Origin of the sequence: Streptomyces oceani (assembly GCF_001751245.1) — a bacterium.
GTDB lineage: Bacteria > Actinomycetota > Actinomycetes > Streptomycetales > Streptomycetaceae > Streptomyces > Streptomyces oceani.
Window position 1 is genome coordinate 36,203 of sequence record NZ_LJGU01000118.1, and the last position, 41,880, is coordinate 78,082.

General features: G+C 71.2%; 32 protein-coding genes and 5 pseudogenes. 21 read left to right on the top strand and 16 right to left on the bottom strand.

The genetic code is table 11. The features are described from left to right. The 8 genes from AN216_RS10845 to AN216_RS10880 all read left to right on the top strand — a co-directional run. The coding region (locus AN216_RS10845; RefSeq protein ID WP_170843090.1) for a DUF2690 domain-containing protein at positions 1-544 on the top strand (544 nt) is incomplete at its 5' end. A 254-nt stretch (positions 545-798) separates the two neighbouring features. Beyond that, entirely contained in the window at positions 799-1,788 is a 990-nt protein-coding gene (locus tag AN216_RS10850) for a malate dehydrogenase (protein ID WP_070196448.1), read from the top strand. A gap of 396 nt (positions 1,789-2,184) precedes the next feature. Further along, positions 2,185-3,687: an aldehyde dehydrogenase family protein gene (locus AN216_RS10855; RefSeq protein ID WP_070196449.1), complete on the top strand. Its 1,503-nt coding sequence runs from the start codon at positions 2,185-2,187 to the stop codon at positions 3,685-3,687. 215 nt (positions 3,688-3,902) lie between these two features. Further along, a complete protein-coding gene (locus AN216_RS10860; RefSeq protein ID WP_070196450.1) occupies positions 3,903-5,450 on the top strand; it encodes a GMC family oxidoreductase in 1,548 nt (515 codons plus the stop codon). Continuing rightward, the gene (locus AN216_RS10865; protein WP_079166474.1) at positions 5,450-6,682 is read left to right on the top strand and encodes a quaternary amine ABC transporter ATP-binding protein; all 1,233 of its coding nucleotides are present in this window, start codon (positions 5,450-5,452) and stop codon (positions 6,680-6,682) included. The genes AN216_RS10860 and AN216_RS10865 overlap by 1 nt, the downstream gene beginning before the upstream one ends. Before the next feature lie 49 nt (positions 6,683-6,731). Then, the gene (locus AN216_RS10870) at positions 6,732-8,798 is read left to right on the top strand and encodes an ABC transporter permease (RefSeq protein WP_070196451.1); all 2,067 of its coding nucleotides are present in this window, start codon (positions 6,732-6,734) and stop codon (positions 8,796-8,798) included. A 152-nt stretch (positions 8,799-8,950) separates the two neighbouring features. Next, the gene (locus tag AN216_RS10875; RefSeq protein WP_244502416.1) at positions 8,951-9,877 is read left to right on the top strand and encodes an ABC transporter substrate-binding protein; all 927 of its coding nucleotides are present in this window, start codon (positions 8,951-8,953) and stop codon (positions 9,875-9,877) included. Positions 9,878-10,216: 339 nt separating this feature from the next. After that, a complete protein-coding gene (locus AN216_RS10880; RefSeq protein WP_244502414.1) occupies positions 10,217-11,056 on the top strand; it encodes an ABC transporter substrate-binding protein in 840 nt (279 codons plus the stop codon). Positions 11,057-11,121: 65 nt separating this feature from the next. Here the strand turns inward: AN216_RS10880 and AN216_RS10885 are convergent, their stop codons facing one another. Both AN216_RS10885 and rocD read right to left on the bottom strand, forming a co-directional pair. Next, positions 11,122-11,598 carry a carboxymuconolactone decarboxylase family protein gene (locus tag AN216_RS10885; RefSeq protein WP_070196453.1) on the bottom strand — a complete coding sequence of 159 codons (477 nt, stop codon included), beginning with the start codon at positions 11,596-11,598 and terminating at the stop codon, positions 11,122-11,124. A gap of 306 nt (positions 11,599-11,904) precedes the next feature. Further along, entirely contained in the window at positions 11,905-13,110 is a 1,206-nt protein-coding gene (gene rocD, locus AN216_RS10890) for an ornithine--oxo-acid transaminase (RefSeq protein ID WP_070196454.1), read from the bottom strand. A 220-nt stretch (positions 13,111-13,330) separates the two neighbouring features. Between rocD and trpS the strand changes: the two genes are divergently transcribed. The 4 genes from trpS (at position 13,331) to AN216_RS29170 (ending at position 18,507) form a co-directional block, all read left to right on the top strand. After that, positions 13,331-14,347 (top strand): tryptophan--tRNA ligase, encoded by a 1,017-nt coding sequence (gene trpS / locus AN216_RS10895; protein WP_070196455.1) that lies wholly within the window; start codon positions 13,331-13,333, stop codon positions 14,345-14,347. Positions 14,348-14,554: 207 nt separating this feature from the next. Continuing rightward, the gene (locus AN216_RS10900) at positions 14,555-15,148 is read left to right on the top strand and encodes a 2'-5' RNA ligase family protein (protein WP_070196456.1); all 594 of its coding nucleotides are present in this window, start codon (positions 14,555-14,557) and stop codon (positions 15,146-15,148) included. Positions 15,149-15,924: 776 nt separating this feature from the next. Beyond that, complete coding sequence (locus AN216_RS10905) at positions 15,925-17,331, top strand: outer membrane protein assembly factor BamB family protein (protein WP_107401960.1); 1,407 nt, start codon at positions 15,925-15,927, stop codon at positions 17,329-17,331. Between the two features lie 144 nt (positions 17,332-17,475). Continuing rightward, a complete protein-coding gene (locus tag AN216_RS29170) occupies positions 17,476-18,507 on the top strand; it encodes a YihY/virulence factor BrkB family protein (protein ID WP_070196457.1) in 1,032 nt (343 codons plus the stop codon). 147 nt (positions 18,508-18,654) lie between these two features. Here AN216_RS29170 and AN216_RS29680 read toward each other — a convergent pair. Beyond that, positions 18,655-19,035 (bottom strand): annotated as a pseudogene (locus AN216_RS29680) (YhjD/YihY/BrkB family envelope integrity protein); the annotation flags it as partial. Between the two features lie 91 nt (positions 19,036-19,126). Beyond that, positions 19,127-20,431, bottom strand: a pseudogene (locus AN216_RS31265) (D-alanyl-D-alanine carboxypeptidase family protein); the annotation flags it as partial. A gap of 179 nt (positions 20,432-20,610) precedes the next feature. Here AN216_RS31265 and AN216_RS10920 point away from each other — a divergent pair. Next, a pseudogene (locus AN216_RS10920) lies at positions 20,611-20,877 on the top strand (SCO4848 family membrane protein); the annotation flags it as partial. Between the two features lie 531 nt (positions 20,878-21,408). Beyond that, positions 21,409-22,731 (top strand): metallophosphoesterase, encoded by a 1,323-nt coding sequence (locus tag AN216_RS10925; protein WP_070196459.1) that lies wholly within the window; start codon positions 21,409-21,411, stop codon positions 22,729-22,731. A gap of 76 nt (positions 22,732-22,807) precedes the next feature. On the opposite strand, the gene AN216_RS10930 is transcribed toward AN216_RS10925, so the two are convergent. From AN216_RS10930 to AN216_RS28155, 5 genes and pseudogenes are all read right to left on the bottom strand, one after another. Continuing rightward, complete coding sequence (locus tag AN216_RS10930; RefSeq protein ID WP_070196460.1) at positions 22,808-24,235, bottom strand: GntP family permease; 1,428 nt, start codon at positions 24,233-24,235, stop codon at positions 22,808-22,810. A 493-nt stretch (positions 24,236-24,728) separates the two neighbouring features. Continuing rightward, positions 24,729-25,502: a PucR family transcriptional regulator gene (locus AN216_RS31030; RefSeq protein ID WP_420855713.1), complete on the bottom strand. Its 774-nt coding sequence runs from the start codon at positions 25,500-25,502 to the stop codon at positions 24,729-24,731. Continuing rightward, positions 25,476-25,819, bottom strand: a pseudogene (locus AN216_RS30675) (sugar diacid recognition domain-containing protein); the annotation flags it as partial. The gene AN216_RS31030 and the pseudogene AN216_RS30675, both read right to left, overlap by 27 nt. Positions 25,820-25,924: 105 nt before the next feature. Next, entirely contained in the window at positions 25,925-26,962 is a 1,038-nt protein-coding gene (locus tag AN216_RS10940; RefSeq protein WP_070196462.1) for an NAD(P)-dependent alcohol dehydrogenase, read from the bottom strand. Positions 26,963-26,964: 2 nt separating this feature from the next. After that, the gene (locus AN216_RS28155; protein ID WP_070196463.1) at positions 26,965-27,447 is read right to left on the bottom strand and encodes a MerR family transcriptional regulator; all 483 of its coding nucleotides are present in this window, start codon (positions 27,445-27,447) and stop codon (positions 26,965-26,967) included. A 192-nt stretch (positions 27,448-27,639) separates the two neighbouring features. Here AN216_RS28155 and AN216_RS10950 point away from each other — a divergent pair, with 192 nt between their 5' ends. Further along, positions 27,640-29,067 carry a serine/threonine-protein kinase gene (locus AN216_RS10950; protein ID WP_070196464.1) on the top strand — a complete coding sequence of 476 codons (1,428 nt, stop codon included), beginning with the start codon at positions 27,640-27,642 and terminating at the stop codon, positions 29,065-29,067. Between the two features lie 24 nt (positions 29,068-29,091). On the opposite strand, the gene AN216_RS30150 is transcribed toward AN216_RS10950, so the two are convergent. After that, positions 29,092-29,460 carry a DoxX family protein gene (locus AN216_RS30150; RefSeq protein ID WP_070196465.1) on the bottom strand — a complete coding sequence of 123 codons (369 nt, stop codon included), beginning with the start codon at positions 29,458-29,460 and terminating at the stop codon, positions 29,092-29,094. Positions 29,461-29,607: 147 nt separating this feature from the next. Between AN216_RS30150 and AN216_RS10960 the strand changes: the two genes are divergently transcribed. Then, positions 29,608-30,456 carry a sigma-70 family RNA polymerase sigma factor gene (locus AN216_RS10960; protein ID WP_107401962.1) on the top strand — a complete coding sequence of 283 codons (849 nt, stop codon included), beginning with the start codon at positions 29,608-29,610 and terminating at the stop codon, positions 30,454-30,456. 214 nt (positions 30,457-30,670) lie between these two features. On the opposite strand, the pseudogene AN216_RS30155 reads toward AN216_RS10960, so the two are convergent. Continuing rightward, positions 30,671-31,024, bottom strand: a pseudogene (locus AN216_RS30155) (MBL fold metallo-hydrolase); the annotation flags it as partial. Positions 31,025-31,236: 212 nt separating this feature from the next. On the opposite strand from AN216_RS30155, the gene AN216_RS10970 reads away from it, so the two are divergent. Next, entirely contained in the window at positions 31,237-31,623 is a 387-nt protein-coding gene (locus AN216_RS10970) for an ATP-binding protein (RefSeq protein WP_079166480.1), read from the top strand. Between the two features lie 115 nt (positions 31,624-31,738). On the opposite strand, the gene AN216_RS10975 is transcribed toward AN216_RS10970, so the two are convergent. The 5 genes from AN216_RS10975 to AN216_RS10995 form a co-directional block, all read right to left on the bottom strand. Beyond that, a complete protein-coding gene (locus AN216_RS10975) occupies positions 31,739-32,503 on the bottom strand; it encodes a succinate dehydrogenase iron-sulfur subunit (RefSeq protein ID WP_070196466.1) in 765 nt (254 codons plus the stop codon). Then, the gene (sdhA, locus tag AN216_RS10980) at positions 32,503-34,257 is read right to left on the bottom strand and encodes a succinate dehydrogenase flavoprotein subunit (protein WP_070196467.1); all 1,755 of its coding nucleotides are present in this window, start codon (positions 34,255-34,257) and stop codon (positions 32,503-32,505) included. Before sdhA ends, AN216_RS10975 begins: the two co-directional genes overlap by 1 nt. A gap of 29 nt (positions 34,258-34,286) precedes the next feature. Next, on the bottom strand, positions 34,287-34,751 hold the full coding sequence (locus AN216_RS10985) for a succinate dehydrogenase hydrophobic membrane anchor subunit (protein WP_070196468.1): 465 nt from the start codon (positions 34,749-34,751) through the stop codon (positions 34,287-34,289). 5 nt (positions 34,752-34,756) lie between these two features. Then, positions 34,757-35,137, bottom strand: coding sequence for a succinate dehydrogenase, cytochrome b556 subunit (gene sdhC, locus AN216_RS10990; protein ID WP_070196483.1), 381 nt, complete (start codon positions 35,135-35,137; stop codon positions 34,757-34,759). A 299-nt stretch (positions 35,138-35,436) separates the two neighbouring features. Continuing rightward, on the bottom strand, positions 35,437-35,997 hold the full coding sequence (locus AN216_RS10995; RefSeq protein WP_070196469.1) for a 2-oxo-4-hydroxy-4-carboxy-5-ureidoimidazoline decarboxylase: 561 nt from the start codon (positions 35,995-35,997) through the stop codon (positions 35,437-35,439). A 405-nt stretch (positions 35,998-36,402) separates the two neighbouring features. Between AN216_RS10995 and AN216_RS11000 the strand changes: the two genes are divergently transcribed. The 4 genes from AN216_RS11000 to AN216_RS11015 all read left to right on the top strand — a co-directional run. Next, a complete protein-coding gene (locus AN216_RS11000; RefSeq protein WP_070196470.1) occupies positions 36,403-37,989 on the top strand; it encodes a beta-N-acetylhexosaminidase in 1,587 nt (528 codons plus the stop codon). 484 nt (positions 37,990-38,473) lie between these two features. Further along, positions 38,474-39,163: an RNA polymerase sigma factor gene (locus AN216_RS11005; RefSeq protein WP_070196471.1), complete on the top strand. Its 690-nt coding sequence runs from the start codon at positions 38,474-38,476 to the stop codon at positions 39,161-39,163. Further along, entirely contained in the window at positions 39,163-40,416 is a 1,254-nt protein-coding gene (locus AN216_RS11010) for a hypothetical protein (protein ID WP_070196472.1), read from the top strand. The genes AN216_RS11005 and AN216_RS11010 overlap by 1 nt, the downstream gene beginning before the upstream one ends. 730 nt (positions 40,417-41,146) lie before the next feature. Beyond that, positions 41,147-41,880: amidase family protein (locus tag AN216_RS11015; RefSeq protein WP_244502415.1), on the top strand; the 734-nt coding region annotated here is incomplete at its 3' end.

Here is a 41,880-nt window from a genome sequence, read left to right on the forward strand (position 1 = left end):
CCCGCCGGGGCCCGCCGACCGCGCCGAGCGGTCGGGCGGCGAGGGACGACGTCGCGGGCTGATGGTGGTGGTGGGGGTGCTGGCCGCGTTGGTGGTCGTCGCGGCGGGGGCGTTCGCCTGGGACTTCCAGGGTTCGGACCCCGCGTCGGCGAAGCCCACCTCGTCCGCGGATCCGGAGCTGCCCAACGGCGTGAAGTGTTCCGGCCAGGAGTGCTATGACAAGGACCCGGAGGCCATGGGCTGTGGCGGCCAGCACGCCAAGACGGCCGGCACCGGCTGGGTGGGCCCCAGCATGATCGAGGTGCGCTACAGCGAGGTGTGCGGTGCGGCCTGGGCGCGGATAAGCGGTGCTGCCGAGGGGGACAGCCTGCGGATAAAGGGCGAGGAGCGGTCCAGCACCCAGCAGGTCGGTGCGTCCAACTACGCCTACACCTCGATGGTTCCGGTCGACAGGGTCGGCCAGGCGCGTGCCTGCGCGACGCTTGACGTGGGAAACGAGGGCTGCGTACGGGCCGGGGACAGCACGGCACCACCGGAGGAGTAGCCGCTCTCGTCCCGGAGCGCGGCCCCGCTTCCCCTACGTGACGAAGTCCCGCCCCGCCGGTGTCGTACGGCAGCCGCCGCCCGCCCGCGGGTCCCCGGCTGCCGGGTCGGCGGGTGCTCGACGGCGGGCGTCCTATAGCCTGACGACGGGTCTCTTGACGTAGAGAGACCTGGAACAGGGAACAGAGCAGGGACGTCCGTGGAGCCTCCGCCGCAGCGGACGCCAACGCACTCGTCAGGTACTCGGAGATCGCCATGACCCGCACCCCCGTCAATGTCACCGTCACCGGCGCCGCGGGGCAGATCGGCTACGCGCTGCTCTTCCGCGTCGCGTCCGGCCAACTGCTCGGCGCGGACGTACCAGTCCGGCTCCGCCTCCTGGAGATCCCGCAGGCCGTGCAGGCGGCCGAGGGCACCGCCATGGAGCTGGACGACTGCGCCTTCCCGCTGCTGAGCGGCATCGACATCTCCGATGACGCGAACGTCGCGTTCGACGGCTGCAACATCGCCCTGCTCGTCGGCGCCCGGCCGCGGGCCAAGGGCATGGAGCGCGGCGATCTGCTGGAGGCGAACGGCGGCATCTTCAAGCCGCAGGGCCAGGCCATCAACGGGCACGCCGCCGAGGACGTGAAGGTGCTCGTGGTGGGCAACCCGGCCAACACCAACGCGCTGATCGCTCAGGCCGCCGCTCCCGACGTGCCGGGCGAGCGGTTCACGGCGATGACCCGGCTCGACCACAACCGTGCCCTGTCACAGCTCGCCCGGAAGACGGGCAGCACGGTCTCGGACATCTCGCGGTTGACCATCTGGGGCAACCACTCGGCCACCCAGTACCCGGACATCTTCCACGCCCGGATCGCGGGCAAGAACGCCGCCGAGGTCGTGAACGACGAGAAGTGGCTGGCCGATGACTTCATTCCGACGGTGGCCAAGCGGGGTGCCGCGATCATCGAGGCCCGTGGCGCCTCCTCGGCCGCCTCGGCGGCCAACGCCGCGATCGACCACGTCCACACCTGGGTCAACGGCACACCGGAGCGGGACTGGACCTCCATGGGCATCCCCTCGGACGGTTCCTACGGCGTCCCGGAGGGGATCATCTCGTCCTTCCCGGTCACCTGCGCGGGCGGCTCGTACGAGATCGTCCAGGGCCTGGAGATCAACGACTTCTCGCGCGCCCGGATCGACGCCTCGGTGCGGGAGCTGACCGAGGAGCGGGACGCCGTACGCGGACTCGGGCTGGTCTGAGCCACTGGCGTACGCGCGCCCCCTCGCTGGGAGCCGTGCGCCGGGAGTCGCGTGCCGGGAGCCGGAAGCCGGTGCCAAATCCGGCGGGGCCGGTCCGAACCACCACGGTTCGGACCGGCCCTTCGCCATATGGTTATCCGGCTGTCCGTACGGGCGGTGCGGCCACCCCCGCAACACCGCGGCGGGGACTTCCCGAGGCCGTTCCGTGCCCGAGTGGCGCCGGTACGGCGGGAGCGTTCCCGGAAAACCGGAATATTCGCCCCCGCTTATGGTGAGCAAGGACACTTATTCGACTCGTGGAGACATGAGGCCCGCATCCCGGGGCAGGGGTTTCGCTTGGTCACAGCGTCGACGCAAGACCGAGCAAACCCCCGCGCGTGGAAGGCAGAGCCCAAGGTGTCCGTAGTCAAGAGCATCCAGACAGGTGGGGTGTGGCGTGCCGCCGCGGGCGGCGGCACCAGGGAGGTCATCGACCCGGCCGACGCCACGGCGATCGCCGTGGTCGCCGAGGGGGACATCGCGGACACCGACGCCGCCGTCGCCGCCGCGCGCTCGGCCTTCGACACCGGCCCGTGGCCGGACACCCCGGTCGCCGAACGCGCCGCGCTGCTGCGGCGGGTGGCGGACGCGCTCCAGCGGGATCGGGAGGAAATCGCCCATACCGAGTCCCGGGACACCGGCAAGACCCTCGAGGAGGGTCGCGTCGACGTGGACGACGTCACCGCCGCCTTCCGCTACTTCGCCGACCTGGTCCGGAACGACTCGGGTGGCCGGGTCGTCGACGCGGGTGATCCCGAGGTGCACAGCGTCGTCGTGCACGAGCCGGTCGGCGTCTGCGCCATGATCACGCCCTGGAACTACCCGCTCCTGCAGGCGAGCTGGAAGGTGGCTCCGGCCCTTGCCGCCGGCAACACCTTCGTCCTCAAACCGAGCGAGCTGACTCCGCTGAGCACCGTTCACCTGATGAAGCTGCTCCAGGAGGCGGGCCTGCCGGAGGGCGTGGGCAACCTCGTGACCGGAGCCGGCGACCCGGTGGGCGCCCGGCTGGCCGAGCACCCGGACGTCGACCTGGTCTCCTTCACCGGCGGACTGGCCAGCGGCACGAAGGTGGCCGGCGCCGCGGCGCCCACGGTCAAGAAGGTGGCGCTGGAGCTGGGTGGCAAGAACCCGAACGTCGTGCTCGCCGATGCCTGCGCCACCGAGGCGGGCTTCGACCTGGCCGTCGACCAGGCGTTGAACGCCGCCTTCACGCACAGCGGCCAGGTCTGCTCGGCGGGCGCCCGGCTGATCGTCGAGGAGTCGGTACGGGACCGCTTCGTGACCGAGCTGGCCCGGCGCGCCACCCGTATCCGGCTGGGGCGCGGCACGGCGGAGGGCGTCGAGTGCGGCCCGCTCGTCTCCGCCCAGCAGCTCGCCAAGACCGAGGAGTACGTCGCCTCCGCGCTCGCCGACGGCGCGACCCTGCGCTGCGGCGGCGAACGGCCCGAACCCTCCGCCGTACGCCCGGAGAGCGGCTACTTCTACTCCCCGACGATCCTCGACCACTGCCACCGCGGGATGCGGGTGATCCGCGAGGAGACCTTCGGGCCGATCCTCACCGTGGAGACCTTCACCACCGAGGAGGAGGCGGTGGCCCTGGCCAACGACACCGAGTACGGCCTCGCCGGCGCGGTCTTCTCCGCGGACAGCGCCCGTGCCCGCCGGATCGCCGCCCGGATGCGGCACGGCACGGTCTGGATCAACGACTTCCACCCCTACCTCCCGCAGGCCGAGTGGGGCGGCTTCGGCAAGTCCGGAGTCGGCCGCGAACTCGGCCCGCACGGCCTGGCGGAGTACCGCGAGACCAAGCACGTCTACGAGAACCTGCGACCGTCGCCGGTCCGGTGGTTCTCCGGCTGAGGCGGTTACCCCGTGCACTTCCCCGGAGCAACCCGGACCCTGTCGGCCCCCGGCCCCGTGAACCCCCTGGACCCCGTCGACCGTGCCGGCCTCGCCGAACCGTAGGCCGCACGCCGCGTGCGCCGTACGCGATCCGTACGACGCACCCGACACCCGCCCGGCGCACCGGAAAGCCGCCCGGCAGTCATGCACACCAACAAGGAGCAACACCCCCTATGCCCACCTATGACTACGTCATAGTCGGTGGCGGAACGGCCGGTTCGGTCATCGCCTCCCGGCTCACCGAGGACCCGGACGTCCGGGTCGCTCTCATCGAGGGCGGGCCGTCCGACATCGACCGCCCGGAGGTCCTCACCCTGCGACGATGGCTCGGGCTGCTCGGCGGCGAACTGGACTACGACTATCCGACCACCGAACAGCCGCGCGGCAACTCACACATCCGGCACAGCCGGGCCCGCGTACTGGGCGGCTGCTCCTCGCACAACACGCTGATCTCGTTCAAGCCGCTGCCCACCGACTGGGACGAGTGGGAGACCGCCGGGGCGCTCGGGTGGAACGCGGCGGCGATGGAGCCGTACTTCGCGAAGCTCCGGAACAACGTTGTCCCGGTCGGGGAGCGGGACCGCAACGCCGTCGCGGTCGACTTCCTCGAAGCCGCCACCACCGCGCTCGGCGTGCCCCTGGTGGAGGGCTTCAACAAGCGGCCGTTCACCGAGGGCGCCGGCTTCTTCGACCTGGCGTACCACCCGGAGACGAACAAGCGCTCCTCCGCCTCCGTCGCCTACCTGCATCCGCACATCGAGTCCGGTGACCGGCCCAACCTGGAGATCCTCCTGGAGACCTGGGCCTACCGGCTGGAGCTGGACGGTGACCGGGTGACCGGCGTGCACGTCCGTACGGCCGACGGCGCCGAGCGGCTGCTGCGCGCCGAACGCGAGGTCCTGCTGTGTGCCGGCGCGGTGGACACCCCGCGACTGTTGCTGCACTCCGGCATCGGGCCGGCCGCGGACCTGACGGAGCTGGGCATCGACGTACACCACGACCTGCCGGGGGTGGGCGAGAACCTGCTCGACCACCCCGAGTCGGTGATCGTCTGGGAGACGAACGGACCCATCCCGGAGAACTCCGCCATGGACTCCGACACGGGCCTCTTCGTGCGTCGCGACCCCAAGTCCAAGGGGCCGGACCTGATGTTCCACTTCTACCAGGTCCCGTTCACCGACAACCCCGAGCGGCTGGGCTACGAACGCCCGGAACACGGTGTCTCGTTGACGCCGAACATCCCCAAGCCGCACAGCCGCGGCCGGCTCTACCTCACCTCCAGCGACCCGGAGGTGAAACCCGCCCTGGACTTCCGCTACTTCACCGACGAGGACGACTACGACGCCCGCACCCTGGTGGACGGCATCCGCGCCGCCCGCGAGGTGGCGCGTACGGAGCCGCTGGCCGGCTGGCTGAAGCGGGAGGTGTGCCCCGGGCCGGAGGTGACCTCCGACGAGGACGTCAGCGCGTACGCCCGCCAGGTCGCGCACACCGTGTACCACCCCGCCGGCACCTGCCGGATGGGCGGCAGCTCGGACGAACAGGCCGTCGTCGACCCCGAGTTGCGCGTACGGGGACTCTCCGGAGTGCGGATCGCCGACGCCTCGGTCTTTCCCACGATGCCCTCCGTCAATCCCATGATCGGCGTGCTCATGGTCGGCGAGAAGGCGGCCGACCTCATCCGAACCGCTACGACGACGACACCGGGAGGTGTTGCGTGATGTCCGAGACCACCCAGGCCAATCCGGTGTTCTCCGTCCGCAAGCTGTGGAAGGTGTTCGGTCCCAAGGCCGCGAAGGTCCCCGGGGACCAGGCGTACGCCGGACTCAGCGCCGCCGAGCTGCGCGCGCGTACCGGCTGCACCGCCGCGGTCCGTGACGTGTCCTTCGACGTGCACCCGGGGGAGGTGTTCGTCGTCATGGGACTGTCCGGCTCCGGCAAGTCCACCCTCGTACGCTGTCTCACCCGGCTCATCGAGCCGACCGCCGGCTCCCTGGTGATGGACGGGGAGGACGTGCTGGCCATGGACTCCGGACGGCTGCGGGAACTGCGCCGACACCGTGCCTCCATGGTCTTCCAGAACTTCGGCCTGCTCCCGCACCGCAGCGTCCTGGACAACGTCGCCTACGGCCTGGAGATCCAGGGCATGGGCAAGGCCGAGCGGCGTGAGGTCGCCGCCCGGATGGTGGACAAGGTCGGCCTGGAGGGTCTGGGCGAGCGCCGTCCCGGCCAGCTCTCCGGCGGCCAGCAGCAGCGGGTCGGGCTGGCTCGGGCGCTCGCTGTCGACCCCGAGGTGATGCTCTTCGACGAGCCGTTCAGCGCGCTCGACCCGCTGATCCGCCGGGACATGCAGGAGGAGGTCATCCGGCTGCACCACGAGGAGGGCCGGACCATGGTCTTCATCACGCACGACCTGAACGAGGCGCTGCGGCTCGGCGACCGCATCCTGCTGATGCGGGACGGCGAGGTCGTACAGCTGGGCACGCCCGAGGAGATCGTCGCCAACCCCGCCGACGACTACGTCCGCGACTTCGTCCGGGACGTGCCGCGCGAGCAGGTCATCTCCGTGCGCCGCGCGATGCGTCCGGCCGCCGACGGGGAGGCGGGCACGGGCACCGCCCTGGCCCCCGGCGCGCTGGTGTCCGAGGCGATCGAGGCGGTGGCGCGTACGGGCGAACCGGCCCGGGTGCTGGACGGCGAGAAGCTGCTGGGCGTCGTCGGCCACGAGCAGTTGCTCGCGGTCGTCGCGGGCAACGGCGGCGGTGCCGGTACGTCCCCGGCCGAGGAGGCCGCCGAGGCCGCTGTCGAGGACGCCGCCGAGGACGACTCAGCGGGTGCCGACCGGGACGGCGACAGCGCCAGCGGCGCCAGCGAGAGCGACTCCGGCGCCGGCGACAAGGACAGCGCCGACCACGGTGACAGCGACAACGGCAAGGCGGTGGCGGGCGTATGAACACCTCCTGCACTCCGTCGCTGCCCGCCGCCACCCGGGGAGGTCGCGTATGAGCGCCCCGGCTCTCGAGAAGCGCGGCACACCCGCGCAGCCACGCGCCGGTGCCACGGCCGGCGGCCCCGGGGGCGGCCCAGGCAGGCCGCGGGGCCCCCTCGCCGCCCTCGGCTCCCGACCGCGCCTGCTGGCGCTCGGCGTCGCCGTGCTGGTGGCCGTGGTCACCGCCGCCGTGCTGGACGGCGGGACCTGGCCGACCGCGCTCGTCTACGACATCCAGACGCGGCTGGACCAGGTCAGCGACTGGCTGACCGACAACCGGGACCGGCACTGGATCTTCCTCTACGTGCTGCTGCACGTCAGCAACTTCGCCACCGGCACCGTCGACCAGCTCTACCTCGTGCTGTCCGATATCGGCTGGATCGGGGTGACCGCGCTGGCCACCCTGCTTTCCTGGTACGTCGCCGGTGCCGGCCTCACCCGCCGCAGCCTGCGGGTGGCGGCGCTCACCGTCTTCACCTTCGCCGTCTGCGGCCTGCTCAGCCTGTGGGACTACGCCCTGGCCACGCTTTCTCTGATGCTGCTCGCGGTCACGGTCTCGGCGGTGATCGGACTGCTGCTCGGGCTGCTCTCCGGCCTGTCGAACACCTGTGAGCGGGTGCTGCGGCCGGTCTTCGACAGCATGCAGGTGATGCCGGCGTTCGCGTACCTGCTGCCGCTGGTGCTGCTGTTCGGCATCGGCGCGCCGGCCGCCCTGGTGGCGACGGTGATCTACGCCGCCCCGCCGATGGCTCGGCTCACCTCACTCGGTCTGCGTGGCGCCGATCCGGCCGCGCTGGAGGCTTCCGTCTCGCTCGGCTCCGGTCGGGTACAGCGACTGCTGACCGCTCGGCTGCCGTTGGCCCGTAAGGAGATGCTCCTCGGGCTGAACCAGACCATCATGATGGCGCTGTCCATGGTGGTGCTGGCCTCGATGATCGGCGCCGGCGGGCTGGGCGACAAGGTGTACCAGGGGCTGTCCAAGGACAGCTTCGGCATCGCCTTCATCGCCGGCACCGCGATCGTGCTGATCGCCATCTGGCTGGACCGGGTCACCTCGGCCGCCGGCGAACAGCTCGACGCGCCGGCCCGTACCACCGGCAGCGGCTTCGCCCGGGCCTGCGCCCGACTGCGTGGCTGGCCGGCCTGGTCGGGCTTTCTCGCGCTGGCCCTGCTGGCGTATCTGACCGGGCCGTTGTTCGGACAGCGGTTCTGGCCTCCGGAGTGGACGGTACGGATCTCCGCGCCCATCTCCTCGGGGGTGGAGTGGCTCACCGGGAAGATCGGCTCCGACGTGCCGGTTCTCGGCGGCACCGACACCTGGGCGAACAACTTCACGCTGTGGGTGCTCAACCCGATGCGTGACGGACTCCAGGAAACCCCCTGGTGGGCCGCGCTGTTGGTGGTCGCGGCGCTCGCGCTGGTCGGCGGCTCGTGGCGGGCCGGCCTGACCGGCGTCCTGTCGCTGTCGGTCATCGGGGCCATGGGGCTGTGGGAGAAGTCCATGGACACGCTGTCCCAGGTGCTGGTGGCGCTGGTCTTCACCCTGGTACTGGGCGTGCTGATCGGCATCCTGGGGGCCCGCTTCGACCGCCTGATGCGGGTGATCCGGCCGGTGTTGGACGTCATGCAGACGATGCCCCAGTTCGTCTATCTGGTGCCGGTGGTCGCACTGGCCGGGGTCGGTCGTCCCGCCGCGATCTGCGCGGCCGTGGTGTACGCACTGCCCGCCGTCGTCCGTATCACCGCACAGGGACTGGCCCAGGTCGACACGGCCGCGCTGGAGGCGTCCCGCTCGCTGGGTGCCACCGGAATCCAGCAACTCCGTCAGGTGCAACTGCCGTTGGCGCGTCGCTCGCTGCTGCTCGCGGTGAACCAGGGAGTCGTGCTGGTGCTCGCGATCGTGGTGATCGGCGGCCTTGTCGGCGGTGGGGCGCTCGGTTACGACGTGGTCTACGGACTGCAGAAGAGCGACCTGGGAGTCGGACTCAGCGCCGGTGTGGCGATTCTCTGCCTCGGGCTGCTGTTGGACCGCCTCACCCAGTCCGCCGGCACGCGACAGACCGGAAGCGGGAGGAACTGACCATGCCCCGACTCCCGCTGCCTCCACCGTCCCGTCGCCGAAGGAACCTCGCCGTGGCCCTCCGTCCGAACCAGCAGAACGATCCGAAGCAACCCACCCGCACGAGGAGTTCCGACCGCCGCGCCGGGGCCGTCCGCAGGAGGGGGGTGCAACTGCTCGCCGGTGCCGCCGTGCTCGGCCTGGTGGTCGGCCTGTCCGGTTGCGGAAAGGCGGACCCGTACTACAGCGGCGGATCGAAGACCGTCACCATCACCGTGCCCGCCTGGGCCGGTGCGGAGGCGAACGTCGCGGTGGCCAAGCATCTTCTGGAGAAGAAGCTCGGCTATCGGGTCAAGGCCACGCAGATGGACGAACCGGTGGCGTTCGACGCGCTCAACAGCGGTCAGGCGGACGCCATCATGGAGGACTGGCTGGGCGTTCCGAACAAGGAGAAGAAGTACGTCGAGGAGAAGAAGACCGTCGTGAACGCGGGCCACATGGGGGTCACCGGGCACATCGGCTGGTTCGTCCCGAAGTACTACGCCGAGAAGCACCCGGAGGTGCTGGACTGGCGGAACCTCAACAAGTTCGCCAAGGACTTCCGCACTCCGGAGAGCGGAGACAAGGGCCAGCTGCTGGAGGGCTCGCCCTCCTTCTCGACCCATGACGCCGCGATCATCAAGAATCTGGATCTGAACTTCAAGACGGTCTACGCCGGCAGCGAGGCCGCCCAGATCAAGGAGATGCGGAAGAAGTACGAGGATCGGGAGCCCTTCCTCACCTACTGGTGGACACCGCAGTGGCTGAACTCGGAACTCGACCTGGTCGAGGTCAAACTGCCGAAGCGGACCCCGGGCTGTGACGCCGATCCGGAGAAGGTGGACTGTGCCTATCCGTACACGAAGCTCACGAAGTTCATGAACGCGCGCTTCGCCAAGAACGGCGGTGACGCGGCCGAGTTCCTGAAGAAGTTCAAGTGGTCGACGGCGCAGCAGACAGAGGTCGTGGAGTGGATGACCATCGACCAGATGGACACTGACGAGGCCGCCGCCAAGTGGGTCGAGGAGAACGAGGAAACCTGGAAGAAGTGGATGCCGTAGCGGGATCCGAGTGGCGTAGGCCACATTTCTCGTAGCTCATACGAGGCGGCTCACCGTATCGCCACCTCCCCGTGTTCCAACGGGCACGGAGGGGTGGCGATGCTTCCTGACATTGGCGCCAACTGCCTTGAGATTCCGGTGCGTTCGCTCGGAGGGCAGGATAGGATCGGTCGGGAGGACTCTCCTTGCCCCCCACCCCCACCCTCGATTGCTGTGCCGATGCCCATCGCTCGAAAATGCCGCGCGGCCGTCGCCGCGCTCGCCCTTCTCGCACTCAGCGCCTGTGGTTCGGATTCCGGGGCTGGCTCCGATTCCGATTCCCCCGATGATGCCGGGGCCGTGCGTCTGACGACCAATACCTGGGTCGGCGGTCAGGCGAACACCGCCGTCGCCTCGTACCTCCTGGAGAGGGAACTGGGATACGACGTCTCGGTGCGGGAGCGGCCGGAGGACAAGGCATGGAAGGCCCTCGGCACGGGCGAGGCGGACGCCCTTCTGGAGGACTGGGGACATCCGGAGCAGGAGCGTAAGTACATTCAGCGGAAGAAGACCGTGGTGCCGGCCGGTGATCTCGGCATGCAGGGACGCATCGGCTGGTACGTACCGGAGTACCTCTCGGACGAGCACCCAGAGATCACCGACTGGAAGAACCTGAACGACTACGCCCACCTCTTCGCCACGGAGGAAACCGGCGAGAAAGGCCGACTGCTCGAGGGCGCCCCGGACTTCATCAGCCGTGACAAGCAGCTTATCCGGAATCTCGACCTGGATCTGGAACCGGTCTTCGCGGGCAGCGAGGCGGCCCAGATCAAGGAGATGCGGAAACGCGCCAAACACGAGGAGCCGTTCCTCACCTACCTTTGGCGTCCGCACTGGCTGGAGTCGGAGATCGAGCTGACCGAGGTCGATCTTCCGCCGTACTACGAAGGCTGTGCCGCCGACGAGCGGAAGACCAAGTGCGGTTATCCGGAGACGGACCTGCAGAAGTACATGAACGCCGACTTCGAGAAGGACGGTGGAAAGGCCGCGCAATTCCTGAAGAACTTCCAGTGGGGCGAGGAGGATCAGAACGAGGTCGCCCGGATGATCGCCCGGGACGGCATGACCCCGGAGAAGGCGGCCAAGCGCTGGGTTGAGGAGAACCCGGGCACCTGGAAGGTCTGGCTTTGGGACCTCTGACGAGCCGCCGAGGGTACCGCGACCGCCGGGGCCGCCGACCGGCCGCGACCCCGGACCCGCCGCCGTCAGACGCGTGACCGAGCCAGGCTGGCCGGGACGGCGCGTACGGTCACCTGGAAGCGGTTCCAGGCGTTGATCGCGACGATCTGCGCGATCAGCCGGGGGAGTTCGGCCTCGTCGAACTGCTCGGCCGCGCATGCGTACACCTCGTCCGGCACGGAGCCCTCGGTGAGCCTGGTGATCGACTCGGTGAGCGCCAACGCGGCCCGCTCACGCTCGGTGTAGAGGCCCTCCACCTCCTCCCACGCGTTCAGCAGGTCCAGCCGAAGCTGGGTCTCACCCTGCTCACGCGCCTCGGCGTGGTGCATGTCGAGGCAGTAGGCGCACTTGTTGATCTGCGAGGCACGGATCTTGACCAGCTCGGCCACCACCGGGTCGAGGCCCTTGGCCGCCGCGGACTGGAACGCCGCCATGCCCTGGTACACGTCGGGGGCGTGCTGCCAGACGCTGGCACGTGCTGTGTGGTTCTGGGTCGTTGTCATACCCCCGAGCCTACGAAGCAGGTCACCCACCGGGATCCCCGCCGGGGCTGGAACCGCCTCCGGGGACCGGGCAGTCGACGCTGCGCCCGGCGGCGCGTCGGGGACTCGTGGGGGAAGGCCCGAGTGGTTTCCGGCACCCGGACGCGCCAACCGGAGACGTCCCCGACGCGGTGGTGGTGGGCTACGGCGCCACCACCGGGCACGCCTTCCCGGCACGCGCCCGACACGGTGCGCCCGTCGCCGTCAGTGGGGCGCGCGGCCACTCCCGCGCGCCCCGGTGCCCGTACGTGCCGTACGGTTCGTCGGTCAGCCCGCCAGCACCGTACGCAGCTGGGCCAGACCCCAGTCCAGGTCCTCCTTGCCGATCACCAGCGGCGGCGCGATCCGGATCGTCGAACCATGCGTGTCCTTGACCAGCACCCCGTGCTCCATGAGCCGCTCGGAGATCTGCCGTCCGGTGCCCAGCTCCGGGTCGATGTCGATGCCGGCCCACAGCCCACGGCCGCGTACGGCCTGGACCCGCCCCTCGCCCACCAGCACGGCCAGCTCCCGGTGCAGGTGCTCGCCCAGCTCCGTGGCGCGCTGCTGGAACTCGCCGGTGGCCAGCATGTCCACCACCTCCGAGGCGACCGCGCAGGCCAGCGGGTTGCCGCCGAAGGTCGAGCCGTGCTCGCCCGGGTGGTAGACGCCCAGCACCTCGCGGGTGGAGACCACGGCCGAGACCGGCACGATCCCGCCGCCGAGCGCCTTGCCCAGGAGGTACACGTCCGGCACGACGCCCTCGTGCTCGCAGGCGAAGGTCGTGCCCGTACGCCCCAGGCCGGACTGGATCTCGTCCGCCATGAAGAGGACGTTCCGCTCCCGGGTCAGTTCCCGCACCCGCGAGAGGTAGCCCGCCGGCGGCACGAGCACCCCGGCCTCGCCCTGGATCGGCTCCAGCAGCACGGCCACCGTGTGCTCGTCCACCGCCGCCTCCAGCGCGGCCAGATCGCCGTACGGGACGATCTCGAAGCCGGGGGTGTACGGCCCGAAGTCCGCGCGGGCGTCCTGGTCGGTGGAGAAGCTGACCACCGTGGTGGTGCGGCCGTGGAAGTTGTTCTCCGCGACGACGATCTTCGCCTTGCCGTCCGGCACGCCCTTGACCCGGTAGCCCCACTTCCGCGCGGTCTTGACCGCGGTCTCCACCGCCTCCGCCCCGGTGTTCATCGGGAGCACCATCTCCATCCCGCACAGCTTGGCCAGCGAGTGGCAGAAGCCGGCGAAGCGGTCACTGTGGAAGGCCCGCGAGGTGAGCGTGACCTGGTCCAACTGCGCCTTCGCGGCGTTGACCAGCCGGGGGTGCCCGTGGCCGAAGTTCAGCGCCGAGTAACCAGCCAGCATGTCGAGGTAGCGGCGTCCCTCCACGTCGGTCATCCACGCCCCGTCCGCGGAGGCCACGACGACGGGCAGCGGATGGTAGTTGTGCGCGCTGTACGCGTCGGAGGTGGTGATCAGCTCGGAAGAAGTGGCCATGGGTGGGCCCTCCTGACTTCGTTGTCGGTCTGACAGGCGGTGGTTCTTTCTACCGTCAGCCGGCGCTTTTGCGAAGGAACCTTCCGAACTTGATCGGCCGCGACGGCTTACGACGCTTCGTGTGCGGTCCCGGACTCCAGTGTCGCCCCCTCGGTGTGATGTTGTTCGCGAAGCCTCCCCGTGGGACTTGACGGGCCGGGCGCTCTGCGAGAATGGCCGCATGGCCAACGACCGTCGTCCCCGTGTGCTGTCCGGCATCCAGCCCACCGCTGGCTCGTTCCACCTCGGAAACTACCTGGGTGCGTTGCGTCAGTGGGTGAACCTCCAGGACAGCCACGACGCCTTCTACATGGTCGTCGACCTGCACGCCATCACCATCCCGCAGGACCCGGCCGAGCTGCGCGCCAGCACCCGGCTGGCCGCCGCGCAGCTGCTGGCGGCCGGGGTCGACCCGGATCGCTGCACGCTGTTCCTGCAGAGCCACGTCCCGGAGCACGCCCAGCTCGCCTGGGTGATGAACTGCGTCACCGGTTTCGGCGAGGCGTCCCGCATGACCCAGTTCAAGGACAAGTCCGCCAAGCAGGGCACGGAGGGCACGACCGTCGGTCTCTTCACGTACCCGATCCTGCAGATCGCGGACATCCTGCTCTACCACGCGAACCAGGTGCCGGTCGGCGAGGACCAACGCCAGCACATCGAGATCACCCGCGATGTCGCCGAGCGGTTCAACGCCCGCTTCGGCCGGACGTTCACCATCCCGGAGCCGTACATCCTCAAGGAAGCGGCGAAGATCTACGACCTGCAGGACCCGACGGTCAAGATGAGCAAGTCGGCCTCCTCGCCGAAGGGCATCGTCAGCCTGCTCGACGAGCCGAAGGCCGCCGCGAAGAAGATCAAGAGCGCCGTCACGGACACCGGGACCGAGATCCGGTACGACCCGGAGCACAAGCCGGGCATCAGCAACCTCCTGACCATCTACTCCACCCTCACCGACGAGTCGGTGCCCGTCCTCGAGCAGCGGTACGCCGACAAGGGGTACGGCGCGCTCAAGACCGACCTGGCCGAGGCCGTCACGGAGTGGGTGGAGCCCTTCCGGGCGCGGACCCAGCAGTACCTGGACGACCCGGAGACGCTCGACGCCGTCCTGGCGAAGGGCGCGGACAAGGCGCGGGCGGTCGCCGCCGAGACGCTCGCGGAGGCGTACGACAGGGTGGGCTTCGTGCCGGCGAAGCATTAGAGCGACCGCGCGGTCGCGCACCGTCGCGCCCCTCGCACGCCCCTCGCCGTACGGCCGCCCGGCAGCCACACTGGCACCGGCGACGGGTGGCCCGACGAGGGCCGCACCCCGCGGAACAACAGCTACAGACAGCGGCACGACCGGCCGACCGGGCCCCAACCGGCCGGCAGTACAGGCACGTTCAGGTATCGCAGGAGGGAGAAAGACGTGGGGATCGTCACGCTTGGTGTATCGATCGCGGTCCCGGAGCCGTACGGCAGCCTGCTCCAGGAGCGGCGTGCGAGCTTCGGTGACGCCGCGGCGTTGGGCATCCCCACACATGTCACCCTGCTGCCGCCGACCGAGATCGACGTCGCGTCCTGGCCCGCCGTCGAGCGGCATCTGGCCGCGGTGGCCGGCGCCGGCCAGCCCTTCCCGATGCGGCTGTCCGGCACCGGGAGCTTCCGGCCGCTTTCTCCGGTGGTGTTCGTCCGGGTCGCGGAGGGTGGTTCGGCCTGCGGCCGGCTGCAGGAGCGGGTACGGGGCGGGGACGGGCCGCTCGCCCGGGAGTTGCAGTTCCCGTACCACCCGCACGTCACCGTCGCGCACGGCATCGCGGAGGAGTCGATGGACCGGGCGGCGGCGGAACTGGCCGACTTCGAGGCGACCTGGACGGTGAACGGCTTCGCGCTCTACACCCAGGGCGAGGACTGCGTCTGGGAGCTGCACCGGGAGTTCGGCTTCGGCGCGGAGAGCAAGCCGCGCTTCCCGGCCGTGCCGCGCCAGGCGGACATGTCCCGTCCGCCGGCGCCCTCCGTGTAGGCCGCGCCTCCCGCCTGCACCGTACGGCCGGGCGATCGCGTGATCCCTCCGTACGGCCGGCGGGCCAGGTGCCGCTCGGCCGCGGGGCGGTGCCCGTCTGAGGGCGGTGGCCGGGCGACCTCGTCGGTCTATGTACCTCCCTAACGTTCGACTCGTGCCCACCCGGGTCCGGGCACGCTCGCGAGCGGACGACCCGGAGTCGCTCGCACTGGTGTTCAGGCGCGGCGTCGCTGGTCATCGCGGTGATGGTGGCCTCGCGGCCCGGGACCTGCGCTGTCGGCTCCCTCGCCCGCGCTGGTCGGCCCGAACTGCCGCGTGGTGAAACGAGGTTGAAATCGGGGTAAGCGCCAGGAAGGATCCTCGGCCCGAAGGAGCGGCGTGGCTTCCGACCCGGCACGCACGGGCCCGGGCGCCATGCCGTCCCGACCCCCCATCCATGGCCGAGGCCCGTTCCGGCGTGCCTCGTCAGCGGGTCCCGGGGCCGTACGGCAGCCGAGACCGAACCACGGCGTGGTTCGACGGCTCACGCGGGTCGTTGGCGTCAGTCACCACCCCTGCTTCGCGGCGGTTCCCGTACCCGCCTCAAGGAGTACGTGATGTCGCAGCCGCCGATGCCGCCCAACCCCGGTCAGCCGCCCCACGCTTCCGGCCCGCCGTCCTGGCAGCCCCCCTCCGTGCCGCCGGGTCAGCCGCCGGTACCGCCGGGCCAGCCGCCCGTGCCGCCGGCGCAGGCGCCGCACACGGGTCCACCACCGTCGGGTGGCCCGCCGCCGGGCATGCCGTACTACCCCGGTGGCCCGCCCGGCCCCGGCGGGCCACACGTGCCCGGCCCGCCGCCGAAGTCCCGGCGTGGCGTGGTCGTTTCCGTCGTTCTCGCGGTGCTGCTGGTGGCTGGCGGCGGGATCTGGTTCGTCGCCGGCGGGGACGGCGGCGGGAACGACGAAGCCGGTGGCGGGGCGGCCGAGGCGGAGGTGGTGCACAAGGTGCCGATGCCGAAGGTCGACGACGAGACCGGTGCCATGGGGATGTGGACCACGGACAGGAGTTTCGTCAAGACGGGCGTCCAGGAGATCGTCGGCTATCCGCTGGCCGGCGGCAAGCCACGGTGGAAGGTGCCGCTCTCCGGCAACGTGTGCTGGTCCTCGTCGTACGTGACCGAGCAGGGTCACGTCGCGGTCCTCTTCGAGAACGCCGAGGCCGCCGACCCCGAGTGCACCGAGGTCGGCCTGGTCGACGTGGAGAAGGGCGAACTGCTCTGGCAGAAGCGCGCGACGGACTCCTGGGGCGACCCCATGGACTTCGACGAGGTGGCCATGGGCGGCGGCACCGTGGCCGCGGGCGGCACCTCGGGTGGCGTGGCCTGGTCGAACGACGGCCAGCAGCTGTGGAAGCCGGGTGACGACGACACCTGCAGCGACAACGGCTACGCCGGCAGCGACCAGAAGCTGGTCGTCGTACGGGAGTGCGGCGACACCGACCCGCCGAAGCTGAGCGTGGCGACGCTGGACCCGGCGACGGGCGCCGACAAGTCCACCTACCAGCTGCCCCCCGGCCCCGAGTACGCCCACGTTGCCGCGACGGACCCGCTGGTGGTGGGGGTGGACACCGGGGACGCCGAACCGGGCACGGGCGTCACGGACTTCCTGACCCTGGACGACAGCGCCGCGAAGGGCAAGCTGGTCAGCAAGATCGACATCCTCAGGGACGCGTACGAACCCAGCTGCGACGCGGTGGCCGTCGCCGGCTGCACCGAACTCGCCGTCGACAGGCGGACCCAGACCCTCTATCTGGGCTCCGACAAGACCCCCGACGACCAGACCGACATCGGCAACGAGATCGTCGCCTTCGACCTGACGTCGGGGAAGAAGACCGGCCGGAGCGAGCTTGAGGAAGGGGTCGCGCTGGTGCCGATCGGCCTCGACAAGGGCGGCTCGGTGCTCGCGTACCAGGAAGCCACGACCGGCGAGGGCGGCGGAGTCTGGCGGATCGATCCCGAGTCCTTCGAGAAGGAGCGACTGCTGCGACACCCGGCCGAGAGCACCGAACTGGAGCAGAGCTTCGACCTGGACCGACGAATGCTCTACGCCGACGGCCGGCTGTACCTGGGCGACGGAAAGGCCCGCCGACTCTCCGCGGACGTGTCCGCGGACCGTCCGCTGGCGCTCGTCTTCGGCAAGGGCTGAGCGCTTCCCACCCGGTCTCCCGGGGGACGGACGGGCGCGGGGTGGCGACGAGCGAACGCCCGCGCACCTCGCGCCCTCACCCCTTCGGGGGTCGATCGTCAACCGCCTGGTGATCGTTCGGGTCAGCGCGGGTAGGCGCACACGATGGACTGGCTCACCAAGCTGCCCGTGATCGGACCCGTCGCCGCCTGGTTCTTCCGCACCCGGGTGTGGCGGGTGTACGAACACCTGGAGGCACACAAGTGGCAGCGGCTCACCGCCGCCATCACCTTCACCAGCTTCCTGGCGCTCTTCCCCATGATCGTCGTGGGCATCGCCGCCGGGGCGGCGTTCCTGTCCCGGTCACAGGTCAAGGACTTCGAGAAGACGCTCGCCGACCAGGTGCCCGGCATCTCCGGCCAGCTCGACATCCAGCAACTCGCCGACCACGCGGGTGCGATCGGGCTGACCGCGGGCGCCCTGCTGCTGTTCACCGGTGTCGGATGGGTCGGCACGCTGCGGGAGTGCCTGCGGGCGGTCTGGGACCTCGAGGAGGACCCGGGCAACCCCGTGCTCCTCAAGCTGAAGGACCTCGGGGCACTGATCGGGCTCGGCGCCGCTGCCCTGGTCTCGGTGGCCGGCTCGGCCTTCGCGCTCGCCGTCGTCGGCTGGCTGGCCGACCGGATGGGCCTGGACGAGGGCGGCGTCGGCCGCTGGCTGCTGCGCCTGGCCGGCTACGCGGTGGCCATCGGCGCCGACTTCCTGCTGCTCTGGTACGTGCTGCGGTGGCTGCCCCGGGTGCGTCCGGAGCGTGACCTGATGGTGGCGGCGTGCCTGATCGGCGCAGTCGGCTTCGAGCTGCTGAAGCTGCTGCTGGGCGGCTACCTCCAGGGTGTCGCCGCCAAGAACACCTACGGCGCCTTCGGGACGCCCATCGCGTTGCTGCTGTGGATCAGCTTCATGGCCAGGCTGCTGCTCTACTGCGCGGGGTGGACGGCGACCGAGCGGGTCAGTCCGGACGCGGCGAGCCCTGACTCGGACCAGCGGGGGAGTCCGGACCAGACTTCGGAGTCTTCGGGTCCTGCGGCTTCGGGTCCTGCGTCCGCGCACCAGGACTCGTCCCGGGAGTCTCCCCGCCCGAAGCCGGAGCAGCGCCCCGATCCGCCGCGGAGTCGTCCGGACGATCCGCCGCGGTGACCGTCCCGGTGGCGGCTGACCCGGCGCCCGCGCCCGTACGAGTGCCCGCGCTGGCGCCCGCGCCCGTACGAGTGCCCGCGCTGGCGCCCGCGCCCGTACCGCCGTCCACCCCGCGCAGTAGAGCAGCAGCCTGGCCATGAAGCTGATCCACAGCAGCAACGCGATGGGCGTCCCGAAGGCGCCGTAGGTGTTCTTGGCGGCGACACCCTGGAGGTAGCCGCCCAGCAGCAGCTTCAGCAGCTCGAAGCCGACTGCGCCGATCAGGCACGCCGCCACCATCAGGTCACGCTCCGGACGCACCCGGGGCAGCCACCGCAGCACGTACCAGAGCAGCAGGAAGTCGGCGCCGATGGCCACCGCGTAGCCGGCCAGGCGCAGCAGCCAGCGGCCGACGCCGCCCTCGTCCAGGCCCATCCGGTCGGCCAGCCAGCCGACGACGGCGAGCGCGAAGGCCGAGCCGGCCACCGAGACCAGGGCAGCGGCGCCGAGCCCGATCAGTGCCCCGAGGTCCTTCAGCTTGAGGAGCACGGGGTTGCCCGGGTCCTCCTCGAGGTCCCAGACCGNTACGAGTGCCCGCGCTGGCGCCCGCGCCCGTACCGCCGAGCGTGCCGGTCGCCGGCTGCCGTCCCCGCAGCTCCGGGAGGGGCCAGCGGCGGTGTACGGCGAAGCCCCCGAGCGCCAGCACCGCCAACACTCCGGCCGTCACCGCCAGCGCCACGCCCATGCCACCGGCGTCGCCACCCGAGGCGCCGGTGAGAGCGGCGTCATCGCCCTCCTGGCCCTCGGTCTTCCCGCCGTCCTCGGCGTTCTTCCCGTTGCCGCCGGCCTCGCCGGGACCGCCCTGGGGCGAGCCCTGTCCCGGCGGCACCAGTTGGCCCACCGGCCGTACCGCGCCGGCCGCCTTGAAGCCCCAGTCGAAGAGCTTGGCGGTCTCCTCGTAGATGTTCAGGCTGCCGCCACCGCCCTTCGGATGCATCACGGTGACCAGCAGCACCCGGCCGTCCCGCTCGGCGACCCCGGTGAACGTGTTGCCGGCGTCGGAGGTGTAGCCGTTCTTCACGCCGGCGATGCCCGGGTACGGGTCGAGCCCGTAGTCGCCGGTGAGCAGCCGGTTGGTGTTCTGGATCTCGTAGTACTCGCGCTTCTGCCCGCCCTTGTCGCCGCCCTTCTCCCCGGCCTTCGCGTCGCCCTTCTCGTCCGCCTTATCGCCCTTCTTCACCTTGCCGGGGAACTTCGCCCGCGCCGTGCTGGCGTAGTCCCGGAAGTCCTTCTTCTGTAGCCCCGAGCGCGCGAACAGCGACAGGTCGTACGCCGAGGACACCTGCCCCTCGCGGTCGTAGCCATCCGGCGACACGACGTGGGTGTCCAGTGCCCGCAGCCGCTCGGCGTGCGCGTTCATCTCCTGGACGGTCTTGTCCACTCCGCCGTTCATCGCGGCGAGCACGTGCACCGCGTCGTTGCCCGAGCGCAGGAAGACACCGCGCCACAGATCCTCGACGGAGTACGTCAGTCCCTCCTTCACGCCGACCAGGCTGCTGCCCTCGCCCATGCCCTCCAGGTCGGAGCGTTTGACGAGGTGCTCGCGTTCCTTCGGCAGCTTCGGCAGCACCGTGTCGGCGAACAGCATCTTCAGCGTGCTCGCCGGCGCGAGCTTCCAGTGGGCGTTGTGCGCGGCCAGCACCTTCCCGGACTCGGCGTCGGAGACGATCCAGGACCTTCCGGTGAGCTTCTCCGGCAGCTCCGGAGCGTCCGCGCCCGGCCGCGGGTCCACCTGAGTGCCGGGCTCGCCGAGTTGCTTACCACCGATCGTGGACATGTCCGCCGGGGGTTTCGGCGCGGGCTTGTCGTCCTCGGCGTGATGGGCCGGAGCGGCGGCGGCTGACGGGCCGAAAGCCGCGAGCGTACCGATCGGACACAGCGTCAGAAACGTGGCGGTCGCAGCCGCGAGGAACGGGGCACGGCGCGGGCGGCGTACGGCAGATGGGGTCACGAACACCCGACGAACGTACAGGCACAAGCGGCTGATGTGGACCGTGCGGAGCCACCGACCGACACAGTAGCCCCCACCGGTGATCGGATTCGGCCGATAGCCATACTTAACCCATGCGCCAGACCGCCGGGGAGCGACAGATCCCGAAACCCAGAACGCTGAGCCGCCGCGTGTCGTGGTTCCTCCTCGCCTTCGGCATCTGGTCGTGGTTCCTGTGGATCACTTTCGTGAAGAATCTATGGAAGGACAGCAGCGGTCTCGCCTTCGATGACGCCGGCGATCCGACCGGCTACTTCTGGGTCCATCTGCTGCTCGCCCTCACCTCCTTCCTGCTGGGTACCGCGATCGGCGTGCTCGGCTGGCGCGGGCTCCGGGCGCTGGGGGACCTGCCCGGGCAGCGTGGCGGGACCAGCGGAGCCGGCGGGGCCGGCGCGGAGCCGGACGACTCCACGGAGGACCTGACCGCGACCGGCCCCCGGAGCGAGGACGGCCCCCGGGCCGTCGGCGTGGAGACGACCCGATGACGGTGGTCCTGGGCGTGCTCGTGGCGCTGGCCGTGCTGTCCCTGGTGGCCGGCGCGCACTGGTACGTGTGGCGGCGTCTCGTACGCGACGTGTCCGCGCCGCGCGGCTTGGGGCGGCGGCTCGGCACCGTGCTGGTGGTGGCGTTGCCGCTGGTCTCCTTCGCCTCGTTCGTCACGGGCCAGGGCGATGCCCCGTTCCTGCTGAAGCGGCTGTTGGCCTGGCCGGGCTACATGTGGCTGGCGCTGCTGCTGTACCTCGTGCTCGCGCTGCTGCTGAGCGAACTCGTACGGCCCCTGCTGCGCCGGGTGCTGGCGCGCCGGGCGGCCGGGGTTCCGTCGCCGACGGTGGAGCCGGAGGGCGCGGCGGCGGAACCGGCCGAGCCGGCGACTGCTGTACCGTACATCCGCCGNGCGTCTCGTACGCGACGTGTCCGCGCCGCGCGGCTTGGGGCGGCGGCTCGGCACCGTGCTGGTGGTGGCGTTGCCGCTGGTCTCCTTCGCCTCGTTCGTCACGGGCCAGGGCGATGCCCCGTTCCTGCTGAAGCGGCTGTTGGCCTGGCCGGGCTACATGTGGCTGGCGCTGCTGCTGTACCTCGTGCTCGCGCTGCTGCTGAGCGAACTCGTACGGCCCCTGCTGCGCCGGGTGCTGGCGCGCCGGGCGGCCGGGGTTCCGTCGCCGACGGTGGAGCCGGAGGGCGCGGCGGCGGAACCGGCCGAGCCGGCGACCGTGGGGGCGACCTGGCAGCGCGACGGGCGTACGGGAGCGGGGGCGGGATCGTCCGCGCGGGACGCCGCGCCGTCGGACTCCGCCGAAGCCACGGACTCCACCGAAGCCAGGGACTCCACCGAAGCCACGGAGGGCTCGGGCACCCCGGACGCCGCCGCCCCGGGACGCCGGCTGTTCGTCGCCCGTACCCTCGCCGTGGGCGCCACCACGGTCGCCGCCGCGACGGTGGGCGCGGGCGCGTACGGCGTGCTGAACGGACCGTCGGTGAAGCGGGTCACCGTCCCGCTGGGCAAGCTGCCCAGGCAGGGGCACGGCTACCGGATCGCCGTCGTCAGCGACATTCACCTCGGCCCGATCCTGGGTCGTGCGCACGCCCAGCGGGTGGTCGACACGATCAACGGGACGCAGCCCGACATGGTGGCTATCGTCGGTGACCTCGTGGACGGCAGCGTCGACGAACTCGGTTCCGCCGCCGAACCGCTCGGCCGACTGCGTTCGCGGCACGGCTCGTACTTCGTCACGGGCAATCACGAGTACTTCGGCGACGCCTCGGAATGGCTGGATCACGTCCGTGAGTTGGGCATCCAGCCGTTGGAGAACGCCCGGCGGGAGCTGCCGCACTTCGATCTGGCCGGCGTCAACGACGTGGCCGGTGAGGAGGAGGGCCAGGGGCCGGACTTCGAGAAGGCGCTCGGGGACCGGGACACCTCCCGCGCCTCGGTGCTGTTGGCCCACCAGCCGGTGCAGATCCACGACGCGGTGGACCACGACGTCAGCCTCCAGCTCTCCGGCCACACCCACGGCGGCCAGCTCTGGCCGGGCAACCTCATCGCCGGCATGGCCAACCCGACGCTGGCCGGGCTGGAGCGGTACGGCGACACCCAGCTCTACGTCAGCCGCGGCGCCGGCACCTTCGGGCCGCCGGTCCGGGTCGGCGCGGAGTCGGACATCACGGTGGTCACGCTGGCGTCCAAGCAGACCTGAGGCGCCCTCCGTACGGCACGCGGGCGCACCTCGTCCCGGACCGCGGGTCGGTCCGGGACGACAGGCGTAGGAGGAGTCAAAGCAGCACGACTCCGAGGGCCAGGACGGTGGCCAGGGCGGTGAGTCCCTGCACCAGTGTGGCCGCCGTGTGTGCCCGGTACGCGGTCTGGACGTCCATCCCGGAGAACTGCGAGACCACCCAGAAGTACGAGTCGTTGACATGGCTCACCACCATGGCGCCGGCACCGATGGCGAGCACGGCCATCACCTGACCGATGGGGATCGAGCCGAGCGTCCCGTCCAGCCCCAGCGCGGGGAGCAGTGGCTGGGCGAGGGTGGAGGTGATGATGAGCGCGGCGGTGCTGCTGCCCTGCGCGGTCTTGAGCAGGGCGGCGAGCCCGAACAACACCAGCAGCGCCAGTGGACCGCCCAGCGTCGAGCCGTCCCCGATGAGGGAGGCGATGTAGTCGGCGATTGGGGTGCCCTTGATGAGGGCGCCGAACGCGCCGCCCGCGCCGGTGATGACGAGGATCGGTGCCGCGTCCACCAGTCCCTCGGCCACCCATGTGGTGAGCACGGTCGCGTCCCGCCGGGGCGGCAGCAGCACCAGCGCCAGGATGACGCCGATCAGCAGCGCGTTCACGGGCGCGCCGAGGTCCGTGAGGAAGTCGCCGAGGTCGCCGCTGACCAGGGTGGAGTCACCGGAGGGGAAGGCGGCGACGGAGCCGGTGGCCATCAAGGCGATCGGTACGAGGATGGGCGCGAGCGCCCGGCCGAGGCCCGGCAGCCGTTCGAACCGCGTCTTGTACTCCTCGAACGACTCCTCAAGCTCCGGGAGTCCGCTCCTGAGGTGCTCGGTGCGGCGCAGCGCCCAGAGGAGCCCGGCCAGCGCGGCGACCAACGAGACGGGTATGCCGAAGAGGATGACCCACACCAGGCCCGCCGAACCGATGCCGACGTTGCCGGCGGCGGCGATCGGGCCGGGGGTGGGCGGCACGAAGGTGTGCGAGGCGTACAGGCCGGTGGCCAGCGCCGTGCCGAGCACGACCGGGTTCTTACCGGTCTTGCGGGCGATGGAGCGCTGCAGTGGCGAGAGGACGACGTATCCGGAGTCGCAGAAGACCGGGATGGAGACGGTCCAGCCCATCACTGACATGGCGAGGGCCGGATGCCGCTTGCCGATCACCTTGAGCACGGCTTCCGCGAGGGTGACGGCGGCGCCGGTGCGCTCCAGGACCTTGCCGATGATGGTCCCGAAGAGGATCACCAGTCCGATGCTGGCCAGGATCTCGCCGAAGCCCTGGGCGACGGTGCCGCCGAGATCCTCCACGAACGGCTTCTCGGAGCCGGTCGCGGCCCCGATGCCCATAGCGGCGAGACCGAAGCCGTACGAGGCGATGACGATGGCCAGGAAGGGATGCAACCGGAACCGGCCGCACAGGAGGATGATCAAACCTATGCTCGCCGCGAGCGCGGCGAGCAGTGACGGTCCTGCGGTGTTCAAAGGGACTCCTTGCGTACGGACTAGCTGTCCGTGGGGCGCGTCGCGGGTGCGGGCACGGGTACGGGACGGCGGCGGGCCGGGGGAGCGGCGGCTCTCCGGGGTCAGCCGAAGCGGGACCGCTTGGTGCGCCGGGCAGCGGTCATCGTCGCGTCCCCCACGCGGAAGCGGAACCCCCCGGGGCCAGGGACGGACCGGTGCCGCCCGGCGAGCCGCACGGGCGCCGCCCGCGAAGGCGCCCGCTGAAGCCCGTTCGGGATCGCCACGCATGCCGCCGAGGTGGACGCGCTACCCGGAAGGGAGCGGAGAGAAGCACGGCACGCATGGTGGAACAGGCCCTTCGGGATGGGGAGCGCGTCAGGTAGGCAGATGTGCCGTGGACGCACTCTAAGAACCGTCACACCGGGAAGACATTGGGCCGGTGGCCAAAGGTCACCGGCGGTTATCCGTCCGGCGTTGTGCGCCGTGCACAGGGTGCCGTGTGAGGTCGCGGGGATCAATCCGATCCGGAGAGTTCCCGCAGGTACAGCGCGACCTGTAGGACGACCGCGTCCTGGAAGGCGCGGGGGTCCCGATCGGTGAGGTCGGTCACCCGACTCAGCCGGTAGGCCAACGTGTTGCGGTGCACGTTCAACGCGGCAGCCGCGTCACTGACGCCGCGGTCGTGGTCGAAGTACACCCGCAGCGTGTGCCGCAGGTCGTCGGACAGGGGCCCGAGGACGCGTGCCGTGTCCGCCTGCCGCGTGTCGGGATCAAGTCGGGCGAGGAGCACCGGAAGCTTCAGGCCGGACAGTTGGACCTCGCCGAGCGGCCGGCGGTGGTACAGGGCGTAGCGGGCTCGTGTGGTCAGCGTGCGGAGCGCGTCGAAGTCCTCCGCAGTCCCCGCGTCCAGGAAGCCGACGGTGCGGTCGGCACGGCACAGGACCGTGAGCCGCTGCCGCATCGCGATCCCGGCCGAACCGCTCGCCAGGACCCACAGGAGGCCCCTGGTGTCGGCGGAGATCACCGTGGCGCCCTCGTCCGCGTCCAGCCAGCGGTACGGCTCCCGGGGGTTGTCCCGGAACCTGCTGCCGGGCCGTTGCCGTCCGCCGTCGACGACGAACAGGTGGAGCGGAGTCTCGACCCGGCAGCCCGCGAGCTGCCGACGCTGCCGCCAGCTCTCCCAGGTCAACTGTCCGCTCAGCAGGTCCTCGATGATCTGCTGGCGCACGCGGTGATGCCAGCCCGCCTCGTCGAGGTCCGCCCGCTGCATGGCCATCAGCTCGGCCATACGCGCGATCGCCTGGGCCATCTCGCCGATGTCCCGAGGCTCTCCGGTCACGCCGACGACGCCCACGACCTCGTCGCCGAGCCGCAGCGGCAGGTTGACCCCGGCTCGGGTCCCGCTCAGGTCGCGGGCCTCGTCGCTGGTGACGGCGAGGGGACGCCCCGTACGCAGCACGCTGAGCGCCCCTCGTGGAGGCTCCCGACGCGGGAACGGTCACAACTGGCCGTGATGACGCCGCGGTCGTCCATGAGGTTCACGCGAACGCCGAGCCGTGCGACGACATCATCCACGATGGCCTGGGCGGTGACGCCGTCAATCACGCGGTCAGCGTATCTCCGGCCGGGTGGGGGCTGCTGAGGTCCGATCGACCAGCCGCCGGTACGCGCTGCCGCCGTGACTCTCCCCAGCTTCCCAGGGGGCGGCGGTCAACCGTCCAGCTCGAGTACGAAGCGGTAGCGCACGTCGTTGCGCGCCAAGCGGGCGAGCCCGGTGTTGACCTGGTGGGCGGGCAGCACCTCGGTCTCGGCCGTGATGCCGTGCCGGACACAGAAGTCGAGCATCTCCTGGGTTTCGCCGGTGCCGCCGCTGCCCGCCCCGGCGAGGTTCTTCGCGCCGACGATCAGGCTCAGGGGGTCGACGCGCAGGTCCTGCTCGGGGATACCGACCAGGCACAGGGTTCCGTCGACCGCCAGCGCGGTCAGGTAGGGCTCAAGAGCGTGTGGCGCGCCCACGGTGTCGATGATCAGGTCACAGCGGCCCGCCTGTGCGGCCATCTCGCGCTCGTCAGAGGAGAGGACGACGTCGTCGGCGCCCAACCGGCGCGCTTCCGTGGACTTCGTGGCGGAGGTGGTGAACTGCACGGTCTCGGCGCCCATGGCGTGCGCGAGTTTGAGCGCGATGTGGCCCAGGCCGCCCATTCCGACGATGCCAACGGTTCTGCCGGGAGCGGCGCCCCAGCGGCGCAGCGGCACCCAGGTGGTGACGCCCGCGCACATCAGCGGGGCGGCGCCTGCCGGGTCCAGTCCGTCCGGCAGCGGATAGACGAAGCGTTCGTTGACGACGTGCTCCGAGGCGTAGCCGCCCTGGGTGCGTGCCCCGTCGACCGGGTCGGTGCTGCCGTAGGTGAGCGTGACGCCTCGCTCGCACCAGTTCTCCCGGCCGGCCATACACGGTGCGCACTTCCGGCAGGAGTCGATGATGTTGCCCACCGCCACCTGGTCGCCCACGGCGAACCGGGAGACCTCGGTGCCCACCGCGCTGACCTCGCCCACGATCTCGTGCCCGGGCACCAGCGGGTAGGCGGCGGGGGCACCGTGCCGGAGCGCGGACAGGTCGCTGGCGCACACTCCGCAGTATCGGATGCGTACCGCCACCTCTCGCGCCTGGGGTTCCCGTCGTTCGAACTCCCACCGCTCCAGGGCCGCTCCCGGGGCCTGGGCCGCCCAGCCGTTGACCTTGCGCATGCTCACTCCTCCGTCGTGTCTCCCGTGCCGCCCGCCTCGGAGTCGTCCGGGGACTTGGCGCGGCTTCCGTGCTCGGCGAGGTCGATCTCGTCCTCACAGTCCAGGCCACGCTCCGCCAGCTCCCGGTGGTGAGCGATCTTGTCCCGTACCACCGTCAGATCCCGCTGAAGCTGTGCGATGTGCCGTTCGATGGCCTCCGCGTGTTCCTCCAGCAGGGCCGCTCGCCGTCCGTGCCATTCCACTCCGGAGCCCATCCGTACGAAGGCCCGCACGTCCTGTACCGGCATACCGGTCCGGCGCAGGGCTTGTACGAGTCGCACGAAGCGGACCGCGGCGGGCGAGTAGCGGCGGCGACCGCCCGGTTCCCGTTCGACCAGGGGCAACAGCCCCTCACGCTCGTACCAGCGCAACGTGTCGATGCTCAGCCCGGTAAGCTCCGACACCTTCCGGATACCGACCGCGTCCACCCGCGAACTCCCAGCCATGTGGCAGACGCTAAGCGCTGGAGTCCACTCCAGCGCAACTCTGGAACACCAGCAGGATCTCGTACGGGCCTGGCAGCCCGGGCGGTAGCGGGCTCCCGGATACCTGGTGTGGAACGGCGCGTGCCGATGGCCGTACGGTGGCCGCCTATGCGCTTGCGGTAGGCGACGATTCAGGAGAGGGCACGGGTGCCAATGGGGGGTTCAGGCCAACTGGAGCCGGGGACGCGGATCGCCGGTGACCGGTACGAACTGTGTGAGCCGCTGGGCGAGGGCGGCATGGCGGAGGTCTTCCGCGCGTGGGACACCGCCCTGGGGCGCAGCGTGGCCGTGAAGTTCATGCGGCTGGGCGGGGAGGACGGCGCGGACGCGGAGCGACGGAAGCGCTTCCACCGGGAGGCACAGCACGCCGCACGCCTCGCTCACGCACGACTGGCTGCCATCCATGACGTCGGTGACCACGTCCTCGAGGACGGGGCGCGGATGCCGTATCTCGTCATGGAGTGGGTCCCGGGTCGTACGCTCGCCGAGACGCTGGCCGAGCGGGGCGGCGGTCTGCCGTGGGAGACCGCGTTGCGTCTCGTGGCGGAGGTCCTCGAAGCCCTGGAGTTCGTGCACGCCCAGGACCTCGTGCACCGGGACATCAAGCCGGCCAACGTGATGGTGACGGAACAGGGCGGCGTCAAGGTGATGGACTTCGGGATCGCCCGGGCCATCGCCCCGGACAACCAGCTGACCTCGCTGACCGGCACCGGCTTCGCCTCGCCCGGCACGCCGCACTACATGGCGCCCGAACAGGCCGAGGGCGGGCACCTGGACGGGCGTACCGACCTGTACGCGGTGGGGGTGCTGCTGTTCGAACTGCTCACCGGCAGCACGCCGTTCGAGGCGGACACCCCGCTGCAGCTGATGTACCAGCACGTGCACAAGGCACCCCCGACGCTCGCCGTGGCCGGAGCGAGCGTGCCGCTGGGGGTGGAGCGGGTGGTCGCCCGTGCCCTCTCGAAGCAGGCCGCGCAGCGTGCGCCGAGCGCGCGGGCGATGGCGGCGGAGATCGCGGCGGTCCGGCAGGAACAGCACACGCCGTCAGCGGGGCAGCCGCAGTACGCACCGACCGTCGACGCGCCCGAACGCGTCCCGGCCGGCGACGGGCACGCCCGCCCGCAGTGGTCCCCGCCGCGCCACCATCCCGGCCCCGGCCCGGCTTCGGGCGGGGGCGCCCCGCACGACCCGACGATGCTGCCGGGTCCCGCCGGTGGCGGCGCTCCTCGCGTGGGCGGCCACGCGGGCGGGCGTTCCGTGCCCCGGCCGGGCCCGCCCGGCGGAGCGAACACCCCCATGAGCGGGGCGGGGCAGGTGCAGCGGAACAAGGTGCTGCCTTCGCTGATCATCGTGCCCGTCGCGTTCCTGCAGGCCGTCCTGATCTTCGACATGCTGATGTTCCTGCCCGCCGCGCTTGCCTCTTACGGTGCCTGGCTGGCCGTCACGGGCGGCGTACGGACCGTCAGGACCGACACGGGCGCGGGTAGTCGGCTGTGGCAGCTTCTCGCGCTCGTGGCGACGCTCCTGAACGTCCTCATCGCCCTGGCCAGCCTCGTCAGCCTCGCCTACGCGGTGGGCTGAATGTGACGGGTCGGCACTGACGCCTCACCGCAGCGCCTGGAGGAAGTACGCGCCGCCGCAGAGCGCGAGCACCAGGTAGGTCAGCGGGAAGCCGATGTTGTGGAGTACCCGGGCTCGGACGTGCGCGCCGACGGCGCCGAGGAAGAACAGCACGAGGCCGGTGCCGGCGGCGAGCCCCAGCCCGGGGGCTCCGGCGAGCCCTGCCAACAACCCGGTCGCGCCAGCAGCCTTCAGCGCCCCGAGGTACGGGATCGCTGAGGGTGGGAGGCCCACCTCGGCTGAGTTGCGCAGCACGAAACCGGCCCGGCGGAAGTCAGCGGCCGCGATGAGCAGGTTGGCGGCGACGGACAGGAGGGTGGCGACGCCGAGCGCGTCGACGAGTCCGCCGCTCACCGCTGGAACCGCCGTAGGCGGACCGGTCCGGGGGCGGTGGTGCACCGTGCTCTCTGTATGCTCAAGACGTCGTCTCCTTGATGTGTGGACGTGGCTTGGTGGTGGGTCAGCCGTCCTGACGTCTCGTACACGCGAAAGGTGACACCGGTGGGAACGATCGACGAGTTCGAGGCGGCCCGCCCCCGGCTGCTGTCGCTGGCACATCGGATGCTGGGCTCGGTGCACGACGCGGAAGACGCCGTGCAGACAGCGTGGTTGCGGGCCCAGGCCGCGGGCGAGGACCGTATCGACAACCCGGCCGCCTGGTTGACCACGGTGACCACCCGGATCTGCCTGGACCAGCTACGCGTCCGGCAGCGACGTGGCGAGCTGCCGCTGTTCGCCGACGCGATCCCGGAGGCCCGAGTCGCCGCCGACGAGGACTTCCTCCGGCGGGACGAGGTGTCACGCGCGCTGCTGGTGCTCCTCGAGCAACTGACGCCGACACAGCGCGTTTCGTACGTGCTGCACGACCTGTTCAGCGTGCCGTTCGACCAGATCGCCGGCATCCTCGACACCACCCCGGCGAACGCGAAGAAGCTGGCCAGCAGGGCCCGGGCGCGCGTTCAACGGCCAGTGAGTCGTGGTGAGGCAACCGGCATTGACGCGCGGCACCAGGAGATCGTCGCGGCGTTCCTGGACGCCGCGCGCGGGGGAGACGTACGGCGGATGCTCGCTCTTCTGGCACCGGATTGCGTGCGCACCGCCGACCCCGTGCTCCTGCCCACCGGCGCGGCGGCGACGGTCGTCGGCGCGAACGCGGTGGCTGAGGAAACCCGCGCCTTCGCGCACCGCATCCGCGCCACCACGACGCTGCGACTCAACGGGCGAAGGGTGGACGTCATCGCGCCGGGCGGTCATCTTCTCGCCAGCGTCGAGGCCGTGGTGCGTGGTGACCGGATCGTGGGCCTCACCATCGCGCCGATCCGTGCGGGCGACGTGCTCACCGCGCTCTGAGGCCGCTGCCCTCCGTGATCGTGCGGGCCGGGACTCCCGCGGCCCCGGGACGTCACCGGGGGGCGCGGCAGGTGGCGGGCGAGGTGGCCCGACTTCGTGGTGGCGAGCAGCGCCCGCAGTGTGGCGGGGTCGGTGGTGAGGAGTCGTGTGGGGTTCTCGCTTTCGCGCGGGACGATGTGCGTGGGTGATGGCCTCGTAGTCCTTGACCGCTGGTTCAGGCCGGGGGGACGGGGCGCAGCTGGTGAGTGTTGGCCTGGGTGATGATTCGGCCGGCTGTGGGCGGGGGGAAGTGGGTGCCGAGGAGGAGGGTGTCCGTGTTGGCGAGGGAGGCGAGGAGCGCGCGGCGGGTGGCCTGGGACTGGCGTGGGTCGATGTCCACACAGGCACCGATATCGGGGTGGGCGAGCTGGACGGGGTGGTGAATGCTGTCGCCGGTGATCAGTGCTGTTTCACCCTGGCTGCTGAGTTCGACGGAGATGTGGCCGGGGGTGTGGCCAGGGGTGGGGAGTAGGCGCAGGCCGGGAGCGATCTGTGTGCCCTCGGCCGGGATGTCGGCCGTATCGAGGCCGGTGACCGGACCCACCCAGGACGGGGCAGACGGCCCTGCCAGCTCAAAGGCCGCGAGAGTCTCGGGCCGCCGACGATCATCGAGCGTCGCGTCAGCATGCTGAAGCAGTGTGGTGCCGTTGGTGGTGAGGAGCCGTGCGGGGTTCTCGCTCCCGCGCGGGGCGATGCCCGCGGGCGATATGGCGGCGATTCATCGTGCGGTCCGCACCGAGCATGCCGGCCGCCTCGTGGATGGAGACCCCGGCGTGCTCGCGGCTCACGGCGCACGAGCTGTACGAACTGGTCGAGCGGGCTGGGCTGTTGACCTCCGAGCTGGCCACCAACTCCGTGTGCCACACCAAGGGTCCGGCGGCCGTACGCCTCCACTGGCGGCATCACGCGCTCCGGGTAAGCATGTGGGACCCGTGCCCGACGCTCCCCGCGCCGGTCCGTGCCGTACGGGACGACGAGCCGACCGGCCGGGGTCTGTTGCTGCTCGACGTGCTCGCCGACCGGTGGGGCGGCTGCGCGATCGGGGAGGGGCCGTGGGCGCCGGGCGGCAAGACCCTGTGGTTCGAGCTGTCCCTCGGCGGTGGTACGCCGCCGGTGCTGGCGGCCTGAGCCGTGCGCGTACACACGGCGTCCGTAACCGGCACGACGAGACCCGGGCCACGACGCGATGGCGTACGTGCCCGGGTCCGTGTGCCGTAAGGCGCGGAGAGCCGCACCGGCGGCCTCAGAAGCGGCGGGTGATCAGCGCCCGCTTGACCTCCTGGATCGCCTTGGTGACCTCGATGCCGCGCGGGCAGGCCTCCGTACAGTTGAAGACCGTACGGCAGCGCCACACGCCATCCTTGTCGTTCAGGATCTCCAGCCGCTGCTCGCCCGCCTCGTCCCGGCTGTCGAAGATGAAGCGGTGCGCGTTGACGATCGCCGCCGGGCCGAAGTACTGCCCGTCGTTCCAGAACACCGGGCAGGACGAGGTGCACGCGGCGCACAGGATGCACTTGGTGGTGTCGTCGAACCGCTCACGATCCTCCGCGGACTGCAGCCGCTCGCGGGTCGGCTCGTTGCCGCTGGTGACCAGGAACGGCATCACGTCCCGGTACGCCTGGAAGAACGGCTCCATGTCGACCACCAGGTCCTTGAGGAGCGTGAGCCCCTTTATGGCCTCGACGGTGATCGGCTGGTCCGGGTTGAGGTCCTTGATCAGGGTCTTGCAGGCCAGCCGGTTACGGCCGTTGATCCGCATGGCGTCCGAGCCACAGATGCCGTGCGCGCAGGAGCGGCGGAAGGTCAGCGTTCCGTCGATCTCCCACTTGATCTGGTGCAGGGCGTCCAGCACCCGTTCCTTGGGGTCGATCTCGAGCTGGAAGTCCTCCCAGCTCGCCTCCTCCGAGACCTCCGGGTTGAACCGGCGGATCCGGAAGGTCGCCGTGATCAGGTGCGAGGCGGGCTGCTTCGCCTCGGCCTCGGCCTTGTCCATTACCGCGCTGCTCATCAGTACTTACGCTCCATCGGCTGGTAGCGGGTCTGTACGACCGGCTTGTAGTCCAGCCGGATCGACTCGGTGCCGTCGTCGCCCACCTCGCGGAACGCCATCGTGTGGCGCATGAAGTTGACGTCGTCCCGGTCCGGGAAGTCCTCCCGGTAGTGGCCCCCGCGGGACTCCTTGCGGGCGAGCGCGGAGACCGCCGTCACCTCGGCCAGGTCCAGCAGGTTGCCCAGCTCCAGGGCCTCCAGCAGGTCGGTGTTGAACCGCTTGCCCTTGTCCTGGACGCTGATGTTCTTGTAGCGCTTGCGCAGGTCACCGATCTGCTCGACGGCCTCCTTCAGCGTCTGCTCGCTGCGGAAGACCATGACGTTCTTGTCCATGGTCTGCTGCAGGGCACGCCGGATGTCCACCACCCGTTCGGTGCCGGTGGCGTCCCGCAGGTTCTCCACCTCGTCCTCGACGAACCTGGTCGGGTCCTCCGGCAGCTCGACGAACTCCGCGCCGCCCGCGTACTCGGCGGCGGCGATGCCCGCGCGTCGGCCGAAGACGTTGATGTCCAGCAGCGAGTTGGTGCCCAGCCGGTTCGCGCCGTGCACGGAGACGCAGGCGACCTCGCCGGCGGCGTACAGGCCCGGCACCGGGGTGGTGTTGTCCGACAGCACCTCGCCCTCGACGTTGGTGGGGATGCCGCCCATGGCGTAGTGCGCGGTCGGCTGGATCGGGATCGGGTCGGTGTACGGCTCGATGCCCAGGTACGTCCGCGCGAACTCGGTGATGTCCGGCAGCTTCGCGTCCAACTGCTCCGGCGGCAGGTGCGTCAGGTCCAGGAAGACGTGGTCCTTGTCGGCGCCGCAGCCACGGCCCTCCCGGATCTCGGTGTAGATCGCGCGGGAGACCACGTCCCGGGAGGCGAGGTCCTTCATCACGGGGGCGTACGTCTCCATGAAACGCTCGCCGTCCCTGTTCCGCAGGATGCCGCCCTCGCCCCGAGCGCCCTCGGTGAGCAGGATGCCCATCTTCCAGATGCCGGTCGGGTGGAACTGGAAGAACTCCATGTCCTCCAGCGGCAGCCCGCGCCGCAGCGCGGCGGCCTGGCCGTCCCCGGTGAGCGTGTGGGCGTTCGAGCTGACCTTGAAGAACTTGCCGTTCCCGCCCGAGGCGAACACGACCGACTTGGCGCGGAACACCTGGATCTCGCCGGACGCGAGGTCGTACGCCACCACGCCGGCGGTCCTGCGTACCCCGTCCTTCTCGGTGAGCAGCAGGTCCAGGACGTAGAACTCGTTGTAGAACTCCACGCCCTGCTTGACGCAGTTCTGGTACAGCGTCTGGAGGATCATGTGGCCGGTGCGGTCCGCCGCGTAGCAGGAGCGGCGTACGGGAGCCTCACCGTGGTTGCGGCTGTGACCGCCGAACCGGCGCTGGTCGATGGTGCCGTCCGGGGTGCGGTTGAACGGCAGGCCCATCTTCTCCAGGTCGAGTACGGAGTCGATGGCCTCCTTCGCCAGGATCTCGGCGGCGTCCTGGTCGACCAGGTAGTCGCCGCCCTTGATGGTGTCGAAGGTGTGCCACTCCCAGTTGTCCTCCTCGACGTTCGCGAGGGCGGCGGCCATGCCGCCCTGCGCGGCGCCGGTGTGGGAGCGCGTCGGATACAGCTTCGTCAGCACCGCCGTACGGCTGTTCTTGCTGGACTCGATGGCGGCCCGCATGCCGGCGCCACCCGCGCCGACGATGATGGTGTCGTACTTGTGGATCTTCATGCAGTTACCTCAGACCTCAGCCCGGTGCTCTAGCGGATGTTCGGGTCGAAGGTGAAGATCACCAGCGTGCCCAGCAGGATGGTGAACACCGTGGCGGTGTACAGCAGCGCCTTCAACCAGAGGCGGGTGCTGTCCCGCTCGGCGTAGTCGTTGATGATCGTGCGCAGTCCGTTGGCGCCGTGCAGCATGCCCAGCCACAGCATGATCAGGTCCCAGGTCTGCCAGAACGGCGAGGCCCAGCGACCGGCGACGAAGGCGAAGCCGATCTTCGACACGCCGCCGTCCAGCACCAGCTGGATCAGTAGGTGCCCGATCACCAGGACCACCAGCACGATCCCGGACAGCCGCATGAAGAGCCAGCCGTACAGCTCGAAGTTGGTGCGGGTGGTCTTCGGGGTCCGGGAGGTGCGGGCCCGTGGCGGTTCGATCACCGGCGCGGGGTTGTCCGGTCCGTACGGGGCGGACGAGCCGGTCGTCTCGATATCAGTGGCCATGTCGATCAGCTCCCGAACAGCTCGCGCAGGGTGTGCTGGAGGACGGGGTAGAAGGCACCGGCCATCAGGACGGCCCAGATGCCCATGACCGTCCACAGCATCTGCTTCTGGTACTTCGCGCCCTTGGACCAGAAGTCCACGGCGATGACTCGCAGGCCGTTCAGCGCGTGGAAGAGCACGGCGGCCACGAGGCCGTACTCCATCAGGTTGACCAGCGGCGTCTTGTAGATCGCCACGGTGTCGTCGTACGCCTCGGGCGACACGCGCACCAGCGCGGTGTCCAGGACGTGCACGAACAGGAAGAAGAAGATGAGGACGCCGGTGACTCGGTGAGCCACCCAGGACCACATACCTTCCCGGCCGCGATACAGCGTTCCAGCCGGCACGGAAACACCCTCCGGGAGCGGGGACAGGGGGCCGGCCGCCTCTTCGGTCGAGCCCGGCCGGTGTACGGTCCACCGGCCGGAAGCCATCGTAGCGACGGCCTATCCCGGATTTCGTCCTGGGGGTTCAGGTGTGATCAATCAGGCACGGACGGACTAGGTGTGTCCGGCGTGTCCGCCGCGTGCGGTGTCGGCGTACGGGGGGACGGGCGGAACGCTCCCTGCCGGCCACTCGGCGGCCGGCGGCTGGCCCGCCGCTGCTCCGCTGCTCCGCTGCTCCGCGCCAGGGTGCTCAGGGGCGCTCAGTGGTGCCGAACCCGCGCCGGGTCGGGAACCTGCGGGCCCAGCAGCCGGGTCAGCCGGCTGAGGGTGAGGAGGCGTAACTCCTCGGCGACGACCGCGTGCTCCTGCTCCGGATCGTGGCCGAGCCGGCGGTGCAGCGCGACCAGGGCCCGGTCCAGCCGCTCCGCCGGCCGCACGTCGTCCAGGCAGATCACGAAGGTGTGCCCGAACCGGGCCTCGTAGGCCGCGTGTGCGGCCCGCAGCGCGGTGTGCGCCGCGAGCGCGCCCGGGCCCTCGGTGGCCGGGTGCTGCGGGGACTCCTGGGCCAGCGCTTCCTGCAGGTCGGCCCGGGTCATGTCGTAGCCCGCCTCCTCGGCGGCGGCGAGGAGCGCGGCGGTGTCCGGATACGGACGGTGCTCGGCGACCCGGTGGGCCCAGCGGGTGCTGCCGCAGCACGTACGCAGCGTGTTCTCCGCCTCCACGGGCGAGGCGGAGTTGAGCTGGCGCAGCGGACTGGGTGGCCCGGCATGGCGTGCCGGACCGCCGGCGGCTCCGGTGCAGTGCGGGCGGTGCGGACGCATGAACTCCTCGGGGTCGTACGGTCAGGACGTCGCGGTCCCCGGCGCCGGTCGATCCCGCCGCCCCGCACGTCGAACGCCCGGGAGCGTCGCGCCGGTCGGTCGGCAGGGGCTCGGCAGGGGCTCGGCAGGGGGTCGAAAGGGGACGTGCGACGTGCCCGGGGATCGTTTGCCGACGCCACATTAGTCCAGTTGTGCGCGCTCTCCCGACGCTTGCGCGATATTCACCTGAAAGTGTCGTACGCGGATCGCCTGAGTCCGGTCCGTACTCAAGAGTCCGGAGGCCAGTGCGCCAGAGCCCCGCTGGCCTGGCGCGTGACCGTCCGGACGGGAGAAGCTGACGGTTCGTCCGGCGGTCGTCCCGCACGGCGGCCGGAGCGGCCACCGAAAGCTCCCTAACGTACGGACATGGCATCTATGCGGACGAAAATCCTCGCGGTCTGCGCGGCCCTCGTCGCCGTCACGGTCGTGGTGCTCGCGGTACTGGCGCTCACCGGTGGTGACGACGAGGACCACCCGGCCTCGGACGCCACCTCGCCGCCCGCCGCCACCACGAAAGGCCCGAAGCGGATCGGGCCGGCGCCCCGCACCGTGCCCGCCGTACGCGACTGGCAGGCGACCCGCGGGCCGGGTTGGAAGCCCGCCGAGGACAGCCGGGTGGTGGCCGACCCGGACGGGCCGCTCGCCGACGAGGCCCGGCTGCTCGCCCGTGAGCTGGACCTGGACTACTCCGAGGGGCCGGCCGAGGTCTCGGACGTGGAGCTGCGGCACACGCCCGACGCGGACATCCCGAGGGAGGGCTACATCCTCTCCAGCAAGGGCGGACAGGTGCGGATCACCGGTTCCTCGGACGCCGGCGTCTTCTACGGCACCCGCACCCTGCTCCAGTCCGTACGGGACCGGGGCGGAATGGCCGACGGAGTCGTACGCGACCAGCCGGACCGGAAGCAGCGCGGCTTCATGCTGGACATCGCGCGCAAGTACTACAGCGTGGAGTGGATCAAGGACCGCATCCGGGAGATGGGCGACCTCAAGCTGAACCAGCTGCAACTGCACCTGTCGGACGACCAGGCATTCCGCGTCGAGAGCGACTCGCATCCGGAGGTCGTCTCCGACCCGCACCTGAGCAAGAAGCAGGTGCGGGAGATCGTACGGCTGGCCAAGTCCCGGCACATCACGGTGATCCCGGAGATCGACTCGCCCGGCCACCTGGGCGCGGTCCTGGAGGCGCATCCGGACCTGCGGTTGCGGGACCGGTCCGGGCAACCGGTGCCGGGAGCGGTGGACATCGCCGACCCGAAGGCGGCGAGGATCATCGACGAGCTGCTGAACGAGTACGCCGACCTGTTCCCCGGCGAGTACTGGCACCTGGGCGGTGACGAGTACGCCGCCCTGACCTTCGAGGACCCGGAGACGGAGTTCCCGGGGTTGGCGCGGGCGGCCCGGGAGCGGCACGGCGCGGACGCGGGGGTGCAGGACCTGGCGACGTCCTGGCTGAACGACCGCGCCGAGGTGGTGCGTGAGCACGGCAGGACCCCGCAGGTCTGGAACGACGGGATGCACGCGGACGGCACCGTGCGACCCAGCGAGCCGCGTCAGGTGACGTACTGGACCGGCAAGGAGATCGGCGCCCGGGAGCCGGAGGAGTACCTGGACCGCGGCTGGGACCTGATCAACATGAACGACGAGTACCTCTACTACGTGCTGGGCGAGCCCAACGAGTTCACCTACCCGACCGGGCGGCGCATCTACGAGGAGTGGACCCCCGCGGTTTTGCGTGGCACCGATCCGGTGCCGGCGGGGAAGGCCGGGCCGGAGCGGGTGCTGGGCGGTCGGTTCGCGGTGTGGGGCGATCTCCCGGAGGCACAGACCCAGGAGCAGGTGGCCGAGGGGATTCGGCTGCCGCTGAGCGCCACCGCGCAGAAGCTCTGGGACCCGCGGAAGCCCGAGCTGAGCTGGTCGGAGTTCTCCGCGCTCGCGGGCCGGGTGGACTGAGCCGGGCGGAGACCGGAAGGCCCGGCGGGCCGGCCGGAAATGGAAGACGGCCGAGGTCGCCACCCCCCACAGGAGAGACCTCGGCCGTCCTCGCATACGGACGCACCAACCAGCAGCAGGCCCGCACTTGTCTCAGCGTCGGGGGTGCGATTCGTGTTACGCCGCTCGCACCGGGCCCCGCACCGGGCCCCGCACCGGGCCCCGCGCGGCGGCTCCCCGGCGACCGTCCTCGCTGCCACAACGATGGACGGGAACACAAGGTTGCCCGTACCGTTTTAGCCCGGTCGAGACGCTGTTTCCACGCTCTGGGGCGCAGCGCGCGCGGATGTGTGACACTCCCGTCCGGGATGTCATGAGCAACGTGCCCCGCCAGGGGCTTACAGGGCAGGCGCCCCAGGTCGGCGCCACAGGGCAGGGGCGCCCGGCCAGGGGTGCCGACGGAAGCGACGCGGCACCGGTCGCGGAGTGGGGCGAGGACACGGGCGTGCAGGGGGATGACGCGGAGCTGACCGCTGCGGTGCGTGCGGCACAGGACGGCGACGAGTGCGCTTTCCGTACCGTCTACCGCACGGTCCATCCACGGCTTCTGGGCTACGTACGCACGCTGGTCCCGGACGCGGACGCCGAGGACGTCACCTCGGAGGCGTGGCTACAGATCGCCCGGGACCTGAACCGCTTCCACGGCGACGCGGACCGGTTCCGCGGTTGGGCGGCGCGGATCGCCCGGAACCGCGCGCTGGACCACATCCGGATGCGGGGGCGGCGCCCCGTCGCCGCCGAGGACGACAGCGAACTGGTCACGCTGGCCGGCGGTGCCGACACCGCGGACGAGGCCATGGAGGCGTTGGGCACCGGCCGGACGATGCGGGCGATAGCGAAGCTGCCGCTGGATCAGGCGGAGGCCGTGGTGCTGCGGGTGGTGCTCGGGTTGGACGCCAAGAGCGCCGCGCAGGTGCTCGGCAAGCGCCCCGGTGCGGTACGCACGGCCGCGCACCGTGGCCTGCGGAAACTGGCCGAGATCCTGGACGACGGCGACGGGGACGGCGCCGAGGCCGGACCGGCTCCGGGACCCGGCGGCGCGGGGGACGCCGTGCTCCCCGGGCAGCAGGCCCCGCAGCGGGACGGCCCACGCGGTGTGACGCACAACGCCGCGCGAACGCTGAGGGAAACGTGATGTCCGAGGACCGGTATGAGTGGCTGGATGAGGAAACCGCGGAGCGTATGCTGCGCGGTCTGTCAGCCGACGACACGGCCGCGGACGTGCGCGGTGCGGGAGCCGACCGGCTGATGGCGGCGCTCGGCGGGCTGTCCGCTGAGCCGGCCGCCGGCCTGTCCGGGGCGCCGCTCGCCCGTGGCGAGGAGGTGCCCGGTGAGGCCGCCGCGCTGGAGGCGTACCGGTTGGCACGCGGTGGCGTGTCGCGGTCCGGCGCCGTGGCGGCGAGTGGCCCGGCGCGCACGGGCGGACGCGGCTTCCTGCGGGGGCTGCCCAGTCTGGCTGGGCGACCGCTACGGGCCGGGGTCGCGATGACGGTGGCCGGCTTCGCGCTGGGCGGGGTCGCGGTGGCGGCGGGCAGCGGCGTGCTGCCGACGCCCTTCGGTACCGGCGGTGGTGGCCCGGCGAAGCCGGCGGTCAGCGTGTCGCCCCAGGCCAGTCCGGGCGGGCCCACCGACGGGGAGCGGCGCGACGCGGGCGGCCCGCACGCGAGCGACAAGGACGAGAAGCGCGACGGTCGCTCCAAGTCGGCCGACCCCGAGCACAGTGGTGCGGACGGGGACGGGCGGGGGAGCGGCGAGGGCTCCGAGCACCGGGACGGCCGGCAGGGTGGCGGCGAAAGCCCCTCGTACGGCGCGGACTCCGAGGCGATCATCGTCGCGCTGTGCAAGGCGTACACCGGCGGCAAGCTGGCGGCGGACGACCGGCGGACCCTGGAGCGGGTGGCGGGCGGCGCCGGGGCGGTGCGGGCGTACTGCGCCTCGACACTCGGGCAGGATCCGGAGGGCGGCGACACCAGCGGCGGCTCCTCGGGCGGGTCGGGCGATTCGACCGGCGGCTCCGGAGGTGGTTCCGACGGCGGCTCGGAGGGCGGCGACGGGGACTCGGGCGGTACGCCCGGTGGACCGGGCGGCGGCTCGGACGGTGGTCCTGGCGGCGGCTCGGACGGTGGCCCGGACGGTCCGGGCGGCGGCTCCGACGGCGGCTCGGAGGGTGGCGACTCGGAGGGTGGCGGCTCCGACGGTGGCTCGGAGGGCGGTGACGGTGATGACGGCGGTGACGGCGGCACCGCCGCTCCCGGCGGAGGCGCCGGAGGCACCGCCGAGGGTGGCGACGGTGGCGGGGAGGAACCGCCGGCCCAGCCGGGCGACACGAGTAGCGGCGACTCCGTGGGCGCGGGCGAGGCGACGGACGGGACGGCCACCGGAAGCTGACGCTCCGGCCGAGCCGGTCCGTCGGGGTGCTCGGCGGTGCCGCGCCGAGTGCGCGGTGACCTCGGGTACCCGGGCGGTCGCGCCTGGCCCCGGCTGATCCCGCGAGGCCGGCTGTCGGTCGGGCGCGGGCCGAGCCCGGTGCGGATTCGGGCCCGTTGCCGGCAGCCGCAGCCGTAAGCCCTCCCCGGCAGGCTCGACCCTGCCCCACACCGGTGCCCCGACTGAAGCCCAACTGGGCCCGTCAGCCCAGCTGTTCGCCGTGCTCCCCGGTTCTCCCGACGCCCTCTGCGCCCGGGCTGAGCTGCTCCGGTGGGACCGTACGAAGAAAGGAGGAGCGCCGGTGTGACACTTTCTCGGCCGGCGACGCAGTACGAGATGAGCCGACTGGTCATCGGCGGCGCGGCACACCAGAGGTTCCCCCCGTACCTCCGGTTACGCGCACACGGCGCGGGCGGGGCACGTTCCCCCGGCCCCGTCCGCGCCGCCTCGGGGGTTGTAAGGCGCCGTTGCTGGGAGACTGCGGGGGGTAGTTTCCCGCAGCGGCGCACCCCACCTCCAGGCCCGAACTCCCGCGCTCATGACGTCGGTTCCGTGTCAGTTCAGCGGTCTGGGAAGCGCCGGCGCACGACTCGCCGCCCGCCCCGGAGCATTGTGAGCCCGCGCCGAATGGCCCACCATGGCCGTAACTTACTGGCCAGTATGGGCCGCCTCGGCCCGGCAGGGGGTACGCATGTCGACCGCACCCGAACCGGGCACACGACCGCTTGGGATCGTCGCGCAGGCGCGGGCGCTCGCCGCCGGCGAGGTCAGCGCGCGCGATCTCACCGAGCGGACACTCGCCGCCATCGACGCCGCCCAGCCGAGGCTCAACGCCTTCCGCAGGATCACCCACGAGGCCGCGCTGACCGCCGCCGACACGGCGGATCGGCGGCTGGCCCAGGGGGAGCGGCTGCCGCTGCTCGGGGTGCCGGTCGCGATCAAGGACGACACCGACCTGGCCGGCGAGCCCACCGCGTTCGGCTGCCCGGGCGACTTCCCGGTGAAGCAGTCGGACGCCGAGTCCGTACGCCGGCTGCGCGCCGCCGGAGCGGTCGTCCTGGGGAAGACCAACACCCCGGAGCTGGGCCAGTGGCCGTTCACCGAGGGGCCCGCGTTCGGGCGGACCCGTAACCCCTGGGCTCCCGAGCACACCCCGGGTGGCTCCTCGGGCGGCTCGGCGGTGGCCGTCGCGGCCGGGCTGGTGGGCGGCGCGCTGGGCTCGGACGGTGCCGGTTCGATCCGTATCCCCTCCGCCTGGAGTCATCTCGTCGGCATCAAACCGCAGCGTGGACGGATCTCCACCTGGCCGGACCCGGAGGCGTTCCAGGGAATCACGGTGCACGGCGCCCTGGCCCGTACGGTCGCGGACGCCGCGCTGCTGCTGACCGCGGCGAGCGGCAGCGCGCCGGGCGACCTGCACCGGCC

Coding starts and splice junctions, on each gene's coding strand:
- AN216_RS10850 (WP_070196448.1), top strand. CDS start 799: ATGACCCGCACCCCCGTCAATGTCACCGTCACCGGCGCCGCGGGGCAG.
- AN216_RS10860 (WP_070196450.1), top strand. CDS start 3,903: ATGCCCACCTATGACTACGTCATAGTCGGTGGCGGAACGGCCGGTTCG.
- AN216_RS10865 (WP_079166474.1), top strand. CDS start 5,450: ATGTCCGAGACCACCCAGGCCAATCCGGTGTTCTCCGTCCGCAAGCTG.
- AN216_RS10870 (WP_070196451.1), top strand. CDS start 6,732: ATGAGCGCCCCGGCTCTCGAGAAGCGCGGCACACCCGCGCAGCCACGC.
- AN216_RS10885 (WP_070196453.1), bottom strand. CDS start 11,598: ATGACAACGACCCAGAACCACACAGCACGTGCCAGCGTCTGGCAGCAC.
- rocD (WP_070196454.1), bottom strand. CDS start 13,110: ATGGCCACTTCTTCCGAGCTGATCACCACCTCCGACGCGTACAGCGCG.
- trpS (WP_070196455.1), top strand. CDS start 13,331: ATGGCCAACGACCGTCGTCCCCGTGTGCTGTCCGGCATCCAGCCCACC.
- AN216_RS10905 (WP_107401960.1), top strand. CDS start 15,925: ATGCCGTACTACCCCGGTGGCCCGCCCGGCCCCGGCGGGCCACACGTG.
- AN216_RS29170 (WP_070196457.1), top strand. CDS start 17,476: ATGGACTGGCTCACCAAGCTGCCCGTGATCGGACCCGTCGCCGCCTGG.
- AN216_RS31030 (WP_420855713.1), bottom strand. CDS start 25,502: ATGGCCGAGCTGATGGCCATGCAGCGGGCGGACCTCGACGAGGCGGGC.
- AN216_RS10940 (WP_070196462.1), bottom strand. CDS start 26,962: ATGCGCAAGGTCAACGGCTGGGCGGCCCAGGCCCCGGGAGCGGCCCTG.
- AN216_RS28155 (WP_070196463.1), bottom strand. CDS start 27,447: ATGGCTGGGAGTTCGCGGGTGGACGCGGTCGGTATCCGGAAGGTGTCG.
- AN216_RS10950 (WP_070196464.1), top strand. CDS start 27,640: ATGGGGGGTTCAGGCCAACTGGAGCCGGGGACGCGGATCGCCGGTGAC.
- AN216_RS10970 (WP_079166480.1), top strand. CDS start 31,237: ATGCCGGCCGCCTCGTGGATGGAGACCCCGGCGTGCTCGCGGCTCACG.
- AN216_RS10975 (WP_070196466.1), bottom strand. CDS start 32,503: ATGAGCAGCGCGGTAATGGACAAGGCCGAGGCCGAGGCGAAGCAGCCC.
- sdhA (WP_070196467.1), bottom strand. CDS start 34,257: ATGAAGATCCACAAGTACGACACCATCATCGTCGGCGCGGGTGGCGCC.
- AN216_RS10985 (WP_070196468.1), bottom strand. CDS start 34,751: ATGGCCACTGATATCGAGACGACCGGCTCGTCCGCCCCGTACGGACCG.
- AN216_RS10995 (WP_070196469.1), bottom strand. CDS start 35,997: ATGCGTCCGCACCGCCCGCACTGCACCGGAGCCGCCGGCGGTCCGGCA.
- AN216_RS11000 (WP_070196470.1), top strand. CDS start 36,403: ATGGCATCTATGCGGACGAAAATCCTCGCGGTCTGCGCGGCCCTCGTC.
- AN216_RS11010 (WP_070196472.1), top strand. CDS start 39,163: ATGTCCGAGGACCGGTATGAGTGGCTGGATGAGGAAACCGCGGAGCGT.